The organism is Actinoplanes sp. NBC_00393, assembly GCF_036053395.1.
Taxonomy (GTDB): Bacteria; Actinomycetota; Actinomycetes; order Mycobacteriales; family Micromonosporaceae; genus Actinoplanes.
The window spans coordinates 9,470,224-9,527,894 of the sequence record NZ_CP107942.1 but is presented as its reverse complement, the minus strand read 5'-3'; the positions used below and the strand labels follow the sequence as shown (position 1 = coordinate 9,527,894).

Sequence of the window (57,671 nt, the reverse complement as noted above, 5' to 3'; positions counted from 1 at the left end):
CACGGCAACCATCGACGGGCTGAAGATCCCCAGGCCGATCATCCCCGCCTGCTCGACGCCTACCGATTCGCTCAGCGAACCCGCCCAGCACACGCCGTCGGCCGCTGCCTGACCTGCGGCGAAGCAGTCCACCGCGGAGATCTCATTCTGCCAGGCTCCCAGACCGGCCAGCAGGAAGATCATGCTCATTGCCACCTGCCCCGCGCGCACGACCGCAGCGGACCCGGGCAGCCACCTGCACGCCCGACCACCCGGCGGCCACCCGGCGGTCCAGGCCGCGCGGCATCCAGGCACAAGCGGCGATGACATCCGCCCGGGCCGGCAGGCATCACTCGACCATGGCCACCTCCGTAAATGAATCTGCCGGTAAGCGGGAACCGGGAGGGCCATCCAGATGCCGGCATCCAGTGCAGGTCGACCCCGACACCCGGTCACCCGAATAGGGCATAGGCCATGATTCGGTGCTCTCCAGAGCACCGTTCGCCGGTATGGTGCAGGTCAGCCGCGGCCAATCGCTGGCCCTTCGCCTGATCGGCGTCCCGACGACTCTCGGGGTGACGCCGCCGGACGACCGCACCTCCCCAGCCAGGGAATGGCACTCCCCGCCAGGGAATGGCAGATGGTTACCCGAGACAGAAGGCTTTCCATTGAACGACCTACCAGTGCGCTTCACGGGTGTCGATTTCCCCACCATCGTCCACGCCCGGTGGGCGTTGTTCTTCGAGGACCTCCGGATGTCCTGGCAGTTCAGGCCCACGACATTCGCGTTGGGCGGCGGGCACGTCTACGAACCGGACTTCTGGCTGCCGAAGCAGCGCACATGGTTCCAGGTCGGGGATCCGGATTACCTCGACGACGACTTCCGCCAGTGGCAGCAGTTCGCTGCCGCCGCCGACGAGCAGCCGTGCCCGGCACGGGAGCAGTTCACCACCGGGATGAGCTGCCCTCAGCACAGCTCGCACTCCGATCCCCCGCTGCCGGAGGAATGGCAGGCCCGCCGCCTGATCTTCACAACGGGTGGTGCCCCGGACCCTGATCGGATCACACCGACCGGACTGCAATGCTGCGGCCGCCACGGCTCCCTGTACAGCTGGTGGAGCCCGCACTTCGAGTGGACTGCATGCCCCGAATGCGAACTCGTCGCAGCCGAGGAGAACGGTCGTGTAGATCATCTATCCTGCGGCCATCGCAGTGCCACGGCCCATCGCGCGGATGCGCCGCAACTGCTCGCCGCGTACCGGCTTGCCCGCCAGGTCATTTCCGCGCAGCTCGGCGGGACCTGCGCGCATTGCACAACGCCATTGAACCGAGGCGACCTCGCCGGCGCCGGACGCGCCGTCAAGGGCCGGCGCTGGTACCACGCCGACTGCCTCTTGGCCGCTCGCCGCCGCCGTTACCAGCTTCTGCAGGACCGGACCGAAAACGACGATCCAGACGACAGCACAGGCGAACTACTGGCCGGCTGACGGGCTTCCATCTGTCCTCATCCGCGCAGCAGGCCGCCCCGAAGTCGAAGCCTCGGCCCCCATGGCGTCATGGCAGAGGTCCGGCCAGGCTGCCTACCGCCTCGGCGTAGTAGAGAGACTCATCGAGGTGGAAGGCGATCTGCCGAACGGACCAGGCGCCATCTTGCCGGGCGTCGAGTTCGGCGTCCGAGAGTTGTTGGAGCCGAATAGTGAAGACCTGCGCCAGCCGCGTGAGTCGGCTGTTTGCTTCATCCAGATCCTCGGAGGTGAACGGTGCGAGGTCAGCGGGTGTGGTGATGGCGGATGCGTGCCAGTGATCCGGAATCGTAGGTACGCCAGCGATCAGTGCCTCGATCTGGGCCAGATGGTCGATGAGATGGTCGGTGACGCGCCGGATGGCCTTGTGTGGGCTGTAGACCCGGTCATCCACCACCCGCGGCTCGCCATCCCATCGCGTCCAGGTCCGGGCCAGTTCAAGAACCTCAAGGACCATGCCAGTCACCACTTCGGCGGGGTCACGGGCATCGGTCACGGGGGTGTCGGACATCGCGGCTCCATCGTCAGGTTCGGGTGCCGAGATGGTATCGGCGCCGACCGACAGTCTCCGGCTCTTGTGATTCCGAGCCGCCCGGTCCCAGAAGAGGATTCACAGGTGAGACGGTTATGTCAGAGCCTGCCGGTAGGGTGCCGGGCGTGCCACAGCCAGCAACAGATGTCGGGTTCGCGCAGCGCGTGAAAGCGTTAGCGTGCACCGCGCCGCTCCACGACCTCGACAGTCGCAAGACGCAGGTACAGACGGCGGACTTCTCCGTATACCAGATGAGCGAGCTGGCGCTGAACGCCATCGACCTGGTGACCTTGGCGATGGACTTCGACGCTGGTGCGCCGCCGGAGAAGGTCATCACCGACCTCGCCGTCTTTGCCGGCCGGCAGGCCCCGGACCGAAGCGACGCCGAACACGTGCGGGTCGCACGGTGGATCCTGGAGAACCTGCTGAACGTCGGCTCGCTCGACCGGGGCTTCCGTGCCGTGTACGGCATGACCACAGGCGACGGCAGCTACAGCCGCTACGAGTTCGACTTCAAACTCCTGGAAGAAGTGCCCGCCGCGGACGGCAGCATCTTCCTGCGGGCCACGAACGAGGCCGTCAACGTGCTGGTCGGCGCGCTCGAACTCGACATCGAATCCGCACAGATCGCCGCTGACCTTCGGCTCGAGACCCTCATCCGGCGAGGCCGGCTGTCCGACGCCCAAGCCGCAGCGCAAGCCGCCCGGTACCGGACGATCCAATACGGCGAAAAACTGCGGCAGCGGCTCGAAGCGACCGAACGTGACGTGCGAACGGTGGACTGGCTTACCGAGATGCCGGAGTTCATTGCCGAGGCGGTCGAGCACATCGCCGCCCGGTACAAGGCGGAGAACGCAATCCTCGTCAACATCACTGAAGTTCGCGACACCGCCGACACCGCGCCGCGCAAGCTGCAGGCCGCGCAACTGGTAGAAGTCGTGCGGGACTGCCTGCGCCGGCACGAGCAGCTTCAGGCGGCATTGCAGGGCGCCGGCCGGCGGTTCCGCGCCCAGCAGGACCGGCAGACGTTCGCGCCGGGCAGCGCGGTCGCGGCGCTCGACCTGCACGCACAGCTGCTAGTCCCGGTGCTCACCCTCGCGGTCACCGACGCCGACGAAGCTCTGAACGCCTACTTCGCCCGCAGCACCGGCGTGAACGTGCCACCAGCGGTGCGGCTGCTGGACCTGTTCACCGCTCTGGTGACCCCACCACCGGAACGAGAGCTACTCGGCGGGGAACTCGACGAACCGGAAATCGACGAGGTGCCAGACGAGCCTCCGTTTCCCGCCGAGTGCTACGACCTGCTCGACGACCTGCTCGACCTGGACGTCGACGCGCCACGGCGGCTGTCCGGGCTGCTGGAGGAGGCGCGGACGCTGCACCCGGACCTTCCAGGCCTGGTCGTCGTCCGGGTCGTCGCGCTGGCCGCGCAGGAGATCAACCCGGCTCTGCGGCACAAGCAGCCGACTGTGTTCATCGCCGTGGACGACGGCACCACGCTGGACGACCCGGAGTTCGGCGGCGCCGACCTGATCGTCGCCCGCGCCGCCATCGAGCCGGTGCCGGCCGGCGACCATGCCGGCGTTGCCATGTCTGTCTCGGAAGGGGTTCCCGTATGACGACGACCGCGCAGCTGACAGCGGACGCCGCCCGTCTGGTCACCTACGGACTGCGGCCCAAGCTGGTCCCGGCCCGCGACGACACGTACCGCGACCTGGTGACGCGGGCCCGCACCGACGACGAGTTCGCCGCAACGGTCCAGGCCGTCGCGACCGGCATGGACCTGGTCGTGATGGAGATCAGCGACCGGGCCGGGATCGTGGTCGCCTCGACCGAGGAGAGCATCTTCGCCGTCAGGATGACCGAGTACGCCCGCCGGACCGGCGGGGAAGGCAGAGCCTCCGAACGGGTCCTGCACGCCCTTGCCCATCTGGGTGCGGCAACGATGGCCTTCCCGCGGCCGGCGGATCTGGGCAACGAAACGTACCTGGGGCGGATCACCGTCGAGGGGGTTGAAGCGTTCGTGCGGGAAGCCGCCAGCCGGCTGGCTGAGGCCGCCGCCCAGAACGATGCCGCGGACACGGTGGCCGGCGAGCCGGGCCTGGAGGCGGTGTGGCGGGTGTACACCCGCCGCAAGCAGACCGGCAGCACCGGCGACGGCCGGAAACTGTCCACCAGCACGACCGGGATCACCAACAAGGCACTGATGTTCTTGGCCGATCAAGGACTGCTGGTGCGGACCGGAGACGAACGCGGCGGCACGTTCCGGACCACGCCGCGGTACCGCACCCAGGTACGCGAGGCCGGTGTGGTCATGTTCGACGAGCTGCTGCGTCTCGGGATCACCGAGATCAGCGACGGCACCGCCACCATCGCGGTCGGCTGGACACCCGAGTCGCTGACCGGGCTGTAGAGGAGCCAGAAGAAACATGTACGAGCTCAACCGCATCCGGCTGTTCGGCGTAGGACCGCGTGGCGCCCGGTACACCGACGTCACCCTGGACCTCTCCGGTGTCGGCGCCAGCGTCGGCGGGCAGACCGCCCTGTTCGGGGCACCGGTCCGCCGGCCCAGCCCTTACAGCCTGCTGCTGCTCGAGAACGGCGGCGGGAAAAGCGTGCTGCTGAAGCTGCTGTTCTCGGTCGTGCTGCCCGGCAAACGCAACACGGTCGGCGGCTCGGCCGCCGTCATGGACAAGTTCGTCGTCGGTGACGACGCCGCGCACGTGGTTTTGGAATGGATGAACGTGCGCACCGGTGACCGGGTCATCACCGGCAAGACACTGCAACGCAAGCGCGGCGGCTCGGCCGCGGAGAAACTCGCCGAGCACTGGTGGTCGCTGCGCCCGCACCCGGGCGTCGAGATCGGCACCCTGCCGTTCACCACCGACGGCCGCCGGATGCGCCTGGACGGGTTCCGCGACACGTTGCAGGAGATCGACCGGACCGCACCGGTGACACAGCTGACGTGGGTCGGCTCCGAGGTCGGCGGTTGGGCGGCGCATCTGCGGTCGATAGGCATCGAACCGGACCTGTTCAGCATCCAGCGGCGGATGAACGCCGACGAGGGCGACGCAGCGACCGCGTTCAAGTTCAAGTCCAGCCGCGAGTTCGTCGAATGGCTGCTCAAGGTCGTCCTCGACCCGCAGGACGCGGTCAGCGTCGCCGAAAACTTCGACAGCTACGCCCGCACCGTCGGTGACCGGCAGGCGATGCTGCTTGAACGGGACTTCGCCGACGGCGCCGTCGGATCCCTGCGGCCTGTCGGCGCGGCGCACGACCGGCACCGTGCCTCCCGTCTGGCCCGGGAGACCGCCGAATCCGAAGGCCTTGCTCTGCTGCGACGGGTTCGTGCCCGGGAGGCGGCTGAAGCCGACGCGACCGCCCGGCTGCGGGAACTCGCGAACGAAGCCAGCGCGGCCGCCACGTCACGGGAAACGGACCGGGACCGGGCCCGGGACGTCGTCAACGAGATCGGCCGTCAGACCCTCGTCCTCGAACATGCGGCAGCCATCGAAGAGCAGCGGCAGGCGACCGCCGACCGCGACGGGGCTGACGCCGATCTGCGCGCCTGGGACCTCGCAGGACTCCTTGAACGGAAGACTGCGGCCAACGTGTTGGCCGCCCGGTTCGCCGAAGAGATCGTCCAGGCCGAAGAGACGGCCTTCCCGGCGCTGCAGGCCCGGGACCGGGCGGCCGGTGACTTGTTGAGGAAACTGAGCGCCGAGGTCGCCGCCGCCCGCACCGAACAAAGCAAGCTCACTACCCTGTCCGCGGAACTTCTCGACCGCGCCCGCGAGATTGATGGTGAGCGAACCCAGACGATGCGGGACGCGGAACGGTGGCGCTCCGAGCAGTCGGCGATCAACACCCAGGTCACCGAAAGCCGACAACAAGTGGAAGCCGCGGTCGCCGAAGGGCTGCTCACCGCCGGGCAGCCGGTCGGGCAGGCTGCCGCAGACGCACAAGAGGCGGCGGTAGCCGCCGCCGTCAAACTCAAGGACCTGGAGCAGGCAGCCCGCGACGCGCAGGCCGCTGTCCGCGAAACCGGAAAGCAGGCGCAGGCCGCCCACAACGAGCTGGTCGCCACCCGTGGCCGGCACGCCGACGCAGCCCGGAACCTGCAGACGATCGTCGACCGGACCGTGCCACTGACCAGCGACGAGGTCGTCCGGGCGGCCCTGTCCACCGACACCGTCGACGTCGACCAACTCGACGAGCACATCGACAACCTGATCGGGCAGCTGCATGACGACGCGGCGTTGCGGGAACAACACCTCGACGAGCTGCGCGCGGCACACCGCGACGATCAGCGGCTGCTCAACGCCCTCGGTGACGGCGGTTTCCTGCCACCACGCACCGAGGTCGAGGCCAGCATTCAAGCCCTGCAGGCGGCGGGAATCAGCGCGCACCCAGGCTGGCGGTACCTGGCCGACAGCGTCGCCGCCGGCGAGCGTGACGAGATCATCACCGCTCACCCGCACCTCGCCGACGGTGTCATCATTGTCGACCCTGACGCGCTGCCGGCGGCCCGCGACATCCTGACCGCCGCCAGGCTGCTCCCCGCCGCCGCAGTAGCCGTCGGCACCGGTGAGCGGATGCTGACTGTCACCGGTGGCACCGACGCCCGTGGGCTGTTCGTGATCGAACCGAACCCGGCCCTGTTCGACCCGGAAGCCGCCGAACAACGCCGTGAGCAGCTTCGCGAAGCAATGAGTGCGCGCGGCACCGAGATCCAGAACGGTGCCGCCGCCCTGGCCCACCTCCGGACAGTGTCGACCGACCTGGTCGCCTGGCGCCGCGACTGCCCTCCCGGGCGGCTGGCTGAGCTCCGCGAGGACCTCGCCTGCCGGGAAACAGAGCTTGCCACCGCCACCGAAGCCGACAAAACGTCCCGGGAGGCGGCGGAAACCGCCGAAACCGCCGTCACCCGCATCGACGGTGAACTGACCGAGCTGCGCACACTTGAACGAGGTGCCGCTGACCGGTCCGCTACCCTGGCTCGGCTCGCCCAGGCTGTCGCCGCCGTCGACAAGCAGAAGCAGCGGCTGCCCGAACTCGCCGCGTGGATCAACCTCGCAGACCAAACCGAACGTGAACTGACCGAGAAACGCGACCAGGCGCAACATCAGGCGAGCGAGGCGGCCCGAGCCGCCGACCGGGCCGCCGACCGCGCCGAACGTCACCGCACCGAAATGCGCGGCATCGTCACTTCCACCGGCGAACACGCCACGCAGATCCCCGAATCCCCGGTCGGTGAGCTGCGGTCCGCATACCAAGCCGCCGCGGCCACCTACGCCGCCGTCGAAGTCGGCCAGGACATGCGTGCCGCCGCCGATGCCGCCGAGAACGAAGCCGCCCGGCTACGCGCGGAAGTCAGCCGCCAGGACACCACCGACATCGACCGTGCCCAGCAGCTGCTCGCCACCCCCGACGGTGCCGACGAAACCGGACGACAAGCCGCGATCGCCAGAACAAAACGGGAACGGGAACGGTTCAACAGCGCCGTCACCGCAGCGAACACCAAGGTCGGCGAACTCAGCAGCGAGCTGAAAGCCGCTACACCTGAGAAGAGCACCACCTGGATCCACCTGCCCGACAACCGGCGTCCCACCAGCGTCGACCACGGCCGGCAGCTGCTGATCGCCGCAACCGCCGACCATCGCAGCGCCCAGCAACGGCATGAGGAAGCTGTCGCCCACGCCGCCGACCTGGTCAGGAAAGTGAACGAAGCCGGCGAAGCCGCACGCGCGTTCCGGGAGGTTCTTGCACCCCTGACCGCCATCCTCGACAACCCGCCCGTCGACCCCGGCGACGCCACCGAACCGTACGAAGGAACCCCGGACGCTGCCGGCACCGCCACTGGCCGGGTCCAGGACGCGCTACGCACCGCCGCGACGGCCGAACGTGAAAGCCGCAACGACGTGAGCCGGCTCGTCGACGTCGCCGTACGCCACGCCAGCCAGGCCAAGTTCGAAACGATGACGAACGTGTCCCGCCGCGCGATCGTCGCCCTCGACCGTGATCAGCTGGCTGCCCGCGCGGCCGAGTTCGCCACCCAGCTCGAGCAGCGCCTCGCGACGCTCACCACCGACCTCGACACGGCGGGTCAGCACCGCAAACTTATCGTCGATCGGCTCGCCGCCCTCGTCGTCGGCGCCCTCAAGACGTTGCGGACCGCGTCACGGCTGTCGAAACTACCCGCGGGCCTCGGCGAATGGGAGGGCAAGGAGTTCCTGCGGATCAGGTTTCCCGAACCCGACCCGACCCTGCTCGCCGCCCGCGTCGGCGAAGTCATCGACGACATGTCCACCGCTGCCAGCACCCGAACCAGCGCCGGCAGCGCGCCCAAACGTGACGGGATGACACTGCTGCTGCGCAGCATCGAAGCGGCCGTCCCGAAAGGCTTCACCGTCGACATCCTCAAACCCGACGCGGTCCTGCGCGACGAACGCGTACCGATCGAGAACATGAACGAAGTGTTCTCCGGCGGACAGGAGCTCACCGCCGCGATCGTGCTCTACTGCACGATGGCTGCGCTGAGGGCTAACGAACGCGGCCAGATGCGCACCAGGCACTCCGGTGTGCTGTTCCTCGACAACCCGATCGGCAAGGCCAGCGCCGAGTACCTGCTCGAGCTGCAGCAGGGCGTCGCCGCCGCCCTCGGCGTGCAGCTCGTGTACACGACCGGCCTGTCCGACGACCGGGCCCTGGCCGCGTTCCCGCTGTGGGTGCGGATGCGTAATGACGCCGACCTGCGCGCCGGACTCAAACACATTCGCGTCGCCGAAATCGTCCGCCGGCAGCTCCCCGACCCGTTCACCGAGGCCGAGGCGAACCCCGACGACATCGCGCCAGGAACGATCACCGCCACCCGCGTCTTCCGCCGGCCAACATGACCAGCCCCGTCGTCGGCAACTCGCTGACCCCACGCGCCGCACGTCTGGCCGCCGAACTCGAGACATGGGGCCGGCGCACGATCACCCTCGCCGAACTATGGACCCTGTACGCCCGCGCCGACCCGGCGTCGGCAACCCGTCCAACCCGGCGCGCCGACCTCGCCGCCGCCGTCACCGCACTGGCCGCCGCCGGCGTAGTGACCGCGTCGAAGACTCTCGACCGGACCGTCGCTCCCCCGCTGCCGGCCCGGCTCACCCTGCCCCCACCTACCACATCCGTGTCCGCCGCTGCCCTGGCACGATCGGTGCCGTGGCGGCCCGAACTGGCCTGGGCGGCCACCGCACGGCTGACCGTCGGGCAGGTGAGCCTGCTGCAGACCGTCAACACCTGGCTGCGTGATCGCGGCCGCGACACCGACGTCATACCCGTGCGGGAACGCTCGCTGGAACTGTTCGGCTACGAGAAAACCGTCGACACCCTCAGGGGAACCACCCTGTTCGCGGCGGGCCGCCTGACTCTCACCCTGCTGCGTACGTTCCGAGCCCATCCGCCGTTGCCGGTCCGCCGTGTCGGCGACGGCCCGATCCTGCTTGTCGTCGAGAACGCCGACACCTTCGACACCCTCCGCAAAGCTCTGAACACCACAACCCACGCCGTCGGGCACATCGCATGGGGTGCCGGTGCTGCGTTCGAAGCGTCCGTGCTCAGCGTCGGTGAACTGCCCGACGTCCACGACATCGCCTACTTCGGCGACCTCGACGCCGACGGCCTGCGCATACCCGCATCCGCTGCCTTGACCGTCGCCAGCGAACACTTGCCGGCCGTACGGCCAGCTCACGGCCTGTACCGGCTGCTCATCGAACACGGCATCCCGCAACCAGGGCAACCGCCCATAGACGAGCAGCGGGCAACCGACCTCGCCGGCTGGCTCGACGATACGGCCGCCAGGCCAGCGCAGGCCCTGCTTACCGGGGGATCACGCATCCCGCAGGAAGCAGTGTCAGCCAAACTGCTCACCAGCGTCACCGGCGATTGGCTCGCTGACCTGAGCTAACACTCGATCGACGCGGCAAAGCATGCATCACGGGCGCAGGACACTCCGCAGCTACTGGCATGTAACCGGACGAACGACAGACTCCCACGCCTTAGCGACTACGCCTCGATCGCCTTCCGGATCTGCGCGGTCGGCTTGTACGTCCCGGTCTCGACCCGTTCGATGTGATCGCGAGTCAGCATGCGCTCGAGCGCCTTACGCAACGCGGTCTTCGCTCGGCGTTGCACATCTGCGTCCCACGCCGTGTCCACCAACTCATGAATCAGGTCTTCCACCGGCCACGCACGGCTGCCGTTCTCAACCATCAGCACAGCGACACGGACCGTCCACGGGACGCCAGAGTCCCCCCGAGACAAACTTGGAGTGCGATCCTCTTCCTCTACTTGATCAGACGACTGACGCACATCTGCGGCATCCACACTATCCGGCGCTGAAGGCGACGGTGCCCGGCCAGAACGACGGCGGCCAGATGGTGTCCCGCCAAGAGCTGACCCGAGGCCAGCACGCGTGTCCGTGCTCTGTTTCGGCAGATCAACAACATCGTGCGACCGATCAGCCAGATACTTCTCACGCAACTGCACCAAGAAGGCCATCTTGTCGCGGACTCCGCCGATCCGCTCCTCCAGCGCCGCCTTCTCTGCTGCGAGAAGGTCCAGCTCGCCCGTCAGCTGGTCGATCTCGCCTTGGAGGAAGTCAGGGAGTGCCCTGCTGGTCAACGCATCCGGCATGCGAACACGTTAACCGCCTGTTCCAGTAGACACACCCTCGCACCCGCGATGTCGCGCTAGCGGAGGCACGCCGCGAACCGAAATCACGGTCCATCCCCGCGCCTGCAACAGCGTGACCTGCTCAAACGCCATAGACACGACCGGGACGTCCACAAGACACGACCGTTGATCGCCTCAAGCTCAAACCGAACACAACCGATGGGCGTTTTCGTTCGCAGGCAGGTTCTGATGATGGAAACCCGACTGGCCGAGCCGTCCCGCACCGGATTGACCAGTCCCCACATCGGTTGTCTCGGGAAGGCAGTTGGCTCGGCCCCCTGACCCGACATCCGCAGCGTCGTACACACAGGCTGCCCTGATCTCGTCAGCCGTCCAGGGCAACGCGTTTCAGCGGGCTGCGGCAGCCCAGCCAACGGATCGCCGGCGCATTGTCCGCGGCGGCGGTCTGGATGTGACGCCGTACGCCTGGCCGGTGCCCCTGCGTGGCACGTACCTCCTGAGCCGCTGGGCTGCGGAGCCGGACCCCATCGGTGCCGCACAGTGGCAGAGGGCCGGCACCGCAGCCGCAGCTTGTCACAACTGGCGGACGGTTCTCCAGGCCCGTGCGAGTACCGGTTCAGGCATCCAACGGCCGTCAGACTCGGTCGCAGTCAGCACGTCCAGGAGGCGCAAGACCTCTACGGTGCGAGCCGGGTCGTGGCTGACGCCATCACACAACTGCGTGAGGTCTTCGATGGTGATCGGGTCCGCGTACTCGATCAATGTCTCGAATGCCGCCGCAGCCTGGTGCGCACGAAGCCCAGTCTCGGTGATCAGCTCCCTGCGCCGGAGGCGACGGAAAGCGTAGCCTCGAGCTGGTCGCACACCCGCTTGGATCGGCCGAGGTCGACCGCCAAGGCCGCCGCACGGTCGAGCAGCGACAGCCATCCTCCGGTGACCTGCATCAGTTTCGACTGGCTGGCCGCGTTGTCGAAGCAGCGGGACAGGTCGTTGTCCGACAGCCACGAACGCAAGCCGGTGTCGGACACGCGCCGCAGCGGCATCACGTCGTCAGCACTGATCGCGGGGGTCGATCCGGTCAGCGCGTCGATGATGTCCGGGGCGCTGGCGTCGATGGCGACCACGACGGTTCGGGTGACCCCCGCTTGCGGTTGCATCCGTGCCGCCAGGTCGAGCGTCTCGATCACCGATTCGATCTTCACCCCGATGGGGAGGTCGCTTGAGGACGACCCGGTGCACCCCGCCCGGTTGGCCGGCGCGCAGTTCCCGCCGGTACGCGGCCGGGCTCGATGGGGTGGCCAGCTGGAACTGCGCCCCGAACACCTTGGCTTCCTCGAGCAGGTCGCGTACCCGGCTGATGCCAGTGGCCGGGGTGCCCACCACCACACGGGTACGGCTGCCCCGCACGATGATCCGTGACAGTTGCTGTTCGGTGCACGGTGAGACTAGATGCCCCGCGACCTTGCGCCGGGCCTCCTCCATCGACAGTTTGGTCGGTGTGGTGCGCCAGTGCAGGCTGAACAAATCTTCCTCGATCTGGGCGGCCGACCCGAGCAACCGCAGTACGTTGCTTGACCGCAGCCGCCACCCTCATGACCGGTCGGACCGAAAGTTCGGACACATCGGCGAGCTACCTCGCACGACACGCCTAATCGGGATCGTGGCGTCACAAACACTCCATGCCCAACGGCCGACGCCCATGCCTGTCGCCGCGCCCACGGCGCCACGCGACACCGAGAACCCGCCGAGAGCTGTCAGCGCCCTGTTGTGGCCGCACCGAGGCCCTCGGCTGGTGGGCCCCGCCAGGTCGCATCACTGGTGGGCCCCGCCAGGTCGCATCAAGAACAGAATGATGATCTTGACACCCTTCCATAAAGGTCATCGCCAACCACGGCCGAAGTCCGCTGACTAAGGCTGACGGCTCACAGAGCAGTCCAGCCAACGCAGCACAGGTCGGGCTCATCCAGAAACCGTGCGCTCCGACGCGCCCAACGTCCTTCCCCGTTCGTGCCGTCGACCTTCAAAGTTATGTGGCCGACGTCGAAGTTCACGTACGCAAGGTAATCAGCTCCACCTCCAGGAGGCAGACGAATCCCCAGCTGGACTCCTACCTGAACGAGAGTCATCTACAAGCCGAGCAATCACTTAGCGTTACCATCGGCCAACAAGCCTGAAATCGGCCGACTAAAATAAAAGGTCGCAGCTCGTTGGGCACACGAGACCTCTGGCGCGTGAAAGTTTTCATGCATAGGCTGCGGGCGTGAATGACGTAGTTGTCAATCCGAGTGGCCGGGTGCTCGACTTGTTCCAGGGCGCGCGCCTGACCCCGACCCAGCGGCGGATCGCGCACAGCCTGGTCGAGCACGCGGCGAAAGCGGCATATCTGTCGGCCGCCGAGGTCGCCGAGCTGGCCGGGGTCAGCCAGCCGTCGGTGACCCGGTTCGCCATGGCGCTGGGCTACTCCGGCTATCCGGCGCTGCGGCGCGAGCTGCGGGCGCTGACCGCGACCGGGCCGGCCGAGCCGGCCGGGCAGAACGCGATGCAGCGCGCGGTGCACGCCGAGACCGGGCACCTGCGGCGGCTCGGCGAGCAACTGCAGGACCTCGATGACGTACGCCGGGCCGCGCGCCTGCTCACCGAGAGCCGGCCGCTCCCGGTGCTCGGCCTGCGGGCGGCAGCGCCCCTCGCGGCGTACTTCGGATATTTCGCCGCCAAGGTCTTCCCGGACGTGCGGGTGCTCGACAGCGGCGGCACCGGCCTGCTGGACCGGCTCGATCAGGCCCGCTCGGCCGGTGCCGGTGCCATGCTGGCGATCGTGCTACCGCGTTATCCGCGCGAGTCGGTCGACGCCGTCCGGGAGGCCAAGGCAGCCGGTCTCGCGGTGGTCGCGATCACCGATTCGGCGGTCAGCCCGGTCGCCGAGTCGGCCGACGTGGTCCTGCCCGCCGCGGTCGGCACGCAGCTCGTGTTCGACCTGCACACCGGGCCGATGGCGATGGCGATGGTGCTGCTCCAGGCCATGTGCGACGCCGCGCCGGAGCCGGTGCAGCGCCGGCTCGAAGAGTTCGAGGCGACCGCCGGCCGCCGGCAACTGTTCCTGGCTTGAGAAGGGAGACCACGATGTCGGAGATCAGGGCGCCGCGCGGTACGGCGTACACCGCTCAGGGCTGGCCGCAAGAGGCTGCCAAGCGCATGCTGATGAACAACCTCGACCCGGATGTGGCCGAGAGGCCGCAAGATCTTGTGGTGTACGGCGGCACCGGCCGCGCCGCCCGCGACTGGCCCTCGTTCCACGCGATGGTCCGCGAGCTCGACGCCTTGAAGGGTGACGAGACTCTGCTGGTGCAGTCCGGCAAACCGGTCGGCGTGCTGCGCACCCACGAGTGGGCGCCGCGCGTGCTGATCGCGAACTCGAACCTGGTCGGCGACTGGGCGACCTGGCCGGAGTTCCGCCGGCTGGAGCAGCTCGGCCTGACCATGTACGGCCAGATGACCGCCGGTTCGTGGATCTACATCGGCACCCAGGGCATCCTGCAGGGCACCTACGAGACGTTCGCCGCGGTGGCCGCCAAACGCTACGGCGGCGATCTCGCCGGGACGCTGACGCTGACCGGCGGCTGCGGCGGGATGGGCGGCGCCCAGCCGCTGGCCGTGACGATGAACGGCGGCGTCTGCCTGATCGTCGACGTCGACCGCACCCGGCTGCAGCGCCGTGTCGACACCCGCTACCTGGACGTGATCGCCGACGACTTGGACCAGGCCGTCGAGGTGGCGCTGCAGGCCAAGCGGGAGCGCCGGCCGTTGAGCGTCGGCGTCGTCGGCAACGCGGCCCTGGTCTTCCCCGAATTGCTCACCCGGGGCGTCGAGATCGACATCGTGACCGACCAGACCAGCGCCCACGACCCGCTCAGCTACCTGCCGGTCGGGATCGAGCTGGCGGACGCGGCCGAGTACGCGAGGGCCAAGCCCGAGGAGTTCACCGACCGGGCCCGGGGCAGCATGGCGAAGCAGGTCGCCGCGATGGTCGGCTTCCTGGACGCCGGCGCCGAGGTGTTCGACTACGGCAACTCGATCCGCGGCGAGGCGAAACTGGCCGGCTACACCCGGGCCTTCGACTTCCCCGGCTTCGTGCCCGCCTACATCCGGCCGCTGTTCGCCGAGGGGAAGGGTCCGTTCCGCTGGGCCGCGCTCTCCGGCGACCCGGCCGACATCGCCGCCACCGACCGTGCCGTCCTCGACCTGTTCCCGGAGAACGAGCCGCTGGCCCGCTGGATCCGGCTGGCCGGCGAGCGGGTCGCCTTCCAGGGGCTGCCGGCCCGGATCTGCTGGCTGGGGTACGGCGAGCGCGACAAGGCCGGCGTCCGGTTCAACGAGATGGTCGCGGGCGGCGAGGTCAGCGCACCGATCGTTATCGGACGCGACCACCTGGATTCCGGGTCGGTCGCCTCGCCGTACCGGGAGACCGAGGCGATGCTCGACGGCTCCGACGCGATCGCCGACTGGCCGTTGCTGAACGCGCTGATCAACACCGCGTCCGGGGCCAGCTGGGTGTCGATCCACCACGGCGGCGGGGTCGGTATCGGGCGCAGCATCCACGCCGGGCAGGTCTGCGTCGCGGACGGCACCGCACTGGCCGGGCAGAAGATCGAACGGGTGCTCACCAACGACCCGGCGATGGGGGTGCTGCGGCACGTCGACGCCGGCTACGAGTCGCACTCCACCGCCGGTCTGACGATTCCGATGAGCCATGAGTGAGTTCGCCGAACTCTGGGCCGAGATCGCGCCGATCGGGCGGGCCGACAGCGGCGGTTACCTGCGGTACGCGCTGACCCCGCCGGAGTTGACGCTGCGCGACTGGTTCCGCGCTCAGGCCGCGCGAAGGGACATGACGGTCACCGAGGACGGCAACGGCAACCTCTTCGCGTGGCGGGGCGAACCGTGGTCACCGGGGACGGTTCTGACCGGATCGCACTTCGATTCGGTGCCGCACGGCGGCGGATACGACGGTCCGCTCGGCATCGTGAGCGCGTTCCTGGCCGTGGACCGGCTGCCCCGCGAACGCAAGGTCGGGGTCGCGGCCTTCATCGAGGAGGAGGGCGGGCGGTTCGGCGTACCGTGTCTGGGCTCGCGGCTTCTGACCGGCGTGATCGATCCGGATCGCGCCGCCGCCCTGACCGATCGCGACGGGGTGACGTTCGGCGCCGCGCTGGGGGCGCGTCCGGCCGGAGCGCTACCGGAAATCGGACAGCTGGCCGCGGTGATCGAGTTGCACATCGAGCAGGGGCGGGCGCTGGAGGTGCCGGTCGGGGTCGGCAGCGCGATCTGGCCGCACGGCCGCTGGCGGATGGATTTCGCCGGGGTCGGCGACCACGCCGGCACCACCCGGATGACCGACCGGCGCGACCCGATGCTGACCTTCGCCCACACCGTGCTGGCCGCGAACAAGGAGGCCCGGCTCGCCGGGGCGCACGCGACCGTCGGCCGGGTGCAGGTGGAGCCGAACGCCACCAACGCCATCCCGTCGCTGGTCCGCGGCTGGCTGGACGCCCGTGCCGCGGACACCGCCACGCTGGACCGGCTGGTCGACGCGGTGGTGAAGAAGGCGACCGAGCGGGCCGGCCGGGACGGCACCGAGCTGTCCGTGACGCGAGAGTCGGTGACCGGCGAGGTGACCTTCAACCTTCCGCTGGCCGAGCGGATCGCGGCTCTGCTCGGCGCGCCGATCCTGCCGACCGGCGCCGGGCACGACGCCGGGGTGCTCTCCGCGCACGTGCCGACCGCGATGCTGTTCGTCCGGAACCCGACCGGGGTGTCGCACTCCCCCGCCGAGCACGCCTCCGACGCCGACTGCGAGGCCGGCGTCGAAGCGCTCGCCACGGTGCTGGAGGACCTCACGTGAGGTACTTCGCGGAGCACGCCTGGGTCGGCAGCCGGGTCGAACGGGACGTCCTGATCGAGGTCGCCGACGGCCGGTTCACAGCGGTGACGCCGGGCGCCGCACCGGACGGCACCCGGCTGGCCGGCCTGGTCCTGCCCGGCTTCGCGAATGCGCACTCGCATGCGTTCCACCGGGCGCTGCGCGGCCGCACCCACGGCGACCGCGGCAGCTTCTGGACCTGGCGCGAGCTGATGTACGCGGTGGCCGCCCGCCTCGACCCGGACAGCTACCGCACATTGGCTCGCGCGGTCTTCGCCGAGATGGCGCTGACCGGCGTCACCTGCGTCGGCGAGTTCCACTACCTGCACCACGCCGCCGGTGGCGTCCGCTACTCCGACCCGAACGCCATGGGCGCCGCTCTGATCGAGGCGGCCGACGAGGCCGGCATCCGGATCACCCTGCTGGACACCCTCTACCTGACAGCGCAGGTGGACGGCACGCCCCTGCGGGGTGTCCAGGAACGATTCGGCGACGGTGACGCGGAGAGCTGGGCTCGGCGGGTGGACGGCCTGCGCGCCGGCCCGCATGCCCGGATCGGCGCGGCGATCCACTCTGTTCGCGCGGTCCCCGCCGATCAGCTCGCCGCCCTGGCCGGGCGCGCCCCGCTGCATGTGCACCTCTCCGAGCAGCGCGCGGAGAACGAACAGTGTCGTGCCGTGCACGGCTGCACGCCGACCGAGCTGCTGGACCGGCACGGCATTCTCGGGCCGGGCACCACCGCGGTGCACGCCACCCACCTGACCGGCGCGGACATCGAACTGCTCGGGGACACCGGCGCCGGCGCCTGCTTCTGCCCGACCACCGAGCGCGACCTCGCCGACGGCATCGGCCCGGCCCGCCGGCTCGCGGACGCCGCGGTGCCGCTCAGCCTGGGCAGCGACAGCCACGCCGTGATCGACATGTTCGAAGAGGCACGCGGCCTGGAGATGAACGAGCGACTGGCCTCCGAGCGCCGCGGAAACTTCCGGCCCGCCGACCTGCTCGCCGCGGCCGCCAACCACGCGGCCCTGGGCTGGGACGACGCCGGCGCGATCGAGCCCGGCCGGCACGCCGACCTGGTCGCGGTGAACCTGGCCGGCCCACGCACCGCCGGCAGCCACCCCGACCAGGCGATCTACGCGGCCACCGCCGTCGACGTCACCCATGTCGTCTCCGGCGGCCGGCTGATCGTCGATGGCGGCCGGCACACCAGCATCGATGTACCCCGGGAGCTCACCGACGTGATCGGAGCGCTACAGCCATGAGCGAACTTGCAGCGAAGGTACTGGCATGAACGACTGCACCGAGCGGCACCCCGCCGCACCGGACAACGGCCTCGCAGGCGAGGGCCAGGAGAGCATGCCGAAGGTAGGCACGGCATGAGCCTGATCGTCACCAACATCGGTGAGCTGGTCACCAACGACCCCGAGCACGGCATCCGGCACGACGCCGCCGTGGTGGTCGACGGCGACCGGATCGCCTGGGTCGGCCCGGCCTCCGCGGCGCCCGCGGCGGACCTGCGGCTGGACGCCGACGGCGCGGCGGTGCTGCCCGGCTTCGTGGACAGCCACGCCCACCTGATCTTCGCCGGGGACCGGGCGGCCGAGTTCGGCGCGCGGATGGCCGGGGAGGCGTACACCGGCGGCGGCATCCGCACAACCGTCGCCGCCACCCGCGCCGCGAGCGACGAGGAGCTGCGCCGCAACGCACGGCGCCTGGTGGCCGAGGCGCTGCAGCAGGGCACCACCACGATCGAGATCAAATCGGGGTACGGGCTGAGCGTCCCCGACGAGGCCCGGTCGCTACGGGTGGCGGGCGAACTCGTCGAGGAGACCACGTTCCTCGGGGCGCACGTCGTCCCGGCCGAGTACGCGGACCGGCCCGACGACTACGTCGACCTGGTTCGCGGGGAGATGTTGGACGCGGCCGCGCCGTACGCGAAATGGGTCGACGTCTTCTGCGAGCGCGGCGCGTTCGACGGTGACCAGGCCCGCGCGATCCTGAAGGCCGGCGCGGAACGCGGCCTCGGCCTGCGGCTGCACGCCAACCAGCTCGGACCCGGCCCCGGGGTACGCCTCGCCGTCGAACTCGGTGCGGCGAGCGCCGACCACTGCACCCACCTCGACGACGCCGACGTGGCCGCGCTGGCCGGCTCGGACACCGTGGCCACCCTGCTGCCGGGCGCCGAGTTCTCCACCCGGTCGCCCTATCCGGACGCCCGCCGGCTGCTCGACGCGGGCGTCACCGTGGCGCTGGCGACCGACTGCAACCCGGGTTCGTCGTACACCTCCTCGATGCCGTTCTGCATCGCGCTGGCCGTACGCGAAATGGGTCTGGCCCCCACCGAGGCCGTGCAAGCGGCCACCGCGGGTGGCGCTGCCGCCCTGCGCCGCACCGACCTCGGCCGGATTTCGGCCGGCGCCCGGGCCGACCTGATCGTGCTCGACGCGCCCTCGCACCTGCACCTGGCCTACCGGCCGGGTGTTCCCCTGATCCGCCACGTCCTGCAGCACGGAGCACCGCGATGATCGTCACTGTCCAGCCCACCGGAATCACACCAGCCGACGTGCTCGCCGTCGCCCGCGGCGACGCCCGCGTCGAACTCTCCGCCGCCACCGTCGAGGCGATGGCCGCCAGCCGTGCCATCGTCGACGACATCGAGACCTCCGGCCGGCCGGTCTACGGGGTCTCCACCGGCTTCGGCGCGCTCGCCAACACCTCGATCGCCCCGCAGCGGCGGGCCGAACTGCAGCACGCGCTGATCCGCTCGCACGCCGCCGGGATCGGCGCCCCGATGCCGCGCGAGGTGGTCCGGGCGATGATGCTGCTGCGGGTGCGGTCGCTGGCGATGGGCCGGTCCGGGGTGCGCCCGGTGCTCGCCCAGGGCCTGGTCGACCTGCTCAACCACGAGATCACGCCGTGGGTGCCGGAGCACGGCTCGCTGGGCGCCTCGGGTGACCTGGCGCCGCTCGCCCACTGCGCGATCGTGCTGCTCGGCGAGGGCTGGGTGCTGGGCAAGGACGGCGCCCGGGTGTCCGCCGCCGAGGCCCTGCACGCCGCCGGGCTGCGCCCGCTGGAGCTGGCCGCCAAGGAGGGCCTGGCGCTGATCAACGGCACCGACGGCATGCTCGGCATGCTGCTGCTGGCGATCTCCGACGCGGCCCACCTGTTCGCCATGGCCGACGTGACCGCTGCGCTCGCCATCGAGGCGATGCTCGGCTCGGAGCGGCCGTTCCTGCCGGAGCTGCACAGCATCCGCCCGCACCCCGGGCAGGCCGCGTCCGCCGCGAACATCCACCGGCTGCTGCAGGACTCCCGGATCATGGACTCGCACCGGGACGACCTGGCCCACGCGGTGCAGGACGCGTACTCGATGCGGTGCGCCCCGCAGGTGGCCGGCGCGGCCCGGGACACCCTGGACTTCGTCCGTGTGGTCGCCGGCCGGGAGCTGGTGTCGGTGGTGGACAACCCGGTGGTGCTGACCGACGGCCGGGTCGAGTCCACCGGCAACTTCCACGGCGCGCCGCTCGGCTTCGCGGCGGACTACCTGGCCATCGCGGCCGCCGAGGTGGGCGCGATCGCCGAACGCCGGGTCGACCGCCTGCTCGACGTGACCCGCTCCCGTGAGCTGCCGCCGTTCCTGTCCCCGGACGCCGGGGTGAACTCGGGCCTGATGATCGCCCAGTACACGGCGGCCGGCATCGTGGCGGAGAACCGCCGCCTGTCGTCGCCGGCCTCGGTGGACTCCCTGCCGACCAGCGGCATGCAGGAGGACCACGTGTCGATGGGCTGGGCCGCGGCGAAGAAGCTGCGCACCGTCCTGGACAACCTGACCAGCCTGCTGGCGGTCGAGCTGCTCAGCGCCGTACGCGGCCTTCAGCTGCGCTCCCCGCTGATCCCGTCCCCGGCCGGGCGGGCCGCGGTCGCCGCGGTCTCCCCGTTCGCCGGCGGCCCGGGCCCGGACGTCTTCCTCGCGCCGGTCCTGGAGCAGGCCCGGGCGGTGATCGCCGGCCCGGCCCTGCGCGCCGACATCGAAGCAGCGCTGGGCCCGCTCAGCTGAGCCCGGTCTCCCAGATCGCGCTGACCGGGAGGGCGCGCATCCGATCGCCGAAGGCGAGCGTGCTCGTGCCGGTGTAGAGGACGATGCCGGCGACGAGGTCGTCACCGAGTCGCTCGGCCAGCCGCCGCAGACCGCGGAAGTCGTCGGACCGGACCGTGGAGGCCGCTTTGACCTCGACGGCGACGACCCTGCCCTGCCGGTTCTCCAGGATGACGTCGACCTCCACCTTGTTCTGATCGCGGTAGTGGTAGAGGTCGACGAGCTGGTCCGACCACGTCGCCTGGCGGGCCAGCTCAGCGATGACGAAGCCCTCCAGCAGCGGTCCGAACGGCTGCCCGGGACGCTGCAGCAGATGCGGGTCGACGGCGAGCTGCTGCGCCGCGATGCCGGAGTCGACGAAGACCAGCTTCGGCGCCTGGGTGACCCGGCTGCCCAGGTTGCGGGACCAGCCGGGAATCCGCTTGACGAGAAAGACCTCCTCGAGGAGCCGCAGGTAGCGGGCGATCGTGGGCCTGCTCAACCCCAGTTCGGACTCCAGACTCCCGGCCGGGATCAGCGTCGCGGACCGGGCGGCCAGCAGGCGCGCCAAGGTACGCAACTGGGGCGCCTGCTCGATGCGCGACAATTCCCGGACGTCTCGGTCGATCAGAGCCTGCACATAGCCGTCGAGAAACCGCCCCCGGCGGCGCACGTCGTCCCGGGAGACGGCCTCGGGCAGACCACCACGGACCACGCGGGCGGCATAGTCACCCCTGGCGACGACGGACTCGTGGCGCAGGTCCGGCCCCTGGGCGAAGACCGCATCGATGAATCCGTCGGGCGTGCCGTCGATCTCTCCCTGAGAGAACGGCCACAGCTCCACCGTCTCCATGCGCCCGGGCAGCGCGTCCGGAGCGCCGCGCATCCCGAAGAGCCGTGACGACCCGGTGAGCAGGAACCGGCCCGGCCGCGGGTCCTCGTCGACGGCCACCTTGATGGCGAGCAGCAACTCGGGAACCCGCTGGATCTCGTCGATGACCATCAGGTCGTCGAAGGACACGAAGCCGGTCGGATCGGCCAGCGCCGCAGCCCGGTCCTGCTCCCGGTCCAGGTCCCGGCGCTCGGCTGCCCGGTTTCCGGCGACGACCCGAACGAGCGTGCTCTTACCCGCCTGCCGGGCACCGCTGATCAGCACCACACGGGTGTCCGCCAGCGCTGCCGAGATCAGCTGCTCGGCACGGCGAGGGACCAGCTCAGAGGGCGCCACGGTGCCAGAGTAGCGGTCGGCCCTTTCGATCCGCGAGCCTTGTCCTTTCGATCCGCGAGCGCTTGTCTTTCGTTCTGCGATGAGCCGTCAGCGGGGCAGTTCCTTGGCGATGACCTTGGCGAGCTCGCGGAACGCCTTGCCACGGTGGCTGATCGCGTCCTTCTCGGTGGGGCTCAGCTCCGCGTTCGTCCGGTCCTGGCCGTCCCCGACGAAGACCGGGTCGTAGCCGAAACCGCCCTCGCCGCGCCGGCTGCGCAGCAGGCGGCCGGTCTGCCGGCCCTCGACCAGGTGCTCCCGGCCGTTCGGCAGGACCAGGGCCGCCGCGCAGACGAACGCGCCGCCGCGCTGCTCGTCGCCCACGTCGCTGATCTGGGCCAGCAGCAGGTCGAGATTCGCCTGGTCGTCGCCGTGCCGGCCGGACCAGCGGGCGCTGAACACGCCGGGCATGCCGTTCAGCGCGTTCACCGCGATGCCGGAGTCGTCGGCCACCGTCGGCAGACCGGTCCGCTTCGCGCCCTCCCGAGCCTTGATCAGCGCGTTCTCGCCGAACGTCAGCCCGGTCTCCGGCACGTCCGGGTAGTCGGGGAAGTCACCGAGACCGACGAGCTCGACCTGGCTCCGCCCGAGCGCGGCATCGAGGATGCGCTGCAGCTCGGCGAGCTTCTTCGGGTTGCCGGTCGCCAGCAGCAGCCGGGCGCTCACGCGGCCAGAGCCTTCTGCTGCGCGGCCGCCAGCTCGGCGCACCCGAGCACGCCGAGGTCGAGCATCGCGTCCATCTGGGCCCGCTTGAACACGCCGTTCTCCCCCGTCCCCTGCACCTCGACGAAGTCGCCGGCCGCGGTGCAGACCACGTTCATGTCGACCTCGGCGGCGACATCCTCGGTGTACATCAGGTCCAGCCGGGCCTCGCCGTCGATGATCCCGACGCTGACCGCCTGGATGGAGGTGTGCAGCACCTTCTCCACCTTGCCGGCCAGCGACTTGCGGTCGGCCAGCCAGCTCACCGCGTCGTGCAACGCCACGTACGCCCCGGTGATCGCGGCGGTGCGGGTGCCACCGTCGGCCTGCAGCACGTCGCAGTCGAGGACGATCGAGTTCTCCCCGAGCGCCTTAAGGTCGATGCAGGCCCGCAGGCTGCGGCCGATCAGGCGGGAGATCTCCTGGGTACGCCCACCCAGCTTGCCCTTGACGCTCTCCCGGTCGCCCCGGGTGTTCGTCGCACGCGGCAGCATCGAATACTCCGCGGTCACCCAGCCCAGGCCGGAACCCTTGCGCCAGCGTGGCACCCCCTCGGTGACGCTCGCGGTGCAGAGCACCCGGGTGTTGCCGAACTCCACCAACACCGATCCTTCGGGGTGGATGCTCCAGTGCCGGGTCAGGGTCACCGGTCGCAGCTGGTCGGCCGTCCGGCCGTCGGGTCGCACCATGTCCCCAACCCTATGCGTAGCGTGCCGCGCCGGCTTCGTCCGCCCCGGGCTTGCGGCTGAGCGGAACCGCCGGACGGATCATGCTGACCGGAACCGGAACCGCACCGGAGGCCGGGAGCGCCTCGTGCGCCTGCAGGAAGCCGTTGACCGACTGCTGCCAGCCGAACTGCTCGGCGCGGGCCCGGGCCGCGGCCCGTCGCTCGACGCGCGGCCGTTCCATCAGGCTGCTCACCGCGTCGGCGAACGCCTCCGCGGTGCCCGGAACCGCCACGCCGGCCTCGCCCACCACCTCGGGCAGGGCGCTCTGCTCGTTCACCACCACCGGGGTGCCGCAGGCCAGCGACTCCAGCGCGGCCAGGCCGAAGGTCTCCACCGGTCCGGGCGAGAGCGTGACATCCGCGCTGGCCAGCAGTGCCGCCACGGCGTGCCGGTCGGCGATGTGCCCGGCGAAACGGACGGGCAGGCGGGCCGCCCGGTACGCCAGCGCAGTCCGCCGGGTCCCGTCGCCGGCCATCACCAGGACCGCCGGAATCTTGCCGTTGCGCAGGGCCGCGACCGCGTCCACAGCCAACTCGGGCCGCTTCGCCGCGGAGAGCCGGCTGGCGTAGACGACCAGCAGCTCGTCCGGCCGGGCGTACCGCGAGCGCACGCCGACGTCCATCCGGCTCGGGTGGAAGACGCCGAGATCCACACCGAGCGGGACCTCGACCAGGTTGGGCGCGCCGATCCGGCGGAACTCGGCCGCCGCGAACGCGGTGGTGCAGACGATGGTGTCGAACGCCTCCGCGGTCCGCTGGTTGAACCGGTCGGCGAGGGCGTCCCGCTTCGGCATCCCCCACAGCCCGAGCAGCCCGCCCAGGCTCTCGTGGGAGACCATCATCGAGCGGACGCCGCGCTGCCGGGCCCAGTTGCCGGTCCAGCGCAGGGTGGTCCGGTCGGAGACCTCGATCCGGTCCGGCTCCAGGCTGTCGAGCAGCTTGGTGAGCTCACGCCGGCCGGCGAGGACCCGGTATCCACCGGTCCGCGGCAGCGGCGCGCTGGGCAGCGTGATGACCCGGCCCTGCTTCATCACCTTGTCGGAGTAGCGGCGGCCGGGGATGATCAGGACCGCCTCGTGCCCGGCCCGCTGATAACCGCGGCCGAGCTGCCGGAGCGCCGTACGCAAACCTCCGGTGTGGACCGTGACGAAGTTGGCCAGGCGAACGATGCGCAATGCAACTCCAAGATCACGACTGCCGGCCCCTACCCCCCGCGCCGACTCAGAGATCGTATCGGGCGCCGGGTCGGACGACTTCCACCGGTCCCGCGTATGCCGCGCCGGCCGCTTCCGTGATCGCGGCCTCACTGGCCCAAGCAGGCACGAGATGGGTCAACAGCAACTTGGCCACGTCCGCCTTGGTGGCCGCCTCGCCGGCTTCGCCGCCGGTCAGATGCAGGTCGGGCGGGTTGGGCACGCCGTCCTGGTAGCTCGCCTCGCAGAGGAAGAGGTCCGCTCCGGCGGCGAGGCGCAGGAGGGCCTCGCAGGGCGCGGTGTCCGACGAATACGCCAGCACGCGGCCGTTGTGTTCGATGCGTACGCCGTACGTCTCCACCGGGTGGTTGACCCGGTCCACGGTGACCGTCAGCGGACCGATCGGGAACGTGCCCGGCTGGAGCCCGTAGAAGGTGTAGACGTCGTCCACCGGCTCGCCCTCGGTGCTGTAGGCGGCAGCGATCCGCTCCGCGGCGCCCAGCGGGGCGTAGACCGGCACCGGCGGCAGCGGGCCGGCCGGGTCGTAGCGGCGGACCACCACGTAGGTGCAGGCGTCCAGCATGTGGTCGCAGTGCAGGTGGGTGAGGAGGATCGCGTCGACGCGGCGCATGTCGGAATAACGCTGGAGCGCGGAGAGCGAACCCGACCCGAAGTCGATCAGGAGCCGGTAACCCTCGGCCTCCACGAGGTAGGCCGAACACGCCGACTCGGGGCCGGGGAAACTGCCGGCACAACCGAGAACGGTTAGTCGCATGCGGGTCCCTCTGGCTCACATCGGGTCGAACAACTCCGGGTCGTCCAAGCCCCGCCCGACCGGTCCGCGCTGGACTTGTCAGACCAGTCAATCACGGAGCGAAGCGTACGCCCCGACCAGTGCCTGACGTAAACAACTGATCGATTTGTCGCTAAATCGACAACGCACATCACAGGGGCGGTGACCTCGGTCATCAGCGCCCCTGCCGTCACGTCGAGTGAGCCGTTTGCGTTGCACAGGGTGATATGTCCAAGGTCATCTGCTGGAGGCGACGTGACCGCGGTCGAACAGGCCCGCACTACCCGAACCGCGCCGGCCGGAAACGCGTCGCTCGTACCGTGGGACGACCCGGAACCGGCGATCTTCCGCTTCCCCACCGCCGATGATCCGGCGCCCGGCGCCGGCCGGATGCTCGCCATGGCGCTCTATGGGACGGTGCTCGGTCTCACCGGGGTCGGCGTCGGCCTGTACGCCGTGCTCGCGGTCTTCGGCGGGGCGCCCGGCTGGTACCTGCCGGTGCTGGGCCTGCTGACCCTGCTCAGTGTCGGGCCGGCGGCGGCCGCCTTCCTCGCCATCCACCAGCCCAGGCTGCCCTGGTACCTGATGGCGGCGGCCGCCCCGCCGATGATCGCCGCCGTGCTGGTGGCGCTGGCCTACTAGGCGGTCACGCCCAGAGCTGGCCGTCGAGCGCCTCTTCGGCGTCGTTGAGGGTGCCGCCGTACGCGCCGGTCGACAGGTACTTCCAGCCGCCGTCGGCGATCACGAACGCCACGTCGGCCCGCTTGCCGGCCTTGACGGCCTCGTGCGCGACGGCGAGGGCCGCGTGCAGGATGGCGCCGCTGGAGAAACCGGCGAAGATGCCCTCCACCTCGACCAGCTGGCGGGTCCGCAGCACGGCGTCGCGAGTGCCCACCGAGAACCGGCGGTCCAGCACGGAGGCGTCGTACAGCTCGGGGACGTAGCCCTCGTCGATGTTGCGCAGGCCGTAGACCAGTTCGCCGTACCGCGGCTCGGCGGCGACGATCTGGATGCCCTCGACCTTCTCCTTGAGGAACCGGCCGGTGCCCATCAGGGTGCCGGTGGTGCCCAGACCGGCCACGAAGTGCGTGATCGTCGGCAGGTCGTGCAGCAGCTCGGGACCGGTGGTCTCGTAGTGCGCACGGGCGTTCGCCGGATTGCCGTACTGGAACAGCATCTTCCAGTCGGGGTGCTCGGCGGCGATCTGCTTGGCGGTGGCCACGGCCTGGTTCGAACCGCCCGCGGCCGGCGAGAAGATGATCTCCGCGCCGTACATCCGGAGCAGCTGGGTGCGCTCGGTCGACACGTTCTCCGGCATCACGCAGACCAGCCGGTACCCGCGCAGTTTCGCCACCATGGCCAGCGCGATGCCGGTGTTGCCGCTGGTCGGCTCCAGGATGGTGTCGCCCGGGCGGAGGTGCCCGGACTCCTCGGCCGCGCGCACCATGAACAGCGCGGCGCGGTCCTTGATGCTGCCGGTCGGATTCCGGTCCTCGAGCTTGGCCCACAGCCGCACCGGCGGCGCCCCTTCGGGCACCGCCGGGGAGAGGCGGGGCAGGCCGACCAGCGGCGTGCCCCCGCACGCGTCGAGCAGGCTCTCGAAACGAGCCATGGGACTAAACGCCCAGGAGAGCGGCGGCGGCCGCGAAGCCCAGGGCGCCACCGGCCACGGCCGGGAGGATGGTGATCGAGTCGCCGTCGCTGAGCTTCGCGTCCAGCGCGCCCAGGAAACGGACGTCCTCGTCGTTGACGTAGATGTTCACGAACCGGTGCAGGTTGCCCTCGGGGGTGATCAGCCGGCCCTTGAGGCCACCGTGCTTGGCGTCCAGGTCGTCGATCAGGCCGGAGAGCGTGTCACCCGCGCCCTCGACAACCTTCGCACCGCCGGTGTAGCTGCGCAGGATGGTGGGAACGCGAACTTCGATAGCCATGACTGTCATGCTCCTAGAAACGTCGTACTGAAAACGGGCAGGGGTCGGTTGTACGGGGTCGCGGCTAGCGACAACGACACTCGTAGAACACCGACGCCGGGCTCTGCCCGAACATGTACGACTGCACGGAGGTGGAAATCACGCCTTCACCGTCGCATCCACGATGTTGACCTCTTCTTCGGTCACCACACCGTCCACGATACGGAACGACCGGATCTCTTCAGAATCCGGCTCGCGGGTCGAAACCAGGAGATAATGCGCGTTCGGCTCGCCGGCGAGCGAGATGTCGGTGCGAGACGGGAACGCTTCCGTGGCGGTGTGCGAGTGGTAGATGACCACCGGCTCCTCGTCACGGTCGTCCATCTCACGCCACACCCGCAACTGTTCCATCGAGTCGAACAGGTAGAAGGTCGTCGACCGCTCCGCGTTGTCCATCGGGATGTGCCGCGTCGCGACGTCGCTGCCGATCGGCCCGGCGACGACGCCGCAGGCCTCCTCCGGGTGGTCCCGGCGGGCATGGGCGACGATCGCGTCGATGATCGCCTTGTCGATGGTCAGCACGTCGTTCACATTACCGAAGTATTTCGAGCAGCCGGGCGTGGCAGTCCCCACACTCCGGGCTACTTGATCTCCGGCAGCGCGTTCAACAGCGACTCCTGGAGATATCCCAGGTACGCGTAGACGGAGAGCTGGAACACCCGGCTCGATCCCGGATCCTCGAGCACCGCCTCGTCCAACTCGTCGGCCAGATCGGTGTCGGCCTGGATCTCCAGACGCGTACCCATCGCCAGCCGGGCGTCGTTGATCGCCCGCAACCAGGCCTCGGCGGCCTCGCCGTCCAGCCGGACCTCGCCCTCGCCCTCGTCGGGCAGAGCCGCCAGGATCGCGCCGGCCTGGTCGATCTTGCTGGTCTTGAGATCGCCCTCGGTGTAGAGGCGGAACTCCTGCGAATCCTCCGGCCGATCCGGATAGATGTCCGGGAACAGACGGGACACCACCGGGTCGGTGTGGTCCATGCCGTCGGTCAGCAAACCGACCACCTCAGCGGCCACCTTGCGCAGGACACGCACCTCGTCGTGCTCGAAGGTGGCCACACACTGGCCGCCGCTGCGTCGGAACATGCTCTATCCCCACCCGCTTGTCAGGCCCGGTCCACCGTTGCCCAGAGACCGTATCCGTGCAGTTGGTTAGCGTCCATCTCCATGCGCTCGCGGGCGCCGCTGGACACCACCGCCTTGCCCTTGGTGTGCACATCCATCATCAGCTGCTCCGCTTTCTCCTTGCTAAAGCCGAAGAGCTTCTGGAAGACCCACGTCACGTACGACATGAGGTTGACCGGGTCGTCCCAGACGATGGTCACCCACGGCCGGTCCTCGGCCGGTACTTCCTCGATCTCCGGCGTCTCGACGGGAGCAACCTGAGGCAACGCCATGCCCCCATGTTGCCACCGGATTCGGCGAACCGGTGAACCGGAGCGCCGAACCGCAGGTCAGAACCGGTTCCCGGCCCGTGCCCCGCGCCGCGGCCGAAGGCGCAATAGGGTAGGTCCCGTGGAGAGCATCACGCCGGCCCTGATGACGGACCACTACGAGCTGACCATGATCAGCGCCGCGCTGCGGGACGGCACAGCGGACCGCCGCTGCGTCTTCGAGGTGTTCGCCCGCCGCCTGCCGACCGGGCGGCGCTACGGCGTGGTCGCCGGCACCGGCCGGCTGATCGAGCTGATCAGGAACTTCCGGTTCGAGGCCGGCGAGATCGACTACCTGCGCTCGGCCGGGATCGTCGACGAGACGACCGCGCGCTGGCTGGCCGATTTCCGGTTCAGCGGCGACATCGAGGGCTACCTCGAGGGTGAGTTGTTCTTCCCCGGATCGCCGATCCTGACCGTTTCCGGCGGGTTCGCCGAGTGCGTGGTGCTGGAGACGCTGATCCTGTCGGTGCTCAACCACGACAGCGCGATCGCCGCCGCGGCCGCCCGGATGGTCACCGCCGCCCGCGGCCGGCCGATCATCGAGATGGGCTCGCGGCGCACCCACGAGCACGCCGCCGTGGCCGCGGCCCGCGCGTCGTACCTGGCCGGGTTCGCCTCGACCTCCAACCTCGCGGCGGGCCGGGCCTACGGCATCCCGACCACCGGCACCTCGGCGCACGCCTTCACGCTGCTGCACGACGACGAGCCGACCGCGTTCGGCTCGCAGGTGGCCGCGCTGGGCAAGAACACCACGCTGCTCGTCGACACGTACGACATCAGTCAGGGCATCCGCAACGCCATCGCGATCGCTGGGCCGGACCTGCGGGCCGTGCGGATCGACTCCGGCGACCTGTCCGTGCTGGCCCAGCAGTCCCGCGAGCTGCTCGACTCCCTGGGCGCCAGCGAAACCAAGATCATCGTCTCCGGCGACATGGACGAGTACTCGATCGCCACCCTCGCCGCCGAGCCGGTCGACATGTACGGCGCCGGCACCGCGGTGGTCACCGGCTCCGGCGCGCCCACCGCCGGGCTGGTCTACAAGCTGGTCGAGGTCGACGGGCGCCCGGTCGTCAAGCGCTCGGAGAACAAGGCCACCGTCGGCGGGCGCAAGGTGGCCGTACGCCGTCACAAGCCCACCGGCACCGCCACCGAGGAGATCATCTTCTCGCAGGGGGTGCCCGACCACCACGCCAACGACCGCATGCTGCAGCGGACGTACGTGGCCTCCGGCGAGGTGCAGCCGGCACCCAGCCTGACCGAGTCCCGCGACCACCTCCGGCAGTGCCTGATCTCCATCCCATGGGAAGGCCTCAAGCTCTCCGCCGGCGATCCCGCCATCCCCGTCGTCATCGTTCCCACCGCTTAAAAGGGGTTCCCGTGTCCCGCGCGCTGATCATCGTCGATGTACAGAACGACTTCTGCGAAGGTGGCTCCCTGCCGGTCGCCGGCGGCGCCGCGGTCGCCAAGGGCATCTCGCTGGTCCTCGACAAGGCCGGGCAGCGCTGGGACCACGTGGTCGCCACCAAGGACTACCACGTGGACCCGGGCGCGCACTTCAGCGCGCACCCCGACTACGTCGACTCGTGGCCGGCCCACTGCGTGGTCGGTTCGGCGGGCGCCGACTTCCACCCCGAGCTGGTCACCGACCGGATCGAGGCGATCTTCCACAAGGGCGAGCACCAGGCGGCGTACTCGGGCTTCGAAGGCCACACCGAGACCGGCGAAACCCTCGCCGGCTGGCTGCGGGACAAGGGAGTCACCGAGGTCGAGGTCGTGGGCATTGCCACCGACCATTGCGTACGCGCGACAGCACTCGACGCCGCCGCGGCCGGTTTCGCGACCACGGTCCTGCTGGAGCTCACCGCCGGGGTGGCCCAGGCGACCACGGAGGCCGCGCTGGAGCAGTTCCGCGCCGCCTCCGTCTCGACCACCGGGAAGCCCGTCGTTGACGCCTGAGATCCGGGATCTCGCCGACGGCGACTGGCCATCGGTGTGGGAGATCGTCCGGGAGGTGGTGCAGGCCCGGGAGACGTTTCCGTACGACCCTGACATGACGTCGGCTGAGGCTCGCTCCATGTGGGTTGAGGGGGCGTCTGGGCGTACCGTGGTCGCGGTCTTCGATGGAAAGATCGTCGGCACCGCGAAGATGGGGCCCAACCGGCCCGGGCCCGGCGCCCACATCGCCACCGCGAGCTTCATGGTCGCGGCCGCTGCACGCGGCCGCGGGGTGGGCACCGCGCTGTGCCGCGACGCTGTCGCCTGGGCAAGATCAGCGGGGTACGCCGGGGTGCAGTTCAACGCCGTCGTGGAGACGAACCGCGCGGCCGTCGACCTCTACCGGCGCGAAGGTTTCGACATCATCGGTACGGTGCCGCGATCGTTCTCGCACCCGGTGCACGGGCGGGTCGGCCTCCACATCATGTTTCTGGAATTCTAAGAACATGTCGCGACTTATCGATATCTGGCCGATTTTCGGCCTGGTAGTCCGTACCCCACGGCTCGAGCTCCGCCTCCCCCGCGACTCGGACCTCGCCGGCCTGGCCGACGTGGCAGCCGCCGGCGTGCACCCACCCGGCGAGCAACCGTTCCTGACACCGTGGACCGACGGCACCCCCTCGGACCGCGCCCGCTTCGTCCTGGCCGAACACTGGCGCGGCCTCTCCAGTTGGACCCCCGCCAAGTGGCAGCTGGCCCTCGGCGTCTTCCGCGACGGCGAGCCGCTGGGCGTGGTCGCGCTGCTGGCCCGCGACTTCTCCGTGGTCCGGCAGGTCACGACGTGGTCCTGGCTGGGCATCGACCATCACGGCAAGGGCTACGGCACCGAGGCCCGCATCGGTCTGCTCACGCTGGCCTTCGACCAGCTGGGCGCGGAGACCGCCCGAACCGATGTCTTCCAGGACAATCACGCTTCGCAGAGCGTGTCCCGCAAGCTCGGCTACGAGCCTGACGGCATCTCCGTCGACGCCCGAGGCAGCGAGGCCCTCATCTCCGACCGCCTGCGCCTGAGCCGCGAGACCTGGAAAGCCCAGCCCCACCCAACGGTCACGCTCGAAGGGGTGTCCCCATGCCTGCCGCTGTTCGGCCTGTGACGCCTTCCCTGCCCTCCGGCACGCCGCCTTCCCTGCCCTCCGACACCCCACCTTCCCTGCCCTCCGGCGCCCCACCTTCCCTGCCCTCCGACACCCCACCTTCCCTGCCCTCCGGCGCCCCGCCTTCCCTGCCCTCCGGCGCCCCGCCTTCCCTGCCCTCTAGCGCCCCGCCGATCATCCCGTCCGCGCCCGGCACCTCCTCTGCGTCCGGATCGGCCGCCCTCAACGCGGGCTCGTTCCTGCTGCTGCACGGCTGGCAGAACCGCCGGCCGCCGGCCCACTGGCAGCACTGGCTGGCGGGCGAGCTCACCGTCCGCGGCCACGCTGTGGCATACCCGCAGTTTCCCGACCCCGACTACCCGGACCTGGACGCGTGGCTCACCGAACTGCGAGCCCAGCTCACCGCACAGCCCGGCCCACGCCGAACCCTGCTCTGCCACAGCCTCGGCTGCCTGCTGTGGCTGAACGCAGTAGCCCGCTCCGCAGTCCCCCTCCCCGTGGACCGAGTGCTGCTGGTGGCCCCACCCTCCCGCGAGGTGACACTCAGCCACGCGGAGATCGCCGCCTTCGCCACACCGGAGTCCCTGACCGCTGAGCACGTCCGAGCCGCGGCCAGATACACCGGCCTGTTCGGCACCGACAACGACCCGTACTGCCCGGACGGCCCCACAGCCGCCTACGGCGACCCCCTGGCAATCCCCACCACCGTCCTCCCCGGCGCCGAACATCTGAACGTGGACTCCGGCTACGGCCCGTGGCCCTCCCTCCTCGACTGGTGCCTGAGCCACGACGACAACCACCCCATCACCCTCCGTCCAGCCAGCTGACCAACCGCGGCCCGCCCCTCACAGGCTCGAAACCCCGCTCCGGCACGCGCCACCTCGATCAAGTCCAGCTGACGCCCAGCGTCGCTTCCCGCCCGCTAAGGAGCACTGCCGGTCAGCCAAACCCCCGGGCTGACGCCCAGCGTCGCTTCCCGCCCACCGAAGGAGCACTGCCGGTCAGCCAAACCTCCCGGGCTGACGCCCAGCGTCGCCTCCCCACCCGCTGAAGGAGCACTGCCGGTCAGCCAAACTCCCCGGGCTGACGCCCAGCGTCGCTTGCCGTGCGATGGATGGGCACGGCGGGACAGCGGTTGTCCGGCTCAGGTGTTCGATTTCGGGTCGCAGCCGGCGGTTCGCGCCGGGGCCTGCCCGGGCGTGAGCTACTGCAGCCGAGGGTGACTTGGAGCGGAGCATCCCGGCAGGCACGCACACTTACTGTAAGTCACAGCCGAGCCCGGATTCTCCGGCTTGTTGATCACCCGGCTGTGCGCTACGGCTGCCTGACGCGGGGTTCAGGCAGCCGTAGCGCACAGCCAGCCGCCTTAAACCGGGCGTTGGGGGCACCGAGCTGGGAGTCATGGCGGTGCCAGCGCGGCCGTGCGGCTAGAACCTGATTTCGAGGCTCCGCTAACCACTCGGCTGCGCAGTGGCGTTTCTCCCACCGCTTGGCGCGCCGGGGCGTTGTCCCACCACTCGGCCGCGCGGCGACGATGCGACTCGGCTGCGCGGCGACGATGTCCCACCACAGGATGGACAGCGCTAGTGGGTGGCTCAGTGGTCGAGAAGGCCGAAACGGCAGCCCCGGCCGCCCATTGGCGTCGTCACCCACCGATCCACCGGACGACACAGTCGCACGGCCGTTGGGCGGTCCGGACGGCGACCCGAAGCGCCACCACGAAGGTCAGGTGCCGTCGCCAGGAACAAGCGAACGGGCACGGACCCCAGGTGGCCGATCTGGATGCCGCCGACGGCAGCGGCCACCGCCGCCCGGTCCCCCCGCACACGGACGGACGACCCGGCACGGGGGCTGGTGACGACAGTCGGACTTCGAAAGCCAGAAGCGAACGAGACCAGGCCTGCATGGGCATGGGTTGGGCTGGGTGGTTCGGTCGCGGCGCCAGGGTGTTCGGCGATGAGGCGGCGTGGGCGTCAGACCGTTACGGAGCGGTCCGTGGGGTTGGGGGAAGGGTCGGGGTGAGGTGGGGACCCAGGGGACCCACCGGGGGCGGCGTCCTGGGGTGAGATCGTCCCGGGCGTCGAGCTTGGGGTTGTGTCGGCCGCTGGGGGCTCTGGGGTGTCGCGGCGGCGGCGTAGTTCGGCGGGGAGGACCAGTAGGGCTACCAGGATGCCTACCGCGCCCACGGCTACGAAGCCCCAGGCTGGGCCCTGCGTGTCGATGGCCAGGCCGGCGAGCGGGCCGCCCAGGGCGACGCCGACGGTCAGGGCGGAGTTGTGCAGGCCCATGGCTTCGCCGCGGGCGGCGGCGGGGATCATGCGGCTGATGGCGTCGGAGCTGGCGGTGATCGTGGGGGCGCAGAGGGCGCCTGCGGGGATCAGCAGGAGGGCGAGCAGCCACCAATGGTCGCCGCCGAGGCCGACCGGGACTGTGAGCAGAGCCATCGGGGCGAACAGTGCCAAGGCGGGGACGCCGCGCCGGACCGTGCCGTAGACGAAGCCGCCGATCAGTGAGAACAGCGCCCAAAGGGACAGGACCGCGCCGGTCCAGGCGACCTGGTCTGACTCGCGGAGGACGGCGACCACGGCGACGTCGGTGCCGGAGAGGACTAGCGTCGCGGCCATCGTGACGGCGAGGATCGCGATGAACCGGGGCTTCAGCCAGCTGCGTCGCGGGACTCGCTCGCTGCTGGTCACCGGGGCCTCGTGGGCGGCTCTGATCGGCGGGTTCAGCAGCCACAGGCCCAGGCCGGCCAAGAGGATGCCGACGGCCAGCGAGATCATGGCGACGCGAGGGCCGGCGGTGGTCGCGATGAGCACGCCCAGCGCTGGGCCGGCCATGAACGACATCTCGGTGGTGATCGAGTCGAGGGCGAAGGCGGGCAGCCGATGCGACTCGGGGGTCAGGGCGGCGATCGACTGCCGGGCGACCGAGAAGGCCGGCAGGGCCAGGAAGCCGCCGATCGCGGCCACCGGGAGCAGCAGCCAGTACGGCAGGCTCTGGGCCACCAGCCAGTAGATCACCTCGGCGACGGTGGTCAGCACGAGCACCGGACGCAGCCCGCGACGGTCGATCAGGCGGCCCATCACCGGAGCGCCGACCGAACCGCCGATCGTGGCGGCCGCACCGATCAGACCGGCCGCGCCGTAACCCCGGCCGAGGTCGGTCACCACGTGCAGGGTGAGCACGACCGTCGCGGCCGCGATCGGGATGCGGGCGAGCGTGGCGACCACCAGCAACGACCGGATCTTCGGCAGCGCGAGTGTTTCCCGGTAAGGCGTGAGCAACATGTCGATCCTGACCTCCGCGGACCATCCTGCCGCGGGGGTACGACACAAATCCAACGACTTCCGCTGTTGCAGTAACCACCATCACGCGCGAGCGAGGCGAGGAGAGCGGGGAGGAGCGGGCGCGCGCCAAACGCAGATAGGAGAAGAGGCAGAGGCACGCCAAACGCAGGAGGGAAGAGAAGCCGAGGGCTCAGGGAGAGAGACCGAGGACGCAGGAAGGAAGGCCGACGGCGCAGAGAGGAAGGCCGAGGACGCAGGAGAAAGGCCGAGGGCGTAGGGAGAGAGACCCAGGCGCAGGGAGAGCGGCCGGGCGGCACGCGGGAACGGAAACGGCCCGCCCTCCCGAAGGAGTGCGGGCCCAATCGGCGTTACGGCGCTTACTTGTCGCGGTCGCTCGCGACATCTTCCTGGTAGGTCGCCCCGCCGTCGGACTCCCCGGTCAGCGGGCGGGCGCCACCTTCCGGAGGCCCGGCGATCGACTGGGCGCCGGCCGCCAGCTCCGGGAACTTCTCGTCGAACGCGGGCCGCTCGGAGCGGATCCGCGGCATCCGGTCGAAGTTGCGCAGCGGCGGCGGCGTCGTGGTCGCCCACTCCAGCGAGTTGCCGTGGCCCCACGGGTCGTTGAGCGTGGTGACCTGGCCGACCTTGTACGACTTCCAAATGTTGTACAGGAAGGGCAGGGTCGACAGGCCGAGCACGAACGAGCCGACCGTGGAGAACGTGTTCAGGAACGTGAAGCCGTCACTGGGCAGGTAGTCCGCGTACCGCCGGGGCATGCCCTTGGTGCCCAGCCAGTGCTGCACCAGGAACGTGGCGTGGAAGCCGATGAACGTCAGCCAGAAGTGAATCTTGGCGAGCCGCTCGTCGAGCATCCGGCCGAACATCTTCGGGAACCAGAAGTAGATGCCGGCGAACACTGCGAACACGATCGTGCCGAAGAGCACGTAGTGGAAGTGCGCGATCACGAAGTACGAGTCGGAGACGTGGAAGTCAATCGGCGGGGACGCCAGCAGCACGCCGGAGAGACCGCCGAAGAGGAACGTCACCATGAAGCCGAGGGCGAATAGCATCGGTGACTCGAAGCTGATCTGGCCGCGCCACATGGTGCCGATCCAGACGAAGAACTTCATGCCGGTCGGGACCGCGATCAGGAAGCTCAGGAAGCTGAAGAACGGCAGCAGCACCTGGCCGGTGGCGAACATGTGGTGCGCCCACACGCTCATCGACAGGGCGGCGATCAGCAGGGTCGCGGCGACCAGGCCCTTGTAGCCGAAGACGGGCTTGCGGCTGAAGACCGGGATGACTTCGGTGATGATGCCGAAGAACGGCAGCGCGATGATGTACACCTCGGGGTGCCCGAAGAACCAGAAGAGGTGCTGCCACAGCATCGGCCCGCCGGTCTCCACGTCGAAGACGTGCGCGCCGAGGATCCGGTCGGCTGCCAGCGCGAAGAGCGCGGCCGCCAGGAACGGGAAGACCAGGATCGCGAGCAGCGCGGTGACCAGCATGTTCCAGGTCATGATCGGCATGCGGAACATGGTCATGCCGGGGGCCCGCAGGGTCAGGATCGTGGTGATCAGGTTGACCGAGCCGAGGATCGTGCCCAGACCGGAGAGGGCCAGGCCGACCACCCACATGTTGCCGCCGACGCCCGGCGAGTGCAGCGAGTCGCTCAGCGGCGTGTAGGCGAACCAGCCGAAGTCAGCTGCGCCACCCGGGGTCAGGAAGCCACCGATGGTGATCAGACCGCCGAACAGGTACAGCCAGTACGCGAATGCGTTGAGCCGCGGGAACGACACGTCCGGCGCGCCGATCTGGATCGGCACGATGTAGTTGCCGAACGCGAACACGATCGGTGTCGCGAAGAACAGCAGCATGATCGTGCCGTGCATGGTGAACAGCTGGTTGAACTGCTCCGGTGAGAGCAGCTGCATGCCCGGCCGTGCCAGCTCCGCACGCATCAGGAGGGCCATCAGGCCGCCCAGCAGGAAGAACACGAAGGCCGTGATCATGTACATGATCCCGATCTGCTTCGCGTCCGTCGTGCGCAGGATCCGAGCAAACGCCGAACCCTTGACCTGCCGCCGCACCGGATATGGTCGGGTCGCGATCGGCGACGGCGCAACGGTCGTCACGAATTGCCTCCGTTGTCTCGTTCGTCCTCTCAGGTGCCCCGATGATCGGGCGTACCCCGTGGGCAGAATAGTCCCCCACCGACCTTGGGCTGGCGCGGGGTGACCTAACTGTCAGACCGAGGACACAAGCTCGCGATAGTGATCGGTGAAGATCCGGAGGCCGCGACGGCGCAGCATGGGGTCGCGTAGGGACGGCGGGACGTCACGGGTGCGGTCGCGCTCGCGGGTCCGCTCGCGCACCTCCGTACAGCGTGGACGGCGCCGCGACTCGTACGCCCGAAGCGCCCCCGGAATGTCACCGGGGGCATTGCGCAGCTCCTGACCGAGCACCCAGCCGTCCTCGAACGACATGGCGGCCCCCTGCGCGAGAGTCGGCGCGGTGGCGTGCGCCGCATCGCCGACGAGCACGACCGGCCCCTGCGACCACGCCGGCAGGACGACCTCGTCGGTCCGGGCGACCTGCACCTTCTCGACCTTCTCCAGGATGGCCGGCACCGGCCCCCCGTACGCCCCGAACAGCTCGAGCAGACGCTTGCGCGGATCCTCCGGGGTGGGGCTGTCTGGCGCGGTCTCGTCGGCGTAGCAGTAGAGCCTGCGCCCGCCCATTGGCATCGCCACGAACGACGACCGGCGGCCGAGCAGAGCGGTCCAGTCGGTCAGCGGCGGCCCGCCACTGACCACCGCCCGGTAGACGATCTGACCGGTGGGCACCGCTGGTCCACCGAGGCCGACCACATTGCGGATCATGGAGCGCCGCCCGTCGGCTCCGACGACCAGGTCGTACTCCGAGATGCTGCCGTCGGAGAACTCGACCTTGGCGGCCCCGTCGACGATCTCCAGCCCGCGCACCTCGGTCTCGAACCGCACCTCGCCGCCCACGCCGGTGAGCAGCACCTGCTGGAGGTCGGCCCGGGAGAGCGCCCGGGACTCGCCGACACCGGCCCAGAGCGCGGCCACGTCCATCTCGAAGAGATCGCGCCCGCGCGCGTCGAGGAAGACCTGGCGGAAGATCAGGTCACCCAGCGGGCGCAGCGGGACGTCGAGGCCGAGCAGCCGCAGCGCACGTGACGCGTTACCGGGGAGATAGATGCCCGCACCCGGCACGACGGTGGCGGGTAACGCCTCCACGACCTCCGGCCGAAAGCCGGCGACACGCAGCCCCCGGGCCGCAGCCAGGCCGGCAATGCCGGCGCCCACCACGAGGATGCGCAAGGTCATTGCACCAACGCCTTCTTGTCGATGGATACGCGTCGGAGCCAGAACACTACCTTCTGCCATCGTCGCGGGGGAACACCCGCGATCGACATCAAGTCCGATTTGTTCAAGACGGACGCGCGCCCGGCTCGTAGCGTCACTGTCATGACTCCTGTTCTGAACGCGATCGGCCTGGCCGTGGCCGACATGGCCGCGTCCCTTGCCTTCTACCGTCTGCTGGGGATGGAATTCGAGGCGGGCGCCGACGAGGCGCCGCACGTCGAGGTGACCCTCCCCGGCGGTGTGCGTCTCATGTGGGACTCGCACGCGTCGATCAAGACCTTCGATCCGGGCTTCACCCCGCCCGGGCCGGACGGCGCCCGGATCAGCCTCGCCTTCCAGTGCGACGGACCGGCCGGAGTGGATGCCGCATACCGCAAGCTCGTCGAGGCGGGCCACGCCGGCGTCATGGAGCCGTGGGACGCGCCGTGGGGCCAGCGATACGCCGTCGTGCACGACCCGGACGGCAACGGCGTGGACCTTTACGCCGCGTCGGCCACCTGAGTGACGAGCTCACCCAACGGGACGCCGGCCAGGTCGCGCACCTCCCGGGCGAGGTGGGCCTGGTCGGCGTAGCCGGAGTCGGCGGCCACGGCGGCGAACGCCCGGCCGGCCCGGGCCAGGGCGACGGCCCGGCGCATCCGGAAGATGCGGTTGAGTGTCTTCGGCCCGTACCCATACGCGGCCACACTGCGCCGGCGCAACTGGCGCTCGCCCAGGCCGGCGCCGGCCGCGATCTCGCTGACCGGCCGGTCGGCCCGGGCGCCCTCGGCGACCGCGACCATGACCGGATCCGGTGGCTGCCAGCGTTCTCGCGCGGCGGCCTCCAGCGCGGCGCCGGGGTCGTCGGCCTCGGCGATCCGGCGGACCTCGGTGGCCGGCCAGATCTGGTCGAGCGGCACGTGCCGGTCGACCAGCTCGGAGGCGGGCACGCCGAGCACGCCTGGGCCGGTGCCCGCGCCGAAGCGCAGCGCGTGGTGGCGATCGCCCGGCGTCGGCGCGCTGAGCTGTGCCGTGGTGTCGGGCCCGGCCACGAAGACCGAACCCTCGTGCCAGATCAGGTCGAGGCACCCGTCCGGCAGGATGCGCCCGGTGCCGGTGTGTGGCGCGGCGATGCTGCGCCAGGCGACCACGTGCGGCAGCGAGGAAGGCCATTCGGTGTACATGCCGACACTCAACCATCGGGGTACGACAATTCCCGGCCGAGTTACACCCGTGTATTTCCCGGCCGGGGCGGGCAGAGAATCGAACTATGACGGACCGCCTCGACGACTACCGCCGCAAGCGGGACGCCCGGCGCACCCCGGAACCCGTCCCACCGGCCACGCCCGGGCCGACCGGGCAGTGCCGCTTCGTCATCCAGCAGCACCACGCCCGCAGCCTGCACTGGGACGTCCGGCTGGAACGGGACGGCGTGCTGGTCTCGTTCGCCGTGCCGCGTGGCCTGCCCCGCGACCGGGCCCGCAACAACCTGGCCAAACACACCGAGGACCATCCGCTGGAGTATCTGGACTTCGCCGGCGAGATCCCGGCCGGTGAGTACGGCGGCGGCCGGATGACGATCCACGACCAGGGGACGTACGAGGCCGACAAGTGGCGGGACGACGAGATCGGCGTCACCTTTCACGGTGAGCGCACGAACGGTCGATACGTCTTCTTTCAGACCGGCGGCCGGGACTGGATGGTCCGCCGGATGGATCCGGCCGAGCCGGGCTGGGAGGCGATGCCGGACGCCGTGCAGCCGATGCTCGCGACCCGGACCGCAGGACTCCCGCCGGACGACGGCGACTGGGGATACGAGCTGAACTGGGGCGGGCGCCGCGTCATCGCGTACATCTCCGGTGGAAGAGTGCGCCTCAGCGATGCCGACGGCGCCGATGTGACCTCGTGGTATCCGGAGATCCGGCCGCTCGGGCCGGCGCTCGCGCCGATCGAGGCAGTGCTCGACGGCGAGATCGTCGCGTTCGACGGCGCCCGGCCGGCGCCGGAACTGCTGGCCCGGCGCAAAGCGCCGAAGGACTCGGCAGCGGCCCGGCGGGCAGCGGAGCGCACGCCGGCACACCTTCTGCTGTACGACCTACTGTGGCTCGAGGGTCATGCCACGACCGAATTGGTCCGTTACGCCGAACGCCGGGAGTTGCTGGACGGCCTCGACCTGGCCGGCGACCACTGGCAGACCCCGCCCTACTTCCCGGGCGGCGGCGAGTTCGCCCTGGAGACGGCCCGGACGCAGGGCCTGAACGGCGTCATCGCCAAGCGGCTCGACTCGCCCTATCTGCCCGGGCGCCGGAGTCGTCTCTGGTTGTCCATCCCGGCATGAGGACAGCCTGCTGGCCGACCAGCAGAGCGCCGCCATTCAGGGCCGGAGCAGCGCCTCCGCCAGTTTGGCCAGCTGACGCATCTGAGCCGTGGTCAACCGGTCGAAGATGAGCTGCTGCACCGCTTCGGCGTGCCCGGGCGCCGTCTCGACCACCTTGGCGAACCCCGCCTCGGTGAGGACCGCGATCTGCACCCGGCCGTCCTCGGGGTCACGCTCGCGGCGCACCCAGCCCCGCTCCTCCAGCCGGGCCACCACATGGGACAGTCGTGACAGTGACGCGCAGGCCAGTTTCGCCAGCTTGCTCATGGCGAGCCGGCGGTCCGGGCGCTCGGAGAGGGTCATCAGGACGAGGTAGCCCATATGGGTCAGCCCGGCGTCGCGCTGAAGCTGCCCCTCCAGGGCCGCGGGCACTCTGACCAGCACCTCGACCAGGCGCCGCCAGGTATGTTGCTGCTCCTCGGTCAACCAGCGGGGCTCGTCCATGCAGGAAGATTAGTGCCGACTACCGATCGGTCGCCGAATCGATCGACTTACGTGAACCTGGCCGGGTACTCTGTCCGGGGACTTTCACCCCGAACACGGCGCCGGAACCGGCTGGCTGGGGGGCCTCGGCCGGTTCCGGCGTCGTGTACCTACGCCCGAGATTCACGACGAGGGCGGCTCGTCCTTGCCGGCTTCCTCGAGAGCGTCAGCCTCTTCCTTGGTCTTGTGCACAGCACCGTCGGCGTGCTCCGGCGGGCCGTAAACGGTGTAGAGGACCAGCGGGTTCGGACCCTCGTTGAGGAAGTTGTGCTTGCGGCCGGCGGGCACGACGACCAGGTCACCCTGCTGGACCTTGCGGGTCTCGCCGGAGATGACCGCCTTGCCGACACCGCTGACGAAGGTGAGGATCTGGTCCACCTCGTGGACCTCCTCGCCGATCTCGCCGCCCGGCGGAACGGTCATGATCACGAGTTGGGTGTGCTTCCCGGTCCACAGGACCCGACGGAAATCCTTGCTCTGCTCCGCAACGGTGGCAATCGTGAAGTGCTCCATGCCCGCACGTTACCCGGGTCAGGCTCCCCGCAATCGGCTCGGCGGAACAGGCGACGGCCGCCCGATCAGATAACCCTGCACGTAATCGACGCCGAGCTCGCGCAACATCCGCAGCGTCGCCTCGTCCTGAACGAACTCGGCCACCGTGTGGATCCCGTACGCCTGGCACACCTGCACCAGCGCCCGCACGAGCACCTGATCCTGCGGATTGTCGACCAGATCCACCACGTACTCACCGTCGATCTTGACCAGGTCGATCGGGAAGAGCCGCAGGTAGCGGAAGGACGCGTACCCGGAGCCGAAGTCGTCCAGCGCGAGCCCGCAGCCGAGATCCCGGACCCGGTCGGCGAACCGGCGGGCCTCACTCAGGTTCCCGATCAGCGCGGTCTCGGTGATCTCGAAGGTGAGCTGGGCCGGGTCCACCCGGTAGCGGTCCAGCAGCTTCTCCACCTCGGTGGTCAGCCGCGGGTCGCCGACCGAGCGGCCGGAGAGGTTGACCTGCAGGCAGAGGCCCGGCTCCTCGGCGGCGAGCCGCATGGCCCGCTCCACCACCCAGAGGTCGATGTCGAAGACCGCGTCCAGCCGCTCCGCGGCGTCCAGCACCTGGATCGGCGACTGCGGGCCGTCCGCCTCGTCCAGGACGCGGAGCAGCAGCTCGTGCCGGGTGACCTTGTTGGTCTGCAGCTCCAGGATCGGCTGCGAGTAGAGAGTGAACCGGTCGGTGCCGAGCGCGTCGGCCAGCCGGGTCCGGTACGAACCCTGCCGGTCACGAACCGGCACCGGATGCGCCAGCCGGGTGAGCGAGCGTTCCGCCTCACGGGACTGCCGCCAGGCCTGCTCGGCGTCGATCAGCAGACCGTGGCTGCCGGCCTCGGCATCACGTTCGAAACGGACCAGCCCACCCCAGGCCTGGACTTCCTCGCGCAGCGTCGCCATCAGAACCCGCGACTGTTCCCGTGCGTCCCGCCACGAGGTTCCCGCGTACAGCACGGCGACCTCGTTGGGTCCGACCCGGCCGAGCAGGTGCTCCGGCCGGACGTGTTCCTCCAGCACCCGGGCCACCTGGTGCAGCAGCTCGGCGTTGTCATCCGGACGCTGGCGGCCCTGTACGCGCACCACCAGCAACGCGCCGCCGGCGTTGCGCAGGGCGCGGTCGATCTCGTCGGCGAACCGGGCCCGGATGAGCAGGCCGGTGGCCGGGTCGGGCTCGACCAGCGACGCCTGCACGGTCTCGCCACGCCGGGTGAGCCGCGCCGACTCCCGGCGCGCCCGCTCGCGGGACGAGACGTCGCGAACCGTGCCGCGGATCCCGCGGACCGTGCCGTCGGAGCTCATCATCGGCTCGAGGCGGCAGTCGACGTCGAACCAGCCACCATCCGTACGCATCAACCGCACCGTCGTGTGCACGGTGTGCCGGCTGGTCCAGGCCTCGGTGATCGATCCGAGCGCCTTGGCGTGGTCGTCGCGGTGCACGTAACGCGCCAGGATCTGCCGGGTCATCTCCTTCTCGGCCGGCGGCCGGCCGATCATCGCGGAGAGCGCGGCGGACCAGACGATCTGGTCACCGGCGGCGGTGTACGTGAACCAGGCGGCCCGCTCGTCGGTGGGTTGCCGGGGCTCGGGCAGCATGGCTGGTGGCGCCGGCGTCCAACGCTCCCGTTCTTCGGGCACCGTCATCCGCCGTCACCTCCCCCCTTGCGCACGGCTGATCCCCCTGCCACCAAGTCCCCTCACCTATTACGACCTGTCACCAGGCCGTAGTAACAGTGGATACCGGCGTCAAAGTTTTGACGTTTCCGCCGGCAAGGCCAGGAGCAGGGAATTATCGCCCATCCAGAGTAACGAAACAACCGATCGGATGACCTCGTTCCCCCGCAATTACGCCGAAAACCCCTCACGCCTCCATGACAGACAGTTACTTCAAGTATTCACTTTGGAACCTTGCGCAGTTTCCTACCCGCAACCAGCCATCGACATGCACGCAACGCGTCCAAAGACATGCACGCAGTGACGGTCAGACCGGTGTGATCTCCAGCTCGGCGATCCGCTGCCAGACCGGGCGCATCGCCGCCTCCGGTTCCCGGGCGAAGACGCTGCCCCGGATCCGCACGAAGACGCAGTTGCCGACCCGCTCCAGCACCGACTGCCGGCGCATGTCGCTCTCCCACTGCTCCGGCCCGTGATAGGCGTCGCCGTCGCACTCGATCGCCAGCCGCCGCCCGTCCGGCGCGTTCAGCACGAAGTCGATCCGGTAGCCGCCGATCCGGAACTGCGGGATCGGCCGGAAACCCCGGCCGACCAGGAGCTTGAGCACGGCACGCTCGAAATCACTCTCGCAGCGCGCGGCCAGGTCGGCAGTGGCGCCCTCCACCGGAAGATCGAGGGCGTACGCGAGAAGCAGCCCCCGAGCGTCATCAGCGAGAAGAGCGTTCGGGCGCACCGAATGGAAGATCCACAACTGATCACGCGCCCGGGACGCGGCCACGTTGATCCGCCGGTGGTAGTCGCGTTTCGTGAACGCCGCGATCCGCGGATCGTTCTCGGACACCACCATCGAGATCAGTACGACGTCCCGCTCGTCGCCCTGGAACGTGTACGCGTCGCCCACCCGCAACCGCCGCGCCTGGATCTCGTCCTCGCCGATCGCCTCGCGCAACTGGGTGAGCAGATAGTTCGCCTGTCCACTGCTGCTCAACAGGCTGATCACGCCGAGCGTCTTCCCGTCGTACCGCGGGTCGGCCACGATCTTCGTGACCCGCTCGACCAGCGCGTTCGCCTCCTCCAGGTTGACGTCGCCGAGGCCGGGCTGCGGCTGGCGTACGCCGGTGGCGGCAAAAACGGTCTGAATCGGCGGCAGAGCCGGCCGGTCCGCCCGCAGCGGCATGATCTTGCCGTCGTAGTAGTGCCGCGACGAGAACTCGATGATCTGCGGTACGCAGCGGAAGTGCTCGGTCAGCAGGATCCGCTCCGGGGAACGGCGCACCGCGTGGTCGTAGAGCGAGGACTCCGGGTCGAAATGCTCGGCCGACGGCACGCCGTCCAGATGACGCCGGATCAGCCCGGACACCGAACCGACGAACCCGAGCTGCGGCCCGATCTGCTGGTCGTCGCCGACCACCACGGCCCGCTCGGCCAGCGAGAGCACCGGCAGCGCGAAGAGATCCGCCTGGGACGCCTCGTCGACGATCACCACGTCGAACTTCGCCCCACCGGCGAACTGCTCGATCGCCCGGTCCACCGACATGACCCAGACCGGCACCGCGGTGACCGCCTGCTCCATGGCCCGCTGCGCGTGCGCCTGCCAGGCCGCGGCACCCCGCCCGGTGCCCTTGCCGATCTTGCGCAGCGCGGTGGTCCAGTCGGCCAGCGCGGCCCGGCGCCGGTCGTCGAGGGCCCGGGCCACCTCCAGCCAGGCCGAGGCCACGACCAGCTCGCCGGTCAGCCGCCGGATCTTGGCACGGGCGCGCTCCACGCGGCGGGACAGCACCGCCGGATCGACGTCGCCGACCACCCCGTCGAACCAGGTCTGCGCACGCCGCCACTCCCAGGCGTCCAGGCAGGCCTGCCCGGAGACGACCGGATGCTCACCGCCCGCGATCTGGGCGGCCCACTCCGGAGCGATCGACGCCAGCCGGTCGTGCGCGGCATGGAACCGCATCACATCCGGTTGCAGCAGAACCAGCCGGCGCACCTCGGCGACCGCCTCGTCCCAGCCGTCCAGGCTCTTCCAGGCCTCCACCAGGTCCGGCCACAGCGCCAGCCGGTCGGCCACCGCCCGCTCCACGGTCTGCGCCTTGTCCAGCGCGAACACTTCGAGGGCGCCGGCCAGCTGATCCGCCACCTCGGCCAGGCAGGCCGCATCCGGCTGCAATTCCCGCTGGGGTACGAGTGCCGCGAGCCGCCCCGCGAGAGGCGGCCACCGGTGCAGATCGAAGTCGAGGGACTGCGACGCGTCGGCGAGCAGCGCACCGGCCCAGACCTCCGGATCGCCCCAGCCGCTCGCCGGGTCCGGGATCGACAGGCGCTCCACCCACTCCTGCCACACCTCACCCAGCCGGCGGCGGGCCTGGGTACGCCGTACCCCGGCGATCGCAAGATCCACGTCGGCCGTCGTGCGCACCGGCTCGCCGTCGACCCGGATCTCCTCGGCCAGCCGGTACAGAGCGGCCTGCAACAGCCGGTTCAGGCCCCTACCCGCGGCGAACCGCTGCCGGATCTCGGCCAGCCGGATCAGCAGCAGCTTCGGCTCGGCCAGCAGCGGATCCGGCACGACGATCCGGTGCCCGGTCACCTCCCGGGCCAGCCCGGCCAGCTCCCCGTAGATCGCCTCGGTGGCCGCCACATGATCGGTCCAGACGGTGCGCCAGTGCGGGTCGTCCAGCAGCCGGCCGAGACGGTCGGTCCACGTACCCTCCCGCCGGCGCAGCCAGTTCACCGCCTCCCGCAGGTCGCCCACCAGCTCCGCCATACCGGCGCGGCGCTCCACGCGTACCGATGCCAGATCGACGCCCGCATCTGCCAAGAGCGACAGGCGCGCCTCGGTCTGGGCGCTCTTCTCCCGCTGGGCCGCCGTCTCGGCGGCATCCGGCAGATCCTGGATCTCCGGCAACGGCCGCATCGCGGCCGCGCGATCCTCCGGCGACAGTCGCGCCGCCAGCTTGAGCAGCGTCGCGAAATCCTCGATGGTGAGCGGCGCCGGACCCGAGATCGGATCCGGAATGCCGCCGTGCGCGGCAGCACGCTCGCGCAACCAGGCGCCGACCTCGGCGGGGAGCAGAGCAACCCCACCGATCTGGTACGAGACAGCCTCGCTCTCAGCGATCAATCGCAGTCCCGCCAGCGCGGCGGCATGCTCGCGCTCGGCCTCCTCCAGAGTGCGGGTGAGCCGCTCCACCCGGCGCGCCTCGGCGTCCTTGTCCAGCGTCGCCGCCCGGTCGGAGAGCTCGCGCGCGGCCAGCTGGAGCTGCACCAGCTGGTCCGTGGTCCGGCCGAGCACCGCCAGGCAGAGCGCCTGCACCTCCTCGGGCAGGCCGTCGCGGAGCACGCGCAGCGGCTCCTCCTTCTGCGCGACCACCAGGACCCGCTTGCCGTTCGCCATCAGGTGGCAGATCAGGTTGCGGATGGTGTGGGTCTTGCCGGTGCCGGGCGGACCCTGCACCGCGACGTTGCGGTGATGGGCCAGCCGGCGCGCGATCGACTCCTGCGCCTCGTTCGTGGGCAGTGGCATGAGGAGGCGGCCGCCCACCCGCTCCCAGCGTTCCGGCTGGTCGTCGGGCATGGTGAGGCGGCTCGGCTCATGCGCGACGACGGCGGCCAGCGAACCTACCGCGCTGAAGTCGCCGCTGGTCAGGCGGTCGCGCAGGTTCTCCAGGAAGCCTCGCAGCTGCCGCTGTCGGGGTCGCGCGAAGAGGACTGCGGTGTCGCGGATGAAGGTCTTGGCATCGGATCTTTCGGACTCATCCAGAATTATCCGGTCATGGCCGAGGCGGGTGAGCGCGCGTTCGAAGAACTCGCGCCGCTCGAACTCGCTCCAGAGATCCACCTCGACCACGCCGCCCGGGCCGGCGAGCCCGGCCAGCTGATTCAGGTAGCGCTCGTCGAGGCCGCTCAGCACCGCGGTCTGCAGCCGGGACGGACCAGCCGGGGAGACGCTGACCAGCGCCCGGTCCGGGTCGTACTCGATCAGCACCGGCGTGGCGACCAGCGGATAACGCACCCGGGTGCCGTCGATCGTGGTCTCCAGGATGCCGTGCCCCCAGACCAGCTCGGTGGTGGCCACCGCCATGTCCAGCTGATGCATCCGGTCGAAGAGCCGGCGATGCAGCTCCCGTGTCTGCTCGGCGGCGGCGGTCGCTTCCGACCAGGGGCGCCAGGCTTCCTCCCGCCACAGCTCGAAGGGGTCCGGCTCAGCTTCTCCGTACTTACTGTCTCCCTCTGCCGAGCCTTCGGCCCTGGCTTCCGGCTTGCCTGCTACCTCGGCTACCGGCTTGCCTAGTGCCTTGGCCTGCTCCTTCTGGGCTTCTGCTGTCAGCTCGGTCGGGGCGGGTTCGTCCGTCGCGGAGATCTCGCCACGCAGCCTGCGACGCAAGGCCGCCGGAACCGCCACCGGCGGCGGAAGATCAGGCCGACCCACCCTCAGCCAGGACGTGCCATCAACCCCCGGGCCGACCTGACAATCCGGATGCCGCGGAAGGGAATCGAGCCAGTGCGCATCCGTCGGGACAGTACGAGCCGGACGATCCATCTGAGCCCGCACGGCCAGCAGATAGTCCGCCACCGCCACGGCCCGATCCCGGATCGTCGTGGGCGACTCCCGCTGCTCAGCCATCCCCAGGAGTTTAGGCCGTACCGTCGATCCCGCGAGCCTGCCATTTCCGGCGGCGTGCCGACATCAAGCCGGCGTCGGCCACGGCCTGGCAGCCGCTCCTCTCCCGGCCTCTCCGCCTTCCCCGACTTCCGGCCTCCGCCGCGCTCACCGGCTCCGCCGCCTGCCACGGTTCCAGCCTTCTCCGATCGATCCGCCGAGCCGCCATCTCTTGGGCGGTGCTCCCCTTCGAGGTCACGCCTCTCGGACCTGCCGTCTCGTGGGCGCCTCTCAGGGATTCCGCTCTTCCGGGTCCCGGCCGACCGCCGAGCGCCCACCGTCGATCGGGATGATCGCGCCGTTGATGAAGCTGGCCGCTTCGGAGAGCAAGAAGGCAGCCGCCTCAGCAACTTCGCCGGGACGACCCATCCGCCCAAGCGGCTGAAGCCGGCGAATCTCCTCCGCGAACCACTGCTGCCCAGCAGCCGACAGCCCAGCAAGGTGAGAATCGGAACGCTCAGTAGCAATAGACCCAAGAGCCAAAGCATTGACGCGTACGCCAAAAGGCCCGTAATCCACCGAAAGCGCCCTGGTCAACCCCTCGATAGCCGCCTTGGCAGTCGCGTAGGGCACGGCTCCCCGCACGGCCCGCTGCGCCTGATGAGACGAGATGTTGACGATGGCACCGCCGGCGTCGTCGCGGCCCTGGTCAGCAGCGAGGAAGTGGCGTAGGGCGACCGCGCACCCAACCAGCACCGGATCCAGGTTGCTCCGGATGAGTGCAGCAACCTCCGCGGGCGCCTCATGCAGTCGAGCGTCCCGAAAGACCGCGGCGTTGTTGACCCAGCCACGCAAAGGCGCCGCCGCAGCAGCCGCCTCGGCCGCGCGCCCGGCAACGCTCTCGTCAGCAGCGTCCCCGATCACCGGGATGATCCGCTCTCCGTCCGGATGCCGCCCGATCCAATCGAACCCGGCGCCATCAAAGTCAAGAACGGCCACGACAGCGTTCGCAGCCACAAGCCGTTCGACGATTGCCCGCCCGATGCCACGGCCACCACCGGTGACGACGTAGGAGACCCGCTCACCCATGCCGATCATCCTGGCGCGGTCCACCTTCAATCACCACCGAACCGCGCGTCCGTCATGACAACCCCACCGGCCCAGCAGCCGCACTCCGGTACAGCACACCCGGCAGACGGCGACCCGAGCGGCAATACCCGGAAACGGCCACCTCCTGGCGGCAACCCAAACAGGTCCACCTGGAACGGTGCCACCCTGCAGGCGATGACCCGGACTGCATTGCCTAGGGGACACCACCCGCCGAAGCCAGCACAGCAAGATGAAGAGCTGCGCCAGCCCGCAACGGCGACCGGAGGAAGCGCGTCCCCGAGGCTGCGCCGAACGGCCGGCAGGACAACGGCCCCCTGACCCGTCCCGTGGCGCAGGAGGATGCGCCGAACGGTGGCGTGGGAGCGCTTGACCAAGAGATCCGCCCAGGCCGAGGCGATGCTCCGGCGGGCGGGAGGCGCTTGCTCGAGCGGCGATCTTTGTGGCTGGCTCACAGTGCTGTCTCAACGGCCTTCAGACAGCACTGCGAGCCAGCCGAGGGGATCTGGCTGACTCACAGTGCTGTTTAATCCGGGCGGAGAAGACACTGTGGGTCAGCCGGACCAGGCTCGTGATCGTTTTGCTCTGCAGCGCGGATCTGGCTGAATCAGGCACGTACCTCAGAACTGGAAGAGGTAGCGCGCGGCTCGGGTCAGGGGAACTGCATGCGGCGAGGGCGCGGGATCACCGGCGGCGGCAACGGCAGGTCGTCCAGGTGGCTCCAATTCAGGGTGCCGTTGTCGGTCGACTTGATCTCGCCCAGGCAGGCGCGGAGAAGGCCGAGGTTGGGGGCTCCGGCGTAGCCGGCGATGACAACCTCCGGTTTCGGTGCGATCTGAGCGATCGCCGCGCAGATCTTGGCCACCTCACGCTCGTCGACGGCGTCGAGCGGGAGCGGGGCCTCGACCGGTGAACGGCGCCACGGCGGACCGAACCGCCGGAGCAATTCGCGGGCGAGCCGGCCGAAGGAGCGGCCGATCTCGGCGTCCCGCATCGAGAGCCGGGCTGACTGGCCGTAACACCACGGCACCACGACGTGCCCGTTGATCAGGACCAGTTGATAGACGGACCTGGGAACACTGATGATTTCCGCTCCGGGAAGGGTGCCGAGGAAGAGAACCAGTTCCTCGTACGGCAAAGGCCAGCGCGGATTTGCTAGGACACGTTCCATGGTCTGGGTCATGGCTGGGTGAGCGTGGACCTCGCGGTCGATCGCAGTGCTCAAGGCTTCTGGCACTCGGGTCCACAACTCGTCGGCGACCTTGTCACCGAACTGCTCGATCAGCCAATCACTCGGACCGACGAGAACGTCTGGGCGCATTCCCCACCACCACCGTCCGTGTTACTGACGTCACTGCTGGCTAGAAGAGTTGCACTTCCAATGATCGACTGGAAGGGGGATGTTGCTAGATCATAGAAACATCCGTGAATGAAAGTCCGCATGTCGATCAATGCTTAGCCACGACGATGGAGCCGCCGGACGCATAGCGTCGAAACCTGCAACTTGCACGGCGAACCACACGCGCAAGTTGCAGATCAGTTTCGCTTTTCACCCGTACCCGATATTGAAGACGAGAGTTATTTCCGGGCAGTGACGAAGAAGCAAACATCATTTCACGCGGCATGATCAAATGGTGCGCCACCAGCGTCACCGGAACTTCTATGATCGCTTGGAGCCGGTCCTCAAAGGATGGCCGCCATGGCCGAAACCGGCTGCAGACGCGCGACGGACTTGCACCGAGATCCGCCGCAAGCCGATGGCCCCGTCGGGCCACATGATCACCAGACATCGGGCGACAGGACAACTGTCGGATACTTGTCACTTCCCACCCAGCGGTCAGAAGCGGCGACGCAACCCACGCCCAGACGCTCTCTTACACAGCATCCACAGGTCCGGCCCAACGCCGCAGCCCGCCGACCCACAGCCTGCCGCCCGCCGCCATCACCCGAGAAGCCGAGTCAGCCCACGCGCTACAAGCCCGCTCGGCCTCGCCCCGCCTGCCTAGCCTCGCCCTGCCTAGCCTCGCCCCGCCTGCCTAGCCTCGCCCCGCCTGCCTGCCTAGCCTCGCCCCTCCTGCCTAGCCTCGCCCGCACTAGCTTCACCCCGCGTCGGCTCACCCACGCGCGCTAGTTCCGCCTACGGCCGCCCGTCCTGCGCGCAACACCACCGCGCTCCGGACCTAACTCCGTCGTCCAGCCGACTTGATCATGCTCAGCTGACGCAGAGCGTCGCTTCCCGACTGTCGAAGGAGCGCTAAGCGTCAGCCAGACGCCCTGCCATTGACGCCCGGCACAACTGAAGTCAAAACGCCGACTCGGCGCCCTTCCACTCGATCGTCAGCGAGAGCTCGGATTCCAGGTATCTTCCGGCCGCTTCTGAATCAGGGCGATTGGCTGGCCTATTCATCAAGGGCAAATCGCATTCTTCAACTGAACCGCAGAAAGAAAATGGCATCAGGGATGGTGTTGCAGACGCTGACACTAAACTGATTCAACGAGCCCAGAACGGGCGACGTTCGACATGGCGAGCGTCCAGCGCCCGAGGCGAAACCGCGGATACGGGCAGGCCACGTCACCGCCGGGCGGGCCGGCACCGCTGGGCGGCCTCGGGCGGGCGCCTCTTTCCCATCGGAACGTGAACGGTCACAGCTTGACGGGTTCAGGTTGTTCCCACTACTCCCTCGCCCGAGGTCGGCGCTTCGGCGAAGTGACACCTCGGCCCGCCCAGGGCCGAAACCGGCGGGAAAGGCGGTCGCCCGGACACAACCCTCGGCAAGCCAATCCACAAGTGCACGAAGCGCCTGTGGACAACCCGCTTCAGGACGGGTCGACGGTGTCCCAGGAGTACCGGAATCCGGCCGGGGGCAGCCGCCACTCCCGCAGCACCGCAAGAAGCTCACTCTCGTCCGCCGCCTCCGCATGACGCAGCCGGACGAAGCCGAGGTCGTGGTCGTACCCCTCTAATCTGTCGGCCTCGAATTCCCACTGGGCGACGCGGAAGCTGCGGCCGGAGTTGCTGTGCACCCGGCCCGCCCGGACCGCCGCCTCGTCGGCGGGCCCGAGGCTGGGCACGATGTGCACGAACGACCAGCGGTACGGCTGGGACGCCGGAACCGGCATGCCGAGCCGTCGGCCCAGCCGCAGGGCGGCCAGTTCCACTGCCGGCCACGCCCATTCACGATCTTCCATGATGGGGGCAGCCTACCTACCCGATGTGTCGAAGTGGCGACCGAGCGTTTTTGTCGGAGGCGGGCGCTACGGTGCCCGGGTGAGTTCGAACGCGATCGTCAGCCCGGCCGAGGAGGCCGCCACCGTCATCTCCGCGGTGCTGAGTGACCTCAGTTCCGGCCGCCATCGCGGCGTGGTCGTCGACTCCCCACCCGGCGCCGGCAAGTCGACGCTGGTGGTCCGGGCGGCCGGTGAGGTGGCCGCCACCGGCGAGCCGTTGATGATCGTGGCGCAGACCAACGAGCAGGTGGACGACCTGATCGACCGGCTGGGCGCCCGCTCGCCGGAGGTCACTGTGGGCCGGCTCTCGGCGGTCGATTACGAGCCTTCGGCTCGGGTCCGGGCACATCAGGCATGCCGGGTCGCGGCCAAGGTCGCCGATCTGGGTTCGCCGGCAATCACTATCGGTACGGCGGCGAAGTGGGCCACCGTCACCGAAGGCACCTGGCCGTGGGCGATCGTCGACGAGGCGTACCAGATGCGGTCTGACGCGTTGTTGCGCGTCGCGCCGCGCTTCGAGCGCGCCCTCTTCGTCGGTGACCCAGGCCAGCTCGACCCGTTCTCCACCGTCGAGGTCGACCGCTGGGTCGGTCTCTCCTGGGATCCGATGCAGAGCGCCGTGGCCGTGCTGCTCCGGCACAATCCCGACCTGCCCGTGCACCGCCTGCCGGTCTCCTGGCGTCTGCCCGCCTCGGCGGCGCCGGTCGTCGCCGAGGCCTTCTACCCGTTCACCGGGTTCCGCTCAGGCACTGGTCCCATGGACCGCACACTCGCCTTCCAGCGCTCGGCGGAGAGCCCACTCGACGAGGTGCTGGACACCGCGGCGGCAACCGGGTGGGGGTTGCACGAGCTGCCGGCCCGGTTCACGGTGCGGACCGACGCCGAGGCGGCTGCCGCCTGCGCGGCACTTGCCGGCCGCGCCCTGCTCCGCGACGGCGTGGCCGCCTCCGAGTCCGGGACCGGCCCGCTCACCGCGGACCGGATCGCCATCGGCGCCGCCCACCGCGACCAGGTCGCGGTGATCCGCTCCCTGCTGCCACCGGAGGCCGCCGAGGTCACCGTGGACACGGCGAACCGTCTACAGGGCCGGGAGTACGACTTGACCGTCGTGCTGCACCCACTCTCCGGCCGGCGGGATGCCACCGCCTTCCACCTGGAGTCCGGCCGGCTCTGCGTGCTCACTTCCCGGCACCGGCACTCGTGTGTGGTGGTGGCGCGGGCCGGGATCGCCGAGCTGCTGGACGCGCACCCCTCCACCGAGCCGATGCACCTCAACGTGCCGGTCAAATTTCCGGACGGATGGGAGGCAAATCAATCGATGCTTGCGCATTTATACGATTCGTAACACTGTGTATGGATGGAGCGTGACGGGGTCTACCGCCCGATCCTGCGGCCGCGTCGCGGCGAGCTGGCCGCACTGGCTCACCTGTCCGACGACGAAGCCGAGCGGGTCGCGCCCGTTCTGGAAGTCGATGCGATCGACAACGTCCTCGCCCTGCTCCGCGAGCTGCGACCGAGGACCGCCACGCTGGCGCTGGACCTCGGCAACCTGTCCGAGCCGTACCCGGCGCTGCTCGCCGAGAAACTGGCCGCCCTCGGGGTGGCGATGGTCCCGGTGCTGCGGCCGCACGAGAGTGGTCGGCAACTAGTGGCGCACGGGCTGGCCGCCCGGATGCACCTGCGCCGCGCGATCCTGCGACTTCAGCCGCACGCCGACGCCGGGAATCCGGCCGAGGCGGACGCCGTCATCGACCGGGTCCTGGCGATCACGGCGCTCGATCCGGCCGACGTCGACCTGCTGATCGATCTGGCCGAGACCGCCTGCGTCGCGCACGCCGACGAGGTGGTGGAACGCGCCCGGCGGGTGATCCGCTGGGCGAAGGGACTGCCGTGGCGGTCAGTGAGCGTGGCTTCCGGCGCGATGCCGCCGAACCTCGACGATCTGCCCACCGACCGTCCGGTGCGGCTGGGCCGGCTGGACGCGCGCGTCTGGGAACGTCTCGGCGAACCAGGCGTCGGGTACGCGGATTACGGGGTGACGTCACCGGTCCGGCGACACGGCGTGCAGTATCACCGGCAGTTGCCCACGCTGCGCTACACCACCGAGCAGGACTGGTGGATCTACCGGTGGGCGCGGCGGGGTGGGCGCAGCGACGACCGCTGCCACGATCTGTGCCGGACCCTGGTGACGTCGGAGCAGTGGCCGGCGGCGGGGGCGCGGTTCTCCTGGGGTGATGCCGAGATCGCGCGCCGGGCTCGGACCGCGCGGGGCGCCGGCAGCCAGGCCAGCTGGATCGCGTGGAGCACCTCGCACCACATCTCGCATGTCCTGCGGACGATGCCGGGAACCTGAAATTGTCGTACGGTTGTTCTAATGTCGCTTACGGCTGCCCTTGCGTACGCCCGGCACGGCATCCCGGTCCTGCCGGTGCACACGCCTGACCAGGGTGGCGGCTGTTCCTGCCATCGAGGAGCCCGATGCGACCATCCCGGCAAACATCCCCGCCTCCGGCACGGGGTGACCGAGGCCTCGACCGACCCACGGCTGATCACGGTCTGGTGGACCCACTGGCCCCAGGCCAACGTCGGCCTGCGCACCGGCGTCGTCATGGACGTGGCGGATGTCGACTCGGCCGAGGGCTGGCACGGGCTGCGCCATCTGCTCGACGACGACGTGCCGCCCGGCCCGCAGGTGCGCACCGGTGGGGGCGGCCGCCACCTCTGGTTCCAGCCCACCGGCTTCGGTAACCGTGTCCGGCTGCTGCCCGGCCTCGACTGGCGCGGCGCGGGCGGATATGTGCTGGCGCCGCCGTCGCAGCACGCCACCGGCGTCAGCTACAGCTGGTTGCAGCGCCCCACGGGCGGCCTTCCGGCCAGCCCGGCGACGCTGCGTGCGCTGATCGAGGGCCCGCAACTGCTTCCGCGGGACCAGCCGGTCACCCACCCGGATCGGTACGCGGAAGCCGCACTGGACGCCGAAGCGGACCGGGTGGCCCGCGCCCCGGTCGGGACACGCAACGACACGCTCAACCGCGCGGCGTTCGCGCTCGGCCGTTTCGTCGGCGCTGGCCTCTTGGACGCGGCAGCCGTGCGGTGGGAGTTGACGGTGGCCGCCCGCTACGCGGGTCTCGGCCCAGCAGAGATCCGCGGCACCATCCGCTCCGGCTTGACCGCCGGCCGCCGCCAGCCCTTCACCAGATACCCCCGCGACGCCGCCTGACCAGCGGTCACGCCGCGCCTCGAGCGACGGTCGGCATGGCTAGGTCCAGCTGAGCGGGCACCCACGGCGTGGCTACTCCCGGTCCGCGCGGATGTCAGACCGGTCGGGAAACGCAGCCTGGCCAGCGAAGTGGCGACCGTGGCCGCGCTACTCGGGGCCGGAGCCGGAGCCGGGGCCGGAGCCGGAGCCGGGGCCGGGGCCGGGGCCGGGGCCGGAGTCGGAGCCGGGGCCGGGGCCGGGGCCGGGGCCGGGGCCGGGGCCGGGGCCGGGGCCGGAGTCGGAGCCGGGGCCGGGGCCGGGGCCGGGGCCGGGGCCGGGGCCGGAGTCGGAGCCGGGGCCGGGGCCAGAGTCGGAGCCGGGGCCGGGGCCGGGGCCGGGGTCGGGGTCGGTGGAGGGTGGGCCGCCGTGGGTCCAGGGGGTGTCGGATGGTTCGGGGAAGGCGCCGCCGGGGCGGTAGGCCTCGCTCAGCGTGGTCAGGACCAGATATTCGCCTACGGCCGGCACGCTTCCCGGCTCGGCGACCAGTTTGCGGCCCATTCCGCCGGAGAGTTCCAGCAGGACGTCGCGGCCGTCGCCGGCCGGGGTCACCGAGATCACTCGGGCTTTCTGGGTGGGGCGGGCCGGGGAGGTCAGGGCGGTTCCGGGCTCTACCCGGACCTCCTCGGTGGTGTGGAGCATGATCCGCGGGCGGAGGACCGGCCGTTTGCCGCTGTCGTCGATCCGGTCCGGGTTGGCGAGGGTGACGGTGCCGGCGAAGGCGTTTCCGGTCAGGCGGTATTCGGCCAGGACCAGGGGGTCGTCGAAGGCGCGCTGTACGGCGTACCGGGCTGCGGCATTTTCCAGGCGCTGGAGCCGGGCCGCGGCAGCCACCGCGCCGTCCCGCCTGGGTTGCGGTGCCCCGCCCTCGGCCAGGTATTGGGCGAATGCCGTGAATGCGTCCTTGTCGGAGTCCCAGCGGGAGGCGACGCGTTCGCCGGGCGGGAGGCGGCGCAGCAGGTCCAGGGTTCGCCACATCCGCTCCCAGGTGGGGAGGAGCAGGTCGCGGAGTACGTCGGGGAGCTCGGGGGTGGACCGTTCGATCAGCGGGGCCAGCACGCGGTTGTCGAAGTCGGGGTCGGTGGCGGGGCCGGCGACCACATCGTTCTCGGCTTCACGTGCGGCGTCGGCGCCGGACTCGATCCACGCGAGCTGGACGCCGAGTTGAGCGTCCTCGGCTGCGCTCTGGCCGGTGGCCCAGTGCAGCCCGAGGGCCTGCACGGCGTTGAGCAGCAGACATGAGCCCGGCATTTCGGCGGTGTTGGCGAAGAAGGTCAGCCAGCGGCCGAGCACCGGTACGCCGGCCGGGACCGGGTATTCGCCGTCGGTGGTGCGGAACCGGGTGGATCGGCCGAGCATCCGGAGGAAGTCGACGCCGGCCGGGTTCGGGACCCAGATCTGCGGGGCGTCGCGGTAGCGCTGGCGGACATCCTTGCCGCGGTCCACCGGCACGTCTTCGGTCTCGGTGGCGAACGAGTCGAGGTACGGGACGAGGATCTCGGCCAAAGCGGCGAAGAAGGCGAATCGGTCGTCTCGGTTGCGCGGCTGGGTGACCACCAGGAGGGTCGGATCGGAACGATTCGTTCCGATCAGGGCGGCCAGCGGCGCGTTCGCCTCGCCGGCCATCGCGAGCGGGATCAGCACCAGCGGATGATCATGGGCGTGGAGGTGACGGACCGCGGCAATCTGCTGCGCCCGGCCGGACGCCAGCGCCTGAGCCCGAGCAAAAGCGGTGAGCGTGCTCACGAGGCCGGCGACGAAGAGGGCGCCGCGAAGGAAACCGGCTGACCAGGGGAAGGCTGCGGAGCCCCCGGCGGGGAGGGAGGCGAGGAAGAAGGCCGCACGGAGGAAAGCGGCACGGAAG

At 69.9% G+C, this 57,671-nt stretch carries 50 protein-coding genes and 1 pseudogene (2 of these 51 only partly in view); 24 read left to right on the top strand and 27 right to left on the bottom strand.

Going from position 1 to position 57,671, the window contains the following annotated elements; translation table 11 throughout:
- Positions 1–306: the 3' end of a hypothetical protein gene (locus OHA21_RS44285; RefSeq protein WP_328465714.1), read on the top strand. It extends 528 nt beyond the left edge of the window; 306 of the gene's 834 nt are visible here — the last part of the coding sequence; the start codon falls outside the window, past its left edge; the stop codon is at positions 304–306.
- Between the two features lie 182 nt (positions 307–488).
- Positions 489–1,466 carry a hypothetical protein gene (locus OHA21_RS44280; protein WP_328465712.1) on the top strand — a complete coding sequence of 326 codons (978 nt, stop codon included), beginning with the start codon at positions 489–491 and terminating at the stop codon, positions 1,464–1,466.
- Positions 1,467–1,533: 67 nt separating this feature from the next.
- On the opposite strand, the gene OHA21_RS44275 is transcribed toward OHA21_RS44280, so the two are convergent.
- On the bottom strand, positions 1,534–2,013 hold the full coding sequence (locus tag OHA21_RS44275) for a hypothetical protein (RefSeq protein WP_328465710.1): 480 nt from the start codon (positions 2,011–2,013) through the stop codon (positions 1,534–1,536).
- A gap of 23 nt (positions 2,014–2,036) precedes the next feature.
- Here OHA21_RS44275 and OHA21_RS44270 point away from each other — a divergent pair, with 23 nt between their 5' ends.
- The 4 genes from OHA21_RS44270 to OHA21_RS44255 are packed head-to-tail and all read left to right on the top strand — an operon-like array spanning position 2,037 to position 9,985.
- On the top strand, positions 2,037–3,653 hold the full coding sequence (locus OHA21_RS44270; protein ID WP_328465708.1) for a hypothetical protein: 1,617 nt from the start codon (positions 2,037–2,039) through the stop codon (positions 3,651–3,653).
- Positions 3,650–4,447, top strand: a complete 798-nt coding sequence (locus OHA21_RS44265) for a hypothetical protein (protein ID WP_328465706.1) — start codon at positions 3,650–3,652, stop codon at positions 4,445–4,447. Before OHA21_RS44270 ends, OHA21_RS44265 begins: the two co-directional genes overlap by 4 nt.
- 16 nt (positions 4,448–4,463) lie before the next feature.
- Positions 4,464–8,930, top strand: a complete 4,467-nt coding sequence (locus tag OHA21_RS44260; RefSeq protein WP_328465704.1) for a hypothetical protein — start codon at positions 4,464–4,466, stop codon at positions 8,928–8,930.
- The gene (locus OHA21_RS44255; RefSeq protein ID WP_328465702.1) at positions 8,927–9,985 is read left to right on the top strand and encodes a Wadjet anti-phage system protein JetD domain-containing protein; all 1,059 of its coding nucleotides are present in this window, start codon (positions 8,927–8,929) and stop codon (positions 9,983–9,985) included. The genes OHA21_RS44260 and OHA21_RS44255 overlap by 4 nt, the downstream gene beginning before the upstream one ends.
- Before the next feature lie 98 nt (positions 9,986–10,083).
- Here the strand turns inward: OHA21_RS44255 and OHA21_RS44250 are convergent, their stop codons facing one another.
- A complete protein-coding gene (locus tag OHA21_RS44250; RefSeq protein ID WP_328465700.1) occupies positions 10,084–10,713 on the bottom strand; it encodes a hypothetical protein in 630 nt (209 codons plus the stop codon).
- An 812-nt stretch (positions 10,714–11,525) separates the two neighbouring features.
- On the bottom strand, positions 11,526–11,900 hold the full coding sequence (locus tag OHA21_RS44245) for a hypothetical protein (RefSeq protein WP_328465698.1): 375 nt from the start codon (positions 11,898–11,900) through the stop codon (positions 11,526–11,528).
- A gap of 19 nt (positions 11,901–11,919) precedes the next feature.
- Here OHA21_RS44245 and OHA21_RS44240 point away from each other — a divergent pair, with 19 nt between their 5' ends.
- From OHA21_RS44240 to hutH, 7 genes are all read left to right on the top strand, one after another.
- Entirely contained in the window at positions 11,920–12,132 is a 213-nt protein-coding gene (locus tag OHA21_RS44240) for a hypothetical protein (RefSeq protein ID WP_328465696.1), read from the top strand.
- Between the two features lie 841 nt (positions 12,133–12,973).
- Complete coding sequence (locus OHA21_RS44235; RefSeq protein WP_328465694.1) at positions 12,974–13,819, top strand: MurR/RpiR family transcriptional regulator; 846 nt, start codon at positions 12,974–12,976, stop codon at positions 13,817–13,819.
- Positions 13,820–13,833: 14 nt separating this feature from the next.
- The gene (gene hutU / locus OHA21_RS44230; RefSeq protein ID WP_328465692.1) at positions 13,834–15,468 is read left to right on the top strand and encodes a urocanate hydratase; all 1,635 of its coding nucleotides are present in this window, start codon (positions 13,834–13,836) and stop codon (positions 15,466–15,468) included.
- Positions 15,461–16,612 (top strand): allantoate amidohydrolase, encoded by a 1,152-nt coding sequence (locus OHA21_RS44225; RefSeq protein WP_328465690.1) that lies wholly within the window; start codon positions 15,461–15,463, stop codon positions 16,610–16,612. The genes hutU and OHA21_RS44225 overlap by 8 nt, the downstream gene beginning before the upstream one ends.
- Positions 16,609–17,895, top strand: a complete 1,287-nt coding sequence (locus OHA21_RS44220) for a formimidoylglutamate deiminase (RefSeq protein WP_328465688.1) — start codon at positions 16,609–16,611, stop codon at positions 17,893–17,895. The genes OHA21_RS44225 and OHA21_RS44220 overlap by 4 nt, the downstream gene beginning before the upstream one ends.
- Positions 17,896–18,009: 114 nt before the next feature.
- The gene (hutI, locus tag OHA21_RS44215) at positions 18,010–19,158 is read left to right on the top strand and encodes an imidazolonepropionase (protein ID WP_328465686.1); all 1,149 of its coding nucleotides are present in this window, start codon (positions 18,010–18,012) and stop codon (positions 19,156–19,158) included.
- Positions 19,155–20,690: a histidine ammonia-lyase gene (gene hutH, locus OHA21_RS44210; protein ID WP_328465684.1), complete on the top strand. Its 1,536-nt coding sequence runs from the start codon at positions 19,155–19,157 to the stop codon at positions 20,688–20,690. The genes hutI and hutH overlap by 4 nt, the downstream gene beginning before the upstream one ends.
- Here hutH and OHA21_RS44205 read toward each other — a convergent pair.
- The 5 genes from OHA21_RS44205 to OHA21_RS44185 form a co-directional block, all read right to left on the bottom strand.
- Positions 20,683–21,936 (bottom strand): ATP-binding protein, encoded by a 1,254-nt coding sequence (locus tag OHA21_RS44205; protein ID WP_328465682.1) that lies wholly within the window; start codon positions 21,934–21,936, stop codon positions 20,683–20,685. The genes hutH and OHA21_RS44205 overlap by 8 nt on opposite strands.
- A gap of 87 nt (positions 21,937–22,023) precedes the next feature.
- Positions 22,024–22,638, bottom strand: coding sequence for an RdgB/HAM1 family non-canonical purine NTP pyrophosphatase (rdgB, locus tag OHA21_RS44200; protein ID WP_328465680.1), 615 nt, complete (start codon positions 22,636–22,638; stop codon positions 22,024–22,026).
- A complete protein-coding gene (gene rph, locus OHA21_RS44195; RefSeq protein WP_328465678.1) occupies positions 22,635–23,363 on the bottom strand; it encodes a ribonuclease PH in 729 nt (242 codons plus the stop codon). The genes rdgB and rph overlap by 4 nt, the downstream gene beginning before the upstream one ends.
- Positions 23,364–23,373: 10 nt before the next feature.
- A complete protein-coding gene (locus OHA21_RS44190; protein ID WP_328465676.1) occupies positions 23,374–24,576 on the bottom strand; it encodes a glycosyltransferase in 1,203 nt (400 codons plus the stop codon).
- A 46-nt stretch (positions 24,577–24,622) separates the two neighbouring features.
- Entirely contained in the window at positions 24,623–25,369 is a 747-nt protein-coding gene (locus OHA21_RS44185; RefSeq protein WP_328465674.1) for an MBL fold metallo-hydrolase, read from the bottom strand.
- Positions 25,370–25,642: 273 nt separating this feature from the next.
- Between OHA21_RS44185 and OHA21_RS44180 the strand changes: the two genes are divergently transcribed.
- The gene (locus tag OHA21_RS44180) at positions 25,643–26,029 is read left to right on the top strand and encodes a hypothetical protein (protein ID WP_328465672.1); all 387 of its coding nucleotides are present in this window, start codon (positions 25,643–25,645) and stop codon (positions 26,027–26,029) included.
- Positions 26,030–26,033: 4 nt separating this feature from the next.
- Here the strand turns inward: OHA21_RS44180 and OHA21_RS44175 are convergent, their stop codons facing one another.
- From OHA21_RS44175 to clpS, 5 genes and pseudogenes are all read right to left on the bottom strand, one after another.
- A complete protein-coding gene (locus OHA21_RS44175; RefSeq protein ID WP_328465670.1) occupies positions 26,034–26,999 on the bottom strand; it encodes a PLP-dependent cysteine synthase family protein in 966 nt (321 codons plus the stop codon).
- 4 nt (positions 27,000–27,003) lie between these two features.
- Positions 27,004–27,318 carry a MoaD family protein gene (locus tag OHA21_RS44170; protein ID WP_328465668.1) on the bottom strand — a complete coding sequence of 105 codons (315 nt, stop codon included), beginning with the start codon at positions 27,316–27,318 and terminating at the stop codon, positions 27,004–27,006.
- A gap of 64 nt (positions 27,319–27,382) precedes the next feature.
- Positions 27,383–27,879: pseudogene (locus tag OHA21_RS44165) on the bottom strand (Mov34/MPN/PAD-1 family protein).
- Positions 27,880–27,938: 59 nt separating this feature from the next.
- Positions 27,939–28,439 carry a DUF2017 domain-containing protein gene (locus OHA21_RS44160; protein WP_328465666.1) on the bottom strand — a complete coding sequence of 167 codons (501 nt, stop codon included), beginning with the start codon at positions 28,437–28,439 and terminating at the stop codon, positions 27,939–27,941.
- Between the two features lie 20 nt (positions 28,440–28,459).
- Positions 28,460–28,750 (bottom strand): ATP-dependent Clp protease adapter ClpS, encoded by a 291-nt coding sequence (clpS, locus tag OHA21_RS44155; RefSeq protein WP_328465664.1) that lies wholly within the window; start codon positions 28,748–28,750, stop codon positions 28,460–28,462.
- A 118-nt stretch (positions 28,751–28,868) separates the two neighbouring features.
- Between clpS and OHA21_RS44150 the strand changes: the two genes are divergently transcribed.
- The 5 genes from OHA21_RS44150 to OHA21_RS44130 all read left to right on the top strand — a co-directional run bounded on the left by OHA21_RS44150 (position 28,869) and on the right by OHA21_RS44130 (position 32,705).
- Positions 28,869–30,155 (top strand): nicotinate phosphoribosyltransferase, encoded by a 1,287-nt coding sequence (locus OHA21_RS44150; protein ID WP_328465662.1) that lies wholly within the window; start codon positions 28,869–28,871, stop codon positions 30,153–30,155.
- A gap of 11 nt (positions 30,156–30,166) precedes the next feature.
- Positions 30,167–30,745, top strand: a complete 579-nt coding sequence (locus tag OHA21_RS44145) for an isochorismatase family protein (RefSeq protein WP_328465660.1) — start codon at positions 30,167–30,169, stop codon at positions 30,743–30,745.
- On the top strand, positions 30,735–31,226 hold the full coding sequence (locus tag OHA21_RS44140; RefSeq protein WP_328465658.1) for a GNAT family N-acetyltransferase: 492 nt from the start codon (positions 30,735–30,737) through the stop codon (positions 31,224–31,226). Before OHA21_RS44145 ends, OHA21_RS44140 begins: the two co-directional genes overlap by 11 nt.
- A gap of 4 nt (positions 31,227–31,230) precedes the next feature.
- Positions 31,231–31,878, top strand: a complete 648-nt coding sequence (locus tag OHA21_RS44135) for a GNAT family N-acetyltransferase (RefSeq protein WP_328465656.1) — start codon at positions 31,231–31,233, stop codon at positions 31,876–31,878.
- A gap of 173 nt (positions 31,879–32,051) precedes the next feature.
- Positions 32,052–32,705, top strand: a complete 654-nt coding sequence (locus OHA21_RS44130; RefSeq protein ID WP_328478912.1) for an RBBP9/YdeN family alpha/beta hydrolase — start codon at positions 32,052–32,054, stop codon at positions 32,703–32,705.
- A gap of 1,146 nt (positions 32,706–33,851) precedes the next feature.
- Here the strand turns inward: OHA21_RS44130 and OHA21_RS44125 are convergent.
- The 3 genes from OHA21_RS44125 to OHA21_RS44115 form a co-directional block, all read right to left on the bottom strand.
- Positions 33,852–35,168 (bottom strand): MFS transporter, encoded by a 1,317-nt coding sequence (locus tag OHA21_RS44125; RefSeq protein WP_328465654.1) that lies wholly within the window; start codon positions 35,166–35,168, stop codon positions 33,852–33,854.
- Positions 35,169–35,545: 377 nt separating this feature from the next.
- A complete protein-coding gene (gene ctaD / locus OHA21_RS44120; protein WP_328465652.1) occupies positions 35,546–37,303 on the bottom strand; it encodes an aa3-type cytochrome oxidase subunit I in 1,758 nt (585 codons plus the stop codon).
- A gap of 111 nt (positions 37,304–37,414) precedes the next feature.
- On the bottom strand, positions 37,415–38,521 hold the full coding sequence (locus OHA21_RS44115) for an FAD-dependent monooxygenase (RefSeq protein WP_328465650.1): 1,107 nt from the start codon (positions 38,519–38,521) through the stop codon (positions 37,415–37,417).
- Between the two features lie 141 nt (positions 38,522–38,662).
- Between OHA21_RS44115 and OHA21_RS44110 the strand changes: the two genes are divergently transcribed.
- On the top strand, positions 38,663–39,061 hold the full coding sequence (locus OHA21_RS44110; RefSeq protein WP_328465648.1) for a VOC family protein: 399 nt from the start codon (positions 38,663–38,665) through the stop codon (positions 39,059–39,061).
- On the opposite strand, the gene OHA21_RS44105 is transcribed toward OHA21_RS44110, so the two are convergent.
- On the bottom strand, positions 39,040–39,723 hold the full coding sequence (locus OHA21_RS44105; protein WP_328465646.1) for a helix-turn-helix domain-containing protein: 684 nt from the start codon (positions 39,721–39,723) through the stop codon (positions 39,040–39,042). The genes OHA21_RS44110 and OHA21_RS44105 overlap by 22 nt on opposite strands.
- Before the next feature lie 86 nt (positions 39,724–39,809).
- Between OHA21_RS44105 and OHA21_RS44100 the strand changes: the two genes are divergently transcribed.
- Positions 39,810–40,877 carry a DNA polymerase ligase N-terminal domain-containing protein gene (locus OHA21_RS44100; RefSeq protein ID WP_328465644.1) on the top strand — a complete coding sequence of 356 codons (1,068 nt, stop codon included), beginning with the start codon at positions 39,810–39,812 and terminating at the stop codon, positions 40,875–40,877.
- A 36-nt stretch (positions 40,878–40,913) separates the two neighbouring features.
- Here the strand turns inward: OHA21_RS44100 and OHA21_RS44095 are convergent, their stop codons facing one another.
- The 8 genes from OHA21_RS44095 to OHA21_RS44060 form a co-directional block, all read right to left on the bottom strand.
- On the bottom strand, positions 40,914–41,360 hold the full coding sequence (locus OHA21_RS44095; protein WP_328465642.1) for a MarR family winged helix-turn-helix transcriptional regulator: 447 nt from the start codon (positions 41,358–41,360) through the stop codon (positions 40,914–40,916).
- Positions 41,361–41,522: 162 nt separating this feature from the next.
- Positions 41,523–41,912 carry a cupin domain-containing protein gene (locus OHA21_RS44090; RefSeq protein WP_328465640.1) on the bottom strand — a complete coding sequence of 130 codons (390 nt, stop codon included), beginning with the start codon at positions 41,910–41,912 and terminating at the stop codon, positions 41,523–41,525.
- A gap of 18 nt (positions 41,913–41,930) precedes the next feature.
- Positions 41,931–43,589: an EAL domain-containing protein gene (locus OHA21_RS44085; RefSeq protein WP_328465638.1), complete on the bottom strand. Its 1,659-nt coding sequence runs from the start codon at positions 43,587–43,589 to the stop codon at positions 41,931–41,933.
- A gap of 337 nt (positions 43,590–43,926) precedes the next feature.
- Complete coding sequence (locus tag OHA21_RS44080) at positions 43,927–48,000, bottom strand: AAA domain-containing protein (RefSeq protein ID WP_328465636.1); 4,074 nt, start codon at positions 47,998–48,000, stop codon at positions 43,927–43,929.
- Positions 48,001–48,507: 507 nt separating this feature from the next.
- Positions 48,508–49,305, bottom strand: coding sequence for an SDR family NAD(P)-dependent oxidoreductase (locus OHA21_RS44075; protein WP_328465634.1), 798 nt, complete (start codon positions 49,303–49,305; stop codon positions 48,508–48,510).
- Positions 49,306–49,975: 670 nt separating this feature from the next.
- A complete protein-coding gene (locus OHA21_RS44070; RefSeq protein ID WP_328465632.1) occupies positions 49,976–50,644 on the bottom strand; it encodes a hypothetical protein in 669 nt (222 codons plus the stop codon).
- A 127-nt stretch (positions 50,645–50,771) separates the two neighbouring features.
- Positions 50,772–50,975, bottom strand: a complete 204-nt coding sequence (locus OHA21_RS44065) for a hypothetical protein (protein ID WP_328465630.1) — start codon at positions 50,973–50,975, stop codon at positions 50,772–50,774.
- 1,165 nt (positions 50,976–52,140) lie between these two features.
- Positions 52,141–52,512 (bottom strand): hypothetical protein, encoded by a 372-nt coding sequence (locus OHA21_RS44060; protein WP_328465628.1) that lies wholly within the window; start codon positions 52,510–52,512, stop codon positions 52,141–52,143.
- A 79-nt stretch (positions 52,513–52,591) separates the two neighbouring features.
- Between OHA21_RS44060 and OHA21_RS44055 the strand changes: the two genes are divergently transcribed.
- The 3 genes from OHA21_RS44055 to OHA21_RS44045 are packed head-to-tail and all read left to right on the top strand — an operon-like array spanning position 52,592 to position 55,771.
- Positions 52,592–53,896 (top strand): AAA family ATPase, encoded by a 1,305-nt coding sequence (locus OHA21_RS44055; RefSeq protein WP_328465626.1) that lies wholly within the window; start codon positions 52,592–52,594, stop codon positions 53,894–53,896.
- A gap of 12 nt (positions 53,897–53,908) precedes the next feature.
- Complete coding sequence (locus OHA21_RS44050) at positions 53,909–54,904, top strand: beta family protein (protein ID WP_328465624.1); 996 nt, start codon at positions 53,909–53,911, stop codon at positions 54,902–54,904.
- Positions 54,905–54,925: 21 nt separating this feature from the next.
- Positions 54,926–55,771, top strand: a complete 846-nt coding sequence (locus OHA21_RS44045; RefSeq protein WP_328465622.1) for a bifunctional DNA primase/polymerase — start codon at positions 54,926–54,928, stop codon at positions 55,769–55,771.
- Positions 55,772–55,918: 147 nt separating this feature from the next.
- Here OHA21_RS44045 and OHA21_RS44040 read toward each other — a convergent pair whose 3' ends face one another.
- Both OHA21_RS44040 and OHA21_RS44035 read right to left on the bottom strand, forming a co-directional pair.
- The gene (locus OHA21_RS44040; protein ID WP_328465620.1) at positions 55,919–57,451 is read right to left on the bottom strand and encodes a hypothetical protein; all 1,533 of its coding nucleotides are present in this window, start codon (positions 57,449–57,451) and stop codon (positions 55,919–55,921) included.
- A gap of 98 nt (positions 57,452–57,549) precedes the next feature.
- Positions 57,550–57,671: the 3' portion of a hypothetical protein gene (locus OHA21_RS44035; RefSeq protein ID WP_328465618.1), read on the bottom strand. 1,096 nt of this gene lie beyond the right edge of the window; only the last 122 of its 1,218 coding nucleotides appear in the window; its start codon lies beyond the right edge, outside the window; the stop codon is at positions 57,550–57,552.

What these genes read in the sequence shown, in the direction of transcription:
- hutU (WP_328465692.1), top strand. Translation starts at nt 13,834, where the DNA reads ATGTCGGAGATCAGGGCGCCGCGCGGTACGGCGTACACCGCTCAGGGC.
- OHA21_RS44100 (WP_328465644.1), top strand. Translation starts at nt 39,810, where the DNA reads ATGACGGACCGCCTCGACGACTACCGCCGCAAGCGGGACGCCCGGCGC.
- OHA21_RS44255 (WP_328465702.1), top strand. Translation starts at nt 8,927, where the DNA reads ATGACCAGCCCCGTCGTCGGCAACTCGCTGACCCCACGCGCCGCACGT.
- rph (WP_328465678.1), bottom strand. Translation starts at nt 23,363, where the DNA reads ATGGTGCGACCCGACGGCCGGACGGCCGACCAGCTGCGACCGGTGACC.
- OHA21_RS44095 (WP_328465642.1), bottom strand. Translation starts at nt 41,360, where the DNA reads ATGGACGAGCCCCGCTGGTTGACCGAGGAGCAGCAACATACCTGGCGG.
- OHA21_RS44225 (WP_328465690.1), top strand. Translation starts at nt 15,461, where the DNA reads ATGAGTGAGTTCGCCGAACTCTGGGCCGAGATCGCGCCGATCGGGCGG.
- hutI (WP_328465686.1), top strand. Translation starts at nt 18,010, where the DNA reads ATGAGCCTGATCGTCACCAACATCGGTGAGCTGGTCACCAACGACCCC.
- OHA21_RS44125 (WP_328465654.1), bottom strand. Translation starts at nt 35,168, where the DNA reads ATGTTGCTCACGCCTTACCGGGAAACACTCGCGCTGCCGAAGATCCGG.
- OHA21_RS44160 (WP_328465666.1), bottom strand. Translation starts at nt 28,439, where the DNA reads ATGTTCCGACGCAGCGGCGGCCAGTGTGTGGCCACCTTCGAGCACGAC.
- OHA21_RS44085 (WP_328465638.1), bottom strand. Translation starts at nt 43,589, where the DNA reads ATGACGGTGCCCGAAGAACGGGAGCGTTGGACGCCGGCGCCACCAGCC.
- OHA21_RS44045 (WP_328465622.1), top strand. Translation starts at nt 54,926, where the DNA reads ATGTCGCTTACGGCTGCCCTTGCGTACGCCCGGCACGGCATCCCGGTC.
- OHA21_RS44280 (WP_328465712.1), top strand. Translation starts at nt 489, where the DNA reads ATGGTGCAGGTCAGCCGCGGCCAATCGCTGGCCCTTCGCCTGATCGGC.
- OHA21_RS44170 (WP_328465668.1), bottom strand. Translation starts at nt 27,318, where the DNA reads ATGGCTATCGAAGTTCGCGTTCCCACCATCCTGCGCAGCTACACCGGC.
- OHA21_RS44240 (WP_328465696.1), top strand. Translation starts at nt 11,920, where the DNA reads ATGGGGAGGTCGCTTGAGGACGACCCGGTGCACCCCGCCCGGTTGGCC.
- OHA21_RS44185 (WP_328465674.1), bottom strand. Translation starts at nt 25,369, where the DNA reads ATGCGACTAACCGTTCTCGGTTGTGCCGGCAGTTTCCCCGGCCCCGAG.
- OHA21_RS44090 (WP_328465640.1), bottom strand. Translation starts at nt 41,912, where the DNA reads ATGGAGCACTTCACGATTGCCACCGTTGCGGAGCAGAGCAAGGATTTC.
- OHA21_RS44050 (WP_328465624.1), top strand. Translation starts at nt 53,909, where the DNA reads ATGGAGCGTGACGGGGTCTACCGCCCGATCCTGCGGCCGCGTCGCGGC.
- OHA21_RS44105 (WP_328465646.1), bottom strand. Translation starts at nt 39,723, where the DNA reads ATGTACACCGAATGGCCTTCCTCGCTGCCGCACGTGGTCGCCTGGCGC.
- hutH (WP_328465684.1), top strand. Translation starts at nt 19,155, where the DNA reads ATGATCGTCACTGTCCAGCCCACCGGAATCACACCAGCCGACGTGCTC.
- OHA21_RS44060 (WP_328465628.1), bottom strand. Translation starts at nt 52,512, where the DNA reads ATGGAAGATCGTGAATGGGCGTGGCCGGCAGTGGAACTGGCCGCCCTG.
- OHA21_RS44110 (WP_328465648.1), top strand. Translation starts at nt 38,663, where the DNA reads ATGACTCCTGTTCTGAACGCGATCGGCCTGGCCGTGGCCGACATGGCC.
- clpS (WP_328465664.1), bottom strand. Translation starts at nt 28,750, where the DNA reads ATGGCGTTGCCTCAGGTTGCTCCCGTCGAGACGCCGGAGATCGAGGAA.
- OHA21_RS44070 (WP_328465632.1), bottom strand. Translation starts at nt 50,644, where the DNA reads ATGCGCCCAGACGTTCTCGTCGGTCCGAGTGATTGGCTGATCGAGCAG.
- OHA21_RS44260 (WP_328465704.1), top strand. Translation starts at nt 4,464, where the DNA reads ATGTACGAGCTCAACCGCATCCGGCTGTTCGGCGTAGGACCGCGTGGC.
- OHA21_RS44265 (WP_328465706.1), top strand. Translation starts at nt 3,650, where the DNA reads ATGACGACGACCGCGCAGCTGACAGCGGACGCCGCCCGTCTGGTCACC.
- OHA21_RS44175 (WP_328465670.1), bottom strand. Translation starts at nt 26,999, where the DNA reads ATGGCTCGTTTCGAGAGCCTGCTCGACGCGTGCGGGGGCACGCCGCTG.
- OHA21_RS44075 (WP_328465634.1), bottom strand. Translation starts at nt 49,305, where the DNA reads ATGGGTGAGCGGGTCTCCTACGTCGTCACCGGTGGTGGCCGTGGCATC.
- OHA21_RS44275 (WP_328465710.1), bottom strand. Translation starts at nt 2,013, where the DNA reads ATGTCCGACACCCCCGTGACCGATGCCCGTGACCCCGCCGAAGTGGTG.
- OHA21_RS44135 (WP_328465656.1), top strand. Translation starts at nt 31,231, where the DNA reads ATGTCGCGACTTATCGATATCTGGCCGATTTTCGGCCTGGTAGTCCGT.
- OHA21_RS44115 (WP_328465650.1), bottom strand. Translation starts at nt 38,521, where the DNA reads ATGACCTTGCGCATCCTCGTGGTGGGCGCCGGCATTGCCGGCCTGGCT.
- OHA21_RS44250 (WP_328465700.1), bottom strand. Translation starts at nt 10,713, where the DNA reads ATGCCGGATGCGTTGACCAGCAGGGCACTCCCTGACTTCCTCCAAGGC.